53 protein-coding genes, 1 tRNA gene and 2 pseudogenes (2 of these 56 running past the window's edge) are annotated in these 57,671 nt (G+C 35.1%); 41 read left to right on the forward strand and 15 right to left on the reverse strand.

Going from position 1 to position 57,671, the window contains the following annotated elements:
* Together CM19_RS02285 and CM19_RS02290 are read right to left on the reverse strand one after the other, a co-directional pair.
* Positions 1-389, reverse strand: the start of a protein-coding gene (locus tag CM19_RS02285) for an APC family permease (protein ID WP_052349416.1). 952 nt of this gene lie to the left of the window's left edge; 389 of the gene's 1,341 nt are visible here — the first part of the coding sequence; its start codon is at positions 387-389; its stop codon lies off the left edge, out of view.
* A gap of 224 nt (positions 390-613) precedes the next feature.
* Positions 614-1,360, reverse strand: a complete 747-nt coding sequence (locus CM19_RS02290) for an exodeoxyribonuclease III (RefSeq protein WP_048098826.1) — start codon at positions 1,358-1,360, stop codon at positions 614-616.
* 187 nt (positions 1,361-1,547) lie between these two features.
* Here CM19_RS02290 and CM19_RS02295 point away from each other — a divergent pair, with 187 nt between their 5' ends.
* Both CM19_RS02295 and CM19_RS02300 read left to right on the forward strand, forming a co-directional pair.
* Positions 1,548-5,558 carry a S53 family peptidase gene (locus tag CM19_RS02295; protein WP_048098827.1) on the forward strand — a complete coding sequence of 1,337 codons (4,011 nt, stop codon included), beginning with the start codon at positions 1,548-1,550 and terminating at the stop codon, positions 5,556-5,558.
* Positions 5,555-7,447, forward strand: coding sequence for a peptide-N4-asparagine amidase (locus tag CM19_RS02300; RefSeq protein ID WP_200869381.1), 1,893 nt, complete (start codon positions 5,555-5,557; stop codon positions 7,445-7,447). Before CM19_RS02295 ends, CM19_RS02300 begins: the two co-directional genes overlap by 4 nt.
* Before the next feature lie 8 nt (positions 7,448-7,455).
* Here CM19_RS02300 and CM19_RS02305 read toward each other — a convergent pair whose 3' ends face one another.
* Entirely contained in the window at positions 7,456-7,803 is a 348-nt protein-coding gene (locus CM19_RS02305) for a hypothetical protein (protein ID WP_171714662.1), read from the reverse strand.
* Between the two features lie 79 nt (positions 7,804-7,882).
* Here CM19_RS02305 and CM19_RS02310 point away from each other — a divergent pair, with 79 nt between their 5' ends.
* Both CM19_RS02310 and CM19_RS02315 read left to right on the forward strand, forming a co-directional pair.
* Positions 7,883-8,263, forward strand: coding sequence for a DUF123 domain-containing protein (locus CM19_RS02310; RefSeq protein WP_048098828.1), 381 nt, complete (start codon positions 7,883-7,885; stop codon positions 8,261-8,263).
* Between the two features lie 19 nt (positions 8,264-8,282).
* On the forward strand, positions 8,283-9,290 hold the full coding sequence (locus CM19_RS02315) for an AIR synthase family protein (RefSeq protein WP_048098829.1): 1,008 nt from the start codon (positions 8,283-8,285) through the stop codon (positions 9,288-9,290).
* A 203-nt stretch (positions 9,291-9,493) separates the two neighbouring features.
* On the opposite strand, the pseudogene CM19_RS13515 reads toward CM19_RS02315, so the two are convergent.
* A pseudogene (locus CM19_RS13515) lies at positions 9,494-9,559 on the reverse strand (hypothetical protein); the annotation flags it as partial.
* 567 nt (positions 9,560-10,126) lie between these two features.
* On the opposite strand from CM19_RS13515, the gene CM19_RS02320 reads away from it, so the two are divergent.
* The 6 genes from CM19_RS02320 (at position 10,127) to CM19_RS02345 (ending at position 19,309) form a co-directional block, all read left to right on the forward strand.
* Positions 10,127-12,085, forward strand: a complete 1,959-nt coding sequence (locus CM19_RS02320; RefSeq protein WP_235185600.1) for a DEAD/DEAH box helicase — start codon at positions 10,127-10,129, stop codon at positions 12,083-12,085.
* 368 nt (positions 12,086-12,453) lie between these two features.
* The gene (locus CM19_RS02325; RefSeq protein WP_048098883.1) at positions 12,454-13,164 is read left to right on the forward strand and encodes an ABC transporter ATP-binding protein; all 711 of its coding nucleotides are present in this window, start codon (positions 12,454-12,456) and stop codon (positions 13,162-13,164) included.
* Positions 13,157-14,791: an ABC transporter permease subunit gene (locus CM19_RS02330; protein WP_048098884.1), complete on the forward strand. Its 1,635-nt coding sequence runs from the start codon at positions 13,157-13,159 to the stop codon at positions 14,789-14,791. Before CM19_RS02325 ends, CM19_RS02330 begins: the two co-directional genes overlap by 8 nt.
* 843 nt (positions 14,792-15,634) lie before the next feature.
* Positions 15,635-17,158 (forward strand): acetyl-CoA carboxylase biotin carboxylase subunit, encoded by a 1,524-nt coding sequence (locus CM19_RS02335; protein ID WP_048098831.1) that lies wholly within the window; start codon positions 15,635-15,637, stop codon positions 17,156-17,158.
* The gene (locus CM19_RS02340) at positions 17,158-17,661 is read left to right on the forward strand and encodes a biotin/lipoyl-containing protein (RefSeq protein WP_048098832.1); all 504 of its coding nucleotides are present in this window, start codon (positions 17,158-17,160) and stop codon (positions 17,659-17,661) included. The genes CM19_RS02335 and CM19_RS02340 overlap by 1 nt, the downstream gene beginning before the upstream one ends.
* A gap of 76 nt (positions 17,662-17,737) precedes the next feature.
* Positions 17,738-19,309, forward strand: a complete 1,572-nt coding sequence (locus CM19_RS02345; protein WP_048098833.1) for an acyl-CoA carboxylase subunit beta — start codon at positions 17,738-17,740, stop codon at positions 19,307-19,309.
* Here the strand turns inward: CM19_RS02345 and hel308 are convergent.
* Complete coding sequence (hel308, locus tag CM19_RS02350; RefSeq protein ID WP_048098834.1) at positions 19,306-21,414, reverse strand: ATP-dependent DNA helicase Hel308; 2,109 nt, start codon at positions 21,412-21,414, stop codon at positions 19,306-19,308. The genes CM19_RS02345 and hel308 overlap by 4 nt on opposite strands.
* 118 nt (positions 21,415-21,532) lie before the next feature.
* Here hel308 and CM19_RS02355 point away from each other — a divergent pair, with 118 nt between their 5' ends.
* The gene (locus tag CM19_RS02355) at positions 21,533-21,751 is read left to right on the forward strand and encodes a ribbon-helix-helix domain-containing protein (protein WP_048098885.1); all 219 of its coding nucleotides are present in this window, start codon (positions 21,533-21,535) and stop codon (positions 21,749-21,751) included.
* Positions 21,738-22,700 (forward strand): inorganic phosphate transporter, encoded by a 963-nt coding sequence (locus CM19_RS02360; RefSeq protein ID WP_048098835.1) that lies wholly within the window; start codon positions 21,738-21,740, stop codon positions 22,698-22,700. The genes CM19_RS02355 and CM19_RS02360 overlap by 14 nt, the downstream gene beginning before the upstream one ends.
* Here CM19_RS02360 and CM19_RS02365 read toward each other — a convergent pair.
* Genes CM19_RS02365 through CM19_RS02375 form a run of 3 tightly spaced genes read right to left on the reverse strand, consistent with a single transcriptional unit; the run spans position 22,689 to position 25,613 of the window.
* A complete protein-coding gene (locus tag CM19_RS02365) occupies positions 22,689-23,348 on the reverse strand; it encodes a DUF47 domain-containing protein (RefSeq protein ID WP_048098836.1) in 660 nt (219 codons plus the stop codon). The two genes, CM19_RS02360 and CM19_RS02365, sit on opposite strands and share 12 nt — an antisense overlap.
* Before the next feature lie 29 nt (positions 23,349-23,377).
* Positions 23,378-24,493, reverse strand: a complete 1,116-nt coding sequence (locus tag CM19_RS02370; RefSeq protein ID WP_048098837.1) for a citrate synthase/methylcitrate synthase — start codon at positions 24,491-24,493, stop codon at positions 23,378-23,380.
* Complete coding sequence (locus tag CM19_RS02375) at positions 24,471-25,613, reverse strand: DUF763 domain-containing protein (RefSeq protein ID WP_048098838.1); 1,143 nt, start codon at positions 25,611-25,613, stop codon at positions 24,471-24,473. Before CM19_RS02375 ends, CM19_RS02370 begins: the two co-directional genes overlap by 23 nt.
* A 34-nt stretch (positions 25,614-25,647) precedes the next feature.
* Here CM19_RS02375 and CM19_RS02380 point away from each other — a divergent pair, with 34 nt between their 5' ends.
* From CM19_RS02380 to nadC, 4 genes are all read left to right on the forward strand, one after another.
* Positions 25,648-26,301, forward strand: a complete 654-nt coding sequence (locus CM19_RS02380) for a metallophosphoesterase family protein (RefSeq protein ID WP_048098839.1) — start codon at positions 25,648-25,650, stop codon at positions 26,299-26,301.
* 128 nt (positions 26,302-26,429) lie between these two features.
* The gene (locus tag CM19_RS02385) at positions 26,430-26,894 is read left to right on the forward strand and encodes a hypothetical protein (RefSeq protein WP_048098840.1); all 465 of its coding nucleotides are present in this window, start codon (positions 26,430-26,432) and stop codon (positions 26,892-26,894) included.
* 70 nt (positions 26,895-26,964) lie between these two features.
* Positions 26,965-27,531, forward strand: coding sequence for a GMP synthase subunit A (locus CM19_RS02390; protein ID WP_048098841.1), 567 nt, complete (start codon positions 26,965-26,967; stop codon positions 27,529-27,531).
* Entirely contained in the window at positions 27,531-28,358 is an 828-nt protein-coding gene (nadC, locus tag CM19_RS02395) for a carboxylating nicotinate-nucleotide diphosphorylase (RefSeq protein WP_048098842.1), read from the forward strand. The genes CM19_RS02390 and nadC overlap by 1 nt, the downstream gene beginning before the upstream one ends.
* Here the strand turns inward: nadC and CM19_RS02400 are convergent.
* A complete protein-coding gene (locus CM19_RS02400) occupies positions 28,355-29,128 on the reverse strand; it encodes a KaiC domain-containing protein (RefSeq protein WP_048098843.1) in 774 nt (257 codons plus the stop codon). The genes nadC and CM19_RS02400 overlap by 4 nt on opposite strands.
* 66 nt (positions 29,129-29,194) lie before the next feature.
* Here CM19_RS02400 and CM19_RS02405 point away from each other — a divergent pair, with 66 nt between their 5' ends.
* From CM19_RS02405 to CM19_RS02455, 11 genes are all read left to right on the forward strand, one after another.
* Positions 29,195-29,659: a protein-tyrosine phosphatase family protein gene (locus tag CM19_RS02405; RefSeq protein WP_048098844.1), complete on the forward strand. Its 465-nt coding sequence runs from the start codon at positions 29,195-29,197 to the stop codon at positions 29,657-29,659.
* Positions 29,635-30,216, forward strand: coding sequence for an endonuclease V (locus CM19_RS02410; RefSeq protein WP_048098845.1), 582 nt, complete (start codon positions 29,635-29,637; stop codon positions 30,214-30,216). Before CM19_RS02405 ends, CM19_RS02410 begins: the two co-directional genes overlap by 25 nt.
* Positions 30,217-31,070: 854 nt before the next feature.
* The gene (locus tag CM19_RS02415) at positions 31,071-31,661 is read left to right on the forward strand and encodes a cysteine hydrolase family protein (protein WP_048098846.1); all 591 of its coding nucleotides are present in this window, start codon (positions 31,071-31,073) and stop codon (positions 31,659-31,661) included.
* 17 nt (positions 31,662-31,678) lie between these two features.
* Positions 31,679-32,656, forward strand: a complete 978-nt coding sequence (locus CM19_RS02420; RefSeq protein WP_048098847.1) for a DHH family phosphoesterase — start codon at positions 31,679-31,681, stop codon at positions 32,654-32,656.
* 80 nt (positions 32,657-32,736) lie between these two features.
* Positions 32,737-33,384: a peroxiredoxin gene (locus CM19_RS02425; RefSeq protein WP_048098848.1), complete on the forward strand. Its 648-nt coding sequence runs from the start codon at positions 32,737-32,739 to the stop codon at positions 33,382-33,384.
* Between the two features lie 88 nt (positions 33,385-33,472).
* Entirely contained in the window at positions 33,473-35,851 is a 2,379-nt protein-coding gene (locus tag CM19_RS02430) for a plasma-membrane proton-efflux P-type ATPase (RefSeq protein ID WP_048098886.1), read from the forward strand.
* A gap of 7 nt (positions 35,852-35,858) precedes the next feature.
* Complete coding sequence (locus CM19_RS02435) at positions 35,859-37,046, forward strand: ABC transporter permease subunit (RefSeq protein WP_048098849.1); 1,188 nt, start codon at positions 35,859-35,861, stop codon at positions 37,044-37,046.
* Positions 37,046-37,807: a hypothetical protein gene (locus CM19_RS02440; RefSeq protein WP_048098850.1), complete on the forward strand. Its 762-nt coding sequence runs from the start codon at positions 37,046-37,048 to the stop codon at positions 37,805-37,807. Before CM19_RS02435 ends, CM19_RS02440 begins: the two co-directional genes overlap by 1 nt.
* A gap of 1 nt (position 37,808) precedes the next feature.
* Positions 37,809-38,639, forward strand: a complete 831-nt coding sequence (locus CM19_RS02445; protein ID WP_048098851.1) for an ATP-binding cassette domain-containing protein — start codon at positions 37,809-37,811, stop codon at positions 38,637-38,639.
* 5 nt (positions 38,640-38,644) lie between these two features.
* Positions 38,645-39,481, forward strand: coding sequence for a hypothetical protein (locus CM19_RS02450; protein WP_150111358.1), 837 nt, complete (start codon positions 38,645-38,647; stop codon positions 39,479-39,481).
* Between the two features lie 346 nt (positions 39,482-39,827).
* Positions 39,828-40,157, forward strand: coding sequence for a DsrE family protein (locus CM19_RS02455; RefSeq protein ID WP_048098853.1), 330 nt, complete (start codon positions 39,828-39,830; stop codon positions 40,155-40,157).
* Between the two features lie 543 nt (positions 40,158-40,700).
* On the opposite strand, the gene CM19_RS02460 is transcribed toward CM19_RS02455, so the two are convergent.
* Positions 40,701-41,609, reverse strand: a complete 909-nt coding sequence (locus tag CM19_RS02460; RefSeq protein ID WP_052349417.1) for a tetratricopeptide repeat protein — start codon at positions 41,607-41,609, stop codon at positions 40,701-40,703.
* A gap of 659 nt (positions 41,610-42,268) precedes the next feature.
* On the opposite strand from CM19_RS02460, the gene CM19_RS02465 reads away from it, so the two are divergent.
* The 3 genes and pseudogenes from CM19_RS02465 to prf1 all read left to right on the forward strand — a co-directional run.
* On the forward strand, positions 42,269-42,838 hold the full coding sequence (locus tag CM19_RS02465; RefSeq protein ID WP_048098855.1) for a hypothetical protein: 570 nt from the start codon (positions 42,269-42,271) through the stop codon (positions 42,836-42,838).
* A 359-nt stretch (positions 42,839-43,197) separates the two neighbouring features.
* Positions 43,198-43,282 (forward strand) — tRNA-Leu (locus CM19_RS02470).
* Positions 43,283-43,376: 94 nt separating this feature from the next.
* A pseudogene (prf1, locus tag CM19_RS02475) lies at positions 43,377-44,435 on the forward strand (peptide chain release factor aRF-1); the annotation flags it as partial.
* Here prf1 and CM19_RS02480 read toward each other — a convergent pair.
* Positions 44,425-45,039, reverse strand: a complete 615-nt coding sequence (locus CM19_RS02480) for a phosphoribosyltransferase (protein WP_048098888.1) — start codon at positions 45,037-45,039, stop codon at positions 44,425-44,427. The pseudogene prf1 and the gene CM19_RS02480 overlap by 11 nt on opposite strands.
* Before the next feature lie 83 nt (positions 45,040-45,122).
* Between CM19_RS02480 and CM19_RS02485 the strand changes: the two genes are divergently transcribed.
* The 4 genes from CM19_RS02485 to CM19_RS02500 all read left to right on the forward strand — a co-directional run bounded on the left by CM19_RS02485 (position 45,123) and on the right by CM19_RS02500 (position 48,413).
* Positions 45,123-45,929, forward strand: a complete 807-nt coding sequence (locus CM19_RS02485) for an S-methyl-5'-thioadenosine phosphorylase (protein WP_048098856.1) — start codon at positions 45,123-45,125, stop codon at positions 45,927-45,929.
* Positions 45,899-46,651, forward strand: a complete 753-nt coding sequence (locus tag CM19_RS02490) for a hypothetical protein (protein ID WP_150111359.1) — start codon at positions 45,899-45,901, stop codon at positions 46,649-46,651. Before CM19_RS02485 ends, CM19_RS02490 begins: the two co-directional genes overlap by 31 nt.
* 4 nt (positions 46,652-46,655) lie before the next feature.
* On the forward strand, positions 46,656-47,516 hold the full coding sequence (gene gdS-2, locus CM19_RS02495) for a hexaprenyl pyrophosphate synthase (protein ID WP_048098857.1): 861 nt from the start codon (positions 46,656-46,658) through the stop codon (positions 47,514-47,516).
* 72 nt (positions 47,517-47,588) lie between these two features.
* Positions 47,589-48,413, forward strand: a complete 825-nt coding sequence (locus CM19_RS02500) for a RimK family alpha-L-glutamate ligase (protein WP_048098858.1) — start codon at positions 47,589-47,591, stop codon at positions 48,411-48,413.
* Between the two features lie 46 nt (positions 48,414-48,459).
* Here CM19_RS02500 and CM19_RS02505 read toward each other — a convergent pair whose 3' ends face one another.
* Genes CM19_RS02505 through CM19_RS02515 form a run of 3 tightly spaced genes read right to left on the reverse strand, consistent with a single transcriptional unit; the run spans position 48,460 to position 50,424 of the window.
* Positions 48,460-48,918 (reverse strand): Lrp/AsnC family transcriptional regulator, encoded by a 459-nt coding sequence (locus CM19_RS02505; RefSeq protein WP_048098859.1) that lies wholly within the window; start codon positions 48,916-48,918, stop codon positions 48,460-48,462.
* Entirely contained in the window at positions 48,915-49,913 is a 999-nt protein-coding gene (locus tag CM19_RS02510; RefSeq protein ID WP_048098860.1) for an NAD(P)/FAD-dependent oxidoreductase, read from the reverse strand. The genes CM19_RS02505 and CM19_RS02510 overlap by 4 nt, the downstream gene beginning before the upstream one ends.
* A gap of 10 nt (positions 49,914-49,923) precedes the next feature.
* A complete protein-coding gene (locus tag CM19_RS02515; protein WP_048098861.1) occupies positions 49,924-50,424 on the reverse strand; it encodes a hypothetical protein in 501 nt (166 codons plus the stop codon).
* 56 nt (positions 50,425-50,480) lie between these two features.
* On the opposite strand from CM19_RS02515, the gene CM19_RS02520 reads away from it, so the two are divergent.
* From CM19_RS02520 to CM19_RS02535, 4 genes are all read left to right on the forward strand, one after another.
* Positions 50,481-51,296, forward strand: a complete 816-nt coding sequence (locus CM19_RS02520; RefSeq protein ID WP_048098862.1) for an isoaspartyl peptidase/L-asparaginase — start codon at positions 50,481-50,483, stop codon at positions 51,294-51,296.
* Entirely contained in the window at positions 51,296-51,835 is a 540-nt protein-coding gene (locus CM19_RS02525) for a metallophosphoesterase family protein (protein ID WP_048098890.1), read from the forward strand. Before CM19_RS02520 ends, CM19_RS02525 begins: the two co-directional genes overlap by 1 nt.
* Positions 51,836-51,948: 113 nt before the next feature.
* Positions 51,949-52,329: a DUF5751 family protein gene (locus CM19_RS02530; RefSeq protein ID WP_048098891.1), complete on the forward strand. Its 381-nt coding sequence runs from the start codon at positions 51,949-51,951 to the stop codon at positions 52,327-52,329.
* Between the two features lie 39 nt (positions 52,330-52,368).
* A complete protein-coding gene (locus CM19_RS02535; protein WP_048098863.1) occupies positions 52,369-53,727 on the forward strand; it encodes a digeranylgeranylglycerophospholipid reductase in 1,359 nt (452 codons plus the stop codon).
* Here CM19_RS02535 and CM19_RS02540 read toward each other — a convergent pair.
* Positions 53,698-55,275 (reverse strand): DUF2070 family protein, encoded by a 1,578-nt coding sequence (locus tag CM19_RS02540; RefSeq protein WP_048098892.1) that lies wholly within the window; start codon positions 55,273-55,275, stop codon positions 53,698-53,700. The two genes, CM19_RS02535 and CM19_RS02540, sit on opposite strands and share 30 nt — an antisense overlap.
* A gap of 28 nt (positions 55,276-55,303) precedes the next feature.
* On the opposite strand from CM19_RS02540, the gene CM19_RS02545 reads away from it, so the two are divergent.
* The 3 genes in view from CM19_RS02545 to CM19_RS02555 are tightly spaced (at most 36 nt apart) and all read left to right on the forward strand, a layout consistent with a single transcriptional unit that may run on beyond the window.
* Positions 55,304-55,576 (forward strand): hypothetical protein, encoded by a 273-nt coding sequence (locus tag CM19_RS02545; RefSeq protein ID WP_048098864.1) that lies wholly within the window; start codon positions 55,304-55,306, stop codon positions 55,574-55,576.
* Positions 55,563-56,348, forward strand: coding sequence for an HAD-IIA family hydrolase (locus CM19_RS02550; RefSeq protein ID WP_081801185.1), 786 nt, complete (start codon positions 55,563-55,565; stop codon positions 56,346-56,348). The genes CM19_RS02545 and CM19_RS02550 overlap by 14 nt, the downstream gene beginning before the upstream one ends.
* 36 nt (positions 56,349-56,384) lie before the next feature.
* Positions 56,385-57,671, forward strand: partial view of a succinate dehydrogenase flavoprotein subunit gene (locus CM19_RS02555; RefSeq protein WP_048098866.1) — the 5' portion only. The gene runs 414 nt beyond the window's last position; the window shows 1,287 of its 1,701 coding nt (coding positions 1-1,287); its start codon is at positions 56,385-56,387; its stop codon lies beyond the right edge, outside the window.

The following is a 57,671-nucleotide window of genomic DNA, read 5'->3' on the forward strand; positions in this document are numbered from 1 at the left end:
CAAGAATTTATGTGTAGGATTGATGCAAGTATAAATGAAGCTCCTAGAACATATGCAGAACCGTAAAGTGTAGAGTAAACTAGATAAATCCATCCTGTTTCAAATCCAAGTCTTCTAGATATAGAGAAATAGCTATATGTAAAGTATCCTCCTGATTGTGTAAATTTTTTTGATAATATATAGATAGATAGTCCATTAACCAATACTAAGAGAGTACCTAAAATAATGGCTATTGATGCAAAGGTTCGTGCTAATAAGAACGCAGTTATTCCATACGTTAATATGCTAAGAAAAGGAGATTGACCACCTAGGCTTGTAAATACAAGATCTAATAGACCAATTTGCCTTTTAGGCTCTTCATTTCTTTCCTTAGCTTTCTCACTCACAATGGACTTATCTTTTTACAGAGTTTTAAAAACTTCTCAATCCGCAATATAATTTTCTCATTTAGGAAGCAATTTTAAATTATATTGTAAACTAATGGTTATTAATGTTCACATCTATTGAGCGGAGCCAGAAGATACCATCGTATGACGAGGATATAAAGTTCCCTTATAGAAAATATGTAAAATTCTTATAATGATAAATTTATCTAAAGTAATAAAATAGCTTGTTATAAATCTATTTCTAAAATTATAGGAGCATGATCAGAACCTATTATAGAGCCTAATATATCTGACTTCCTAACCTTTTTATTTAGAGATTTTGAAACTATGCAGTAGTCTATTCTCCATCCTATGTTTTTTTCTCTAGCATGGAAACGATAGGACCACCAGCTATAATGACCACCCTCTTTTATAAACATTCTAAATGTGTCTATGAACCCTAATGATAGGAAATGAGAGAACCATTCCCTTTCCTGTGGGGTAAATCCTGCGTGTTCAATATTCTCTTTAGGTCTAGCAATATCAATTTCTTCATGTGCTACATTAAAGTCCCCACACGCTATTATAGGTTTATTCAGTGATAATACGTAATTCTCAAAGGCTTTATTAAAAGATAGCTTGAAATCTAGTCTCTTTAACCCTTCGCCAGCATTAGGGAAATATACATTTATTACGTAAAAATCTTCAAACTCAGCTGTTATTACTCTACCTTCGCTATCATATTGTTCTTCTCCGAGTCCGTATTTTACACTTATTGGTTTAATTTTTGTTAGAGTCATAGTTCCACTATATCCTCTTTTCTTAGCAGGATTCAGGTATATAGAATAATCAGAGAATTGTAGATCTATTGGAACAATATCTGATTTTACCTCTTGAAATAAGTAAATATCTGCGTTTGTTTCCTTGATGAATTCTAGAAAGCCTTTTCCAATTATTGCCTTTAACCCGTTAATATTCCATGAAATAATTCTCATAAAGAATGTTGAACATCGTAGCTTAAGATTCTTAATGGTTTCTAAGCGAAGTAAATACTTACTATTATTCTTATATCTAATATTTAATAAATTCTATACTTAAGGATTATAAGAAGTATCTTCTTTCAATCTATAATTCGTTACTTATTAAGTAAGGTTTAAAAATATGCCTTTTATATTAAATATCATGCAAAAAGAAGTAGGTTTATTACTATCATTTTTTCTTATTTTACCGCTAATACCAGTATTGGTTTCTTCTGCTCAACCCACATATATATCTCCAAACATTAATGGACAGATTGAGGGAAAAATAAATCCTAACACTGAAATTATGTTGAATATTTTTGTACAGCCTAAAAACTTTAATGAATTATATCTATTAATGCAAGAAATTTATAATGGTCAACTAAAAATGTCTAGAACGCAGTTAATTGATCGATTTGCCCCTATTCAAAAAGTTAATGAAATTGTATCTTATCTATCATCTCAAGGTTTCACGATCTATTTAAAGACACCTTTCTCTATAATGGCAGGTGCTCCGGCATATAAGGTTGAAAAAACATTCAATACAACTCTAGCCCTTTACTTCTCAAATAATGAGACATTCTATAAACCTATAGTAGATCCATCTATTCCTTCTCCTTTACGAAACGTTCTTATCTATGGGCTAACTAACTTCACCAAGGTAGATCCAACAGTCGAACCTCAGTACTATATCCTAGGTAAACTTTATCATGGGGAATTAATTCCATATAATTCTTCAAGGAGCACTCCCTTGTACGGTTTCCAGTTTTCAGCATCTTATCTAACTCCTGAAGATTTTGAGGGATTTTATAACGTAACAGGTAAGCATCCAGGCTCAAATGTAACTGTAGCCATAATTGACGCTTTTGGAGATCCTACAATATATCAGGATGTACAACAATTTGATGCAGAGTTTAATCTTCCTCCAGTAAATCTTACTGTAATTCCTATAGGACCATATCATCCAGAGTATGGCTTATTTACAGGTTGGTATGAAGAAACAGCGTTGGACGTCGAAGCCGTTCACACAATGGCCCCATATGCTAATATAGAATTAGTAATTCCATTCGGCGACTCATTCGCAAATATTCTTCAAGCAATAACCTATATAGTTGCTGAAGATAATGCTCAAGTAGTTTCAATGAGTTTCGGAGCAGTAGAAAACCTATTCTCTGCATCAGGATTTTACGCCTTCTATCAGGGAGTTCCATTCCCCAATTATCCATTGGTCAATCTATACTTTGCATTAGGTTCAGCTGAAGGAATTACATTTGTAGCAGCTTCAGGAGATGAAGGTGCCTATGGAGGAACTTACACTACTTATGGGGGTGTAATATTCCCTTCATCTTCACCATTTGTCCTTTCGGTAGGAGGCACATCGGTGTTTCCAAATATAACATCCGGTTACAACTACTTAAATGAACCAAATATAGGTATTTTTACAGTAGAAAAATCTACTGCTACTTATGGTTATGAGACTGCGTGGAGTGCTAATCCATTATATGAAGGATTAGGTACAGGAACAGTAGGATCTGATGGAGGATATAGCACCTTCTTCCCATCTCCTTATTGGCAAAGATATATAAGTAATTCTACATTAAGAGCAACCCCGGACGTTGCGGCCGACGCTAATCCATACACGGGGTTTATAGAGGTAGTTTTGGGCACAGAAGTAGTCATTGGAGGGACAAGTTTATCCACACAATTATGGGGAGGTATAATAGCTGATATAGATTCTTATGTAGGTCATTCTCTAGGTCTAATAGCTCCAATACTTTACGGAATATATGATAATTCAACTTTGTATAGCGAAGCGTTTCATGAGGTTACTTTTGGATTTAATGGAAAGTATTACGCCCAGCGGGGTTATAATTTAGTGACAGGAATTGGTACACCAAACGTAGGAATATTGGAGCAAGCCGTAAAGGATTACATAGCTGATCATCCTTCTCTAGAAATATCAATTTCAACATTTGAGCAAGGTGTATCAATGCCATGGTATATGTATAATTCAAGGTTTAATATATTAGCTGAAATTTCATATCCTAATGGAACTCCTGTTACTGAAGGGAGTTTTAGCGCATACATTTTTACAACAAAAGGATATCTTTCTTCAGTACCTCTAAGCTTTAATGGTACTACTTGGATTGGAAACTTTACAATAAAACACGGAATGGAACCCAACATTTGGAGCATTGTCGTAAACGGAACTTCCCAAGATTTAACAGGCCAATCATTCACTGACATTGATGTTGGTGAGTCAATAAATATTATAACTCCTGTAGGCGATATATTGCCTGTCGATTCGCCATTTTCCGTTTCAGCATGCATTTATTTTCCAAATGGCACACCTGTAGTAAATTCAACCTTTACTGCTGAGTTTTCACATGATCGGTATTCGTTCAATATAACTCTCCTAGAGATATCAACATCTGGTCTTTATAGTGGTACAGGGACACTTCTCTATCCAAATCCAGAAGGAACCTATATTATGAACATAGGAAATAAATACGGTTTTGCATATACTTACAATTATTTTGGAGAATATGTTTTTGGAGATATACTAACACCAATAAATGATGGCCTTCCATCCGTTTCTCCTGGGGAAAACTTTACTTTCCTAGCTTTCACTTTCGATGCTTATGGCTATGGTATATTTACATCACATGTTTATGCAGAGCTCATAGCTCCTAATGGAACGTTAATACTTAGAGTTCCGATGAAATTAGCCCCTGATGTGCCCCAATTCGGCGTTTATAATTTGTTTGAATATCATGAAGCTACTATTACTGTTCCTAAAGTAGCCCCTGGATTTTATAAAGTAGTAGCTTCCTCACTTGTTAACACATCAGCTGGTCCTGAATATGGCAATTATACTACATTTATTTATATATCACCAACAATGCTAAATCCTATAATTAAGGGAGTTACTACGGCAGTAGAAGGGCAAACTGTTAGGGTTATTGCAAATATAACATATCCTAATGGAACTGAGGTTAGATTTGGAACGTTTACTGCTACCTTTGTGCCTGATGAGCTTAACTTCGAGTCTCTAATAATAGGTTTTGATGTTGGCGTGCCAATGCAATACAATTATTCTAATGGGGTATGGGAAGCAACGTATCAATTGCCATCTATAATAAATGGCAGTATATATATGGGAGAACCTCTACAGTACTTTTCAGGTCCATGGCAGATCATAATTTCTGGAGTATCTGCTCTTGGATATAATGTAATTTCAACAAGTAATTTCGACGTCTTACCATTTACGTTTATAGGAAAAGAAGTAATTTCCACCTCTAATGTTACATCTATTCCAATGATAGAATATAATGGTACAGAATATATACTTCAAGGAGTATACTCTCCCTCCATTGTAGTAATGAATGTAAGAGATCTTGTATTAATGGATTCAAATATACAGAATATTACTGTACTAAATTCGACTATATACATATATGGATCAGATATAACTACCATAAGTTCTAAAGATTCTACATTGTTCGTTTCTCAGAGTCAAATAGGAGGTAAACAAGTAGCGTTAACTCTCGTGAACTCAAACGTGTCACTTATAGCTACAGTTATTCACGATTCCAAATATGCGTTTAATCAGAGTAATAGCGTTATTTATGAAAGTGGTGTATCAGCATCAAATATATCTAAAACTTCAGTGTTACCCGCGCCAAATATAGTATCTATATCTCCATCTAATGTAACATCTCCTTCCTCAATAGTAACCTTGAATATTAGTGGTAAAGAACTAAAGGTAATTTCATTGACTCTAGGAGGGAAGAAGATACCATATACTTCATCTGAGACCTTTAGCGGGATAACCGTAATGTTTAGTTTTAATAGTTCTGCTATGCCTGATGGAGATTACATAATTAATCTAACTCTAAGTGACGGGCTAACATACTCCTTGATTACGACCGTATATAATTCCTATCACGCAGTAGATCTCAACTCCAAACTTAACTCTGATTTAAGTTCAGTTAACTCTTCAATAAGCACGGTAAAACAATCACTTTCTTCGGTATCATCTTCCTTATCTGACAAGATATCAAAAGCAAGCTCCACTGCTTCGATAAGTGAAGCGATAGGAATAATTGGACTAATAATAGCCATAATTGCCATCATGATTTTATTAATCTTCAGAAGAGGTGAGAGGAGATGATGAGAAAACTTGCGATTACTCTAATAGTAGTTTTGACTCTGGCTTTTTCACTGCCTGGATTAGCGGTATCTCCTAGCGTGTCAAATAGTTCATTCCATGCTCTTATAACTAACATGACAATATCGTCAAAGATTCCATTCTCTCAAGATCCTGCATTTTACTCTTTTCAAGCCTATCATGTTATTCCTTCTTATACAAACTACGTGACTAATGTAAGCCCAGTTGTAATTGACGTTGCAACAAATTTATTATTTAACGATACAGGTCTAAGGCCATATTACCTTAAGACCTATATTCCTCCAGGCAACTACAGCCTTGAGGTAATGAATGTGAGTATAAAGGAGTTTAACGGTACGCAATATGATAGACAAGCCTATATATTTGCTAACGGCGTACCAATATTCTGGGGTTCAACTCAAGAGATAAATAATTCAACGGCTCAAGTCGATGTTACAATGTTTGAGAACTTACTTCAAGGTAACGTAACATTTGAGCCAGTTATTCAGAACTATTATGATGCCAAAGTCGGAATAACTGGACTTTATGAAATGAATATAACTCTTTACTTATATCCAGGACACAAGCCTGTTGGACTTCCCAATGAGTTTATTCCACTTTTCGTTAATTTTACTCCTGAAGGGATTGACTTTAACTACTCTTATACAATCTTGAATCCAAAAATACCATCCGTTACTCAGCAAATTTCTATCCCAAACGGAACGTACAGGATGATGTCATTAATATATGAGGAGGGCGGGGGTCTAGACGAATTTTGGTATACTAACGAGCCTGCAACAAGAAGCATTCAAATATATTATGATAATTACTTAGCTGGTATAGTTAATCCATATGAAACAATTTATACTGGGGGTATAGATTTATTCTACTGGAAACCGCTGACTTCCATAAATACTCTATCTTTCCACAGTCCAACAATTATAGACTTAACACCTATGTTAGCACTAGGGAGTAAAGCCAATGTGACAGTTGATGTAACTAATCTCTTACAAGCCTACCAATTAACTGGTTCTACCGCATACGACTGGGACATAGCTGGGGTAATTATGTTATGGGTAAATCAAAGTAATCCAATGATTTCAAGTAAAATTATTACAGCTAATAATCACTTCATGGATTCAGGTCCTATATTTGTTCCTAGCTTTTCTGGGGAGTACTATCTAGAGGATGGACACTATTATATTAATTATGAATCTATTCTTTATTTCAAACATGGAACAGAAATATCTCACGTTATTCAGAGTGGAACGTTTTTAGCTAAACAGACGTTCAATCAAATATTTCAATATGGTTATATGGATGAGAGTTTTCTTGAAAATGCAATAGAATCAGGAATGTATAATGCTAGTCTAACAATTGAGGGAAACTATCCAATTACGTTCACTCTTGATGCAATAGCAGTTCCGATAACGAGCCCCTCTGTCATACCGTATAACCTGAGCTATGAACAGAACGGAACTATAAATCTTGGATTAGACTACTCTATGAATTGGACATTCGGAAACTATAGTCATTATGAAAAAACTGTGGAATCCCTATATTCTATTGGAGGGTTCGGTGGTGTAATAGAGATAATTAACTCGTATGGCGGAGCTGTTCTAGTTAAATTAACATCTAATAACGCATTAACGGAGAAGAACTTAACAGAGATTTGGTTAGTAAATAATAAAGGTTTCATGGAGAGATTTTTTGCCTCTGCAGGCCAAAATAGTACTGTAAATCTAAATGGATATTATATCAAGATATCTCAACAATTTACTATGGTTCCAGATCCTATTCCTTCAGAACACGTTGCTAATATACCTCTGATCCCCAAAAGTATGGAAAATAAGACGTTATTACATAGCGCATATATATACATAGTCCCATAGAATGGCTTTTACTCTTCATCCGAATCTAGCCTCTCTAACTCTTCATCAAGTGAATCTTTTTCTTGTATTCCTTTTCTTGAAGACTTCTTTTCATAATTTTTTCTGTTTTTCTCTTCAATATCAATATACTCTTTAGAGGCTTGATCTAGAGCGTACTTTAACCTTGTATAAAGTAATGATGCCTCTGCTTGAGAGAGTTGAAAAGCTGTTCTGTTATTTCCATCATCTATTACCAATAAGAATCTTGCCTCTTGTGGAAAACCTTTATCATTTACGTTTGCATTATCTATGAAAAGCTCAAGCGTTTTATTTTTACCATCCTTCATAAATCTAGGTATTCTTAAAATTCTATTCATTATTGGTATGAGGGAAACGAAAAATAAAAACATGATCTGCTTTCATTGCGTTTTTAACATATATACATCATGAGTAGATATGATTAGGAAAGGTTATATAGTTTTTTTCAATTGTAAAGAAGGATTTATTCAATTAAAGAAAAGATCTTTCTATTTAAAACATGGCATATACGCATACGTCGGTTCATGTGGTTTAAATTGTGCAAAGAGAATATCTAGACATTTAAGTAAAGAAAAGGGAAAAAAGCATTGGCATGTTGACTTTCTGGCTAACCTTTGTGAACCAACTACTGCTTTAATTTTGAATTTTGAAGAAAAGAAGATAGCAAGGATAATGGCTGCCATGTTTTATAGCATAGAGGGGTTTGGGAATACTGACGACCTTGAAGTTCCTAGTCATCTGTTTTCAGCCTCTGCATCTGATGTGATATCTCTTCTAAGGGAAAAGCAATTATTATAGTGTTAATAGAAATATACTTATGCTTGGTAAAATAGGTAAGACAATCTTTGACCAAGTCATTTATCCTAATCTTGGAGAAAGATATAATGAGGTAATAGTTCCACCGATGAACGGTGTAGATACCGGTGCAATAGACTTAGGTGATAAAGTCATGGTCGTAAAGACGGACCCAGTGTTTATTGTTCCTCAATTTGGGTTCAAAAAGGCAGCATGGTTTGCAGTTCATATTTTAGCGAGCGATGTCATGACTTCTGGAATATCTCCTAGATATGCCTTAATAGATCTTAATCTACCTCCAGAAATGACCGACGAACAATTTAAGGAAATGTGGTTTGGAATTCACGAAAGTTTAAAGGAAATTGGAGTAATGGTCGTAGGTGGTCATACTGGTAGGTACGAAGGTGTTTCCTATCCTATGGTAGGAGGATTTTCGATGATTGGTATAGGTTCAAAGGACTCTTTAGGCATGCCTTCAAAAGTAAAACCTGGAGATTATGTTATAGTTACTAAAGGTCCAGCAATAGAGGCAACTGGAATACTAGTAAATCTGTATCCTGATTATTTTAAGGAAAGACTATCGCCAGAACTCTTTACAGAAGCTTATAACATGTATTGGCAAATGTCATGTTGGAAAGATGGATTAGTTGCTAGTAAAATAGGAATTCATTTGATGCATGATGCTACGGAAGGTGGTCTTTATAATGCCTTAGTAGAAGTATCAGAAGTAACAGGTAAGAAAATAAGCCTAGTAAAGGATTTGGGTAACTCGCTCATTAATAGGGCAGTTAGAGCAGTAACATCTATAGTAAATATCGATCCTTTTACTTCCATAAGCGAAGGCACAATGGTAATAATCACTGATAAACTCCAAGTGATAGACGAGCTAAAGAAAGAAGGAATAGAGGCATATGTAGTCGGCAGAGTAGAAGTGGGTGAGGGAGTTTACCTTGGCGAAAAACGCATTGAAAAACCTGTGGAAGACCCCTTTTGGAGGGCATTTTTTGATCTAGCTGAAAAAACAAAGTAAAGGTTGGGTTAAATACTCCGACCTTCTCATAGTATCGTTGAACGATGATAAAATCCTAATAATCACGTTAATTACTACCTAACTGAATGATTTATCATAATTTTGCGACACTATAGACCTTCAGGTCAATTTAATGCTACGTAGTCTATTTCCGTTAAAAAGCATGAGTCAACTCCACAGGAACCAAGGATCGTTACAACTCCTCATGAGATTTTAAGAGAACCAACATGATCACGGTTAGTAATGTAACCACATTTTTTACATACAAAAGTCCTCTACGAAAATGAGAGTTGCTCTTTTACGTTAACTCAACGTAAACAACTTTTTGAAAGAGTTATTAATCTGACTCCTTGTCTGGAATATCTATGTGTTTTCCCTCACGTTGATTACTCATGTGGGCGTGAAGGATCTTTTTTAGGTATTTTACCTTTTTTCCAACCACTCCCTAGTTTTGTGGAATATCTTTTCTCTCTTTTCCGTTTGGAACTACCTTGAAAATCATATTCAGAAGTTTTTTTTTGAATACCTGAGAACGTAGTTGCTGGTAGCCTTTACCTTTTTATGGATTTAATTATTGCGTTGTTTAACCTTTCCATTCCTTTAATGGATTAACTCACAAGTTAGCAGGATATAGATCGCTTAACTAACTTTTAGCATTTAGCGTTTTGATCGTTAAGATAAAAAACTAGAGTAAAACCTCTCTATTTTTCATATGAAAAATAACTTATATATTTCCAGAAGGGGTTATACACTCTCGATCTTACGCTCTTCTGTCCCCTAATCCCTAGGAAGATAAAGCTAAAGCTCTTAAATTTCTTTTCCTTTCTAAATAAGAAGTGTCTGAGCTATTCAGTGTCTTTATGGAGAGGTATAGTACGGATAAAAATTTCCTAATTTCCGCTCCAACTGGTTCGGGAAAGACGTACTTAGCAAAATATCTTTTAGCTAACTCTCCTGGATTAGCGGTCTATGTCTCACCTCTAAAAGCTCTTTCAAGGGAAGTTTACGAAGATCTTAAGGATAAGATAAGAGTTAAGTATTCAGATTCAGATGTTTACGAGGACGATCTAAGATCCTTAAATTCAGACGTTTTATTAGCAACTTATGAAAAATTTGATAGCGCGATAAGGCATAATTATCGTTGGCTTACGAAGGTTAAGATGATTATAATCGATGAAATACATAGTGTCGAGGAAGATAGAGGGTTAGCCATTGAAAACATAGTCCTTTGGGCTAAGAATAACTCTTCTCAGATTGTAGCCCTAAGTGGAACTTTACCTAATATAGACGAATATTCTAGGTGGTTAAACGCTCAAATTATAGACTATAAAAAGAGAAAAGTCCCTCTTCATTTATGTATAGCCTATCCATATGTTATAAAATGTTATGATAATTCAAATAAGATTCCTCTTAATCCAATAAATGGAATTAGAAGTGATAAACTTCAAATATTAACAGCAACTTTAAATTATGTTACAGCTCTAGGTAAGAACGCCATAGTATTTGTTAAAAGTAGGAAATCGACTGAGTGGCTAGCTGATACATTAAAGAAGTTTGGTTATAAAGCCTCTCACTACCACAGTGGAATACCTTTAGAGGAGAGGAAGAAAATTGTTGAGTTACTTAAATCTGGTAACCTGAACGTCATAGTTTCAACTACGGCCTTAGGACAAGGGGTAAACCTACCTGTTTTCGCGTCAATTTTTTACGATTTAAGCTTGCCAGAGTCTGATGAAAATGGAAATTTTAAGGGTTGGAAGGACATAACTCCAATAGAATTCCTTCAAATGGCTGGAAGAGCCGGAAGACCAGGTTATGACAGTGAAGGTATGGCGATAATTATTTCAACGTCTATGAGGCAGGCAGAAGAATTTAGTCAGAGATATTTTACTCAAGAATTGAAGGGTTCGGAAAAGAAATATACATTAGATGAACTAATTTTAGGAATTATTTCATGGAATGAAAATAAGAGATCAAAGGAAATATATAGTATAGTTAAAGGAAGTTTAAAGTTTTCAGCAGTAAAAGAAGAAGATGTAGATTCATCGATCACTAGCCTTTATTCTGTGAGCCTTGTAGAAAAGGAAAATGAAAAAGTTAGATTAACTAAACTAGGAAGAGCTGTCTCAATGAGTTATATAGGTATAGATGTAATGAAGGGCTTTCAATCTGGTTTAGTTAATGATCCACTGTCAGTAGTTTCCTCTTCTAACATAGTTCTACAGTCACTTAGAGGTTGTAAATCTGGAAAGGAACTAATAAGGAAATGGTCTGAGGGCGAAAATATTTCAGGTCTATGCGAAAATCTTTCAGATAAGGACATAAACGAGGTCTTATCTAATGCCAAGTGGATCTCGTTTGCACTGTACAGAGTTCTAAGAGCCTTAGGAAAAGATGAAAGTAAAGATGCGTTAAAGTTACACTATCAAATTGAGTTTGGAGTACCATTTGATGGAATTAAACTAGCCAAACTAGGATTAGATAGAAATCTAGTCATGAAATTTTTGCAAAGAGGGATAAATAGCGATATTCAGTTATGCATATTAGCAGGATCTCCACCTATTAAGTCTTTACTTATAAATCTAGGTTACTCTCCTGACGGTGTTTGTAAGGAGATCTACTCAAACGACCTCACAGTTTATGAGATGAAAAGAGTCGTTGAAAAGTTCTATAATAAACGATTTAAATTGTCAGAAGTTAAACACTTTGGAATAGATGCGATAAGAAGGCTTTACAGGATGGGATATATTGTAAAGGATGGGGATGAACTATTTATTCCTCCTTTTTCATCATGAAAACTTTACTGATGACTTTACGTGAGCGTAGATTTTTCACACAAGAAATAGCATATAAAATTTTTATATTTAAAATTTTAATAATTTCTAGTTCACTAAAGTATAGTGATTTACCATTTTAATAAATGAACAAATAGAAGTGGATATGAAATAATTGTTTTCAATATTTTTATGAAATTTTATTCTTATCTACTATAAAATTTAACTAAGAACTTTCGCAAATGACTAATATTCTGAATTGTGTACTTCATTATAGAAAGCTTTTTAAGAAATTAAATCGAGGTTTGCAAGGGAATACAGATGGAAGAATCTTAGAGGCAATTGATGTTGGCTTTAAGTATTCTAATGGTGTTATTGTATTTGACGATATAAATTTATTTGCTAGTGATGGTGAATTAGTCGCTATTGCTGGTCCTTCTGGGGTAGGAAAGTCAACGCTTCTTAGGGTTCTAGGCGGATTTATTAAGCCATATAAAGGTGAAGTAAGATTATTAGGAAAAAAGATAGTCGAGCCAACACCAAAGATCTCGCTGATTCATCAGTCAATAGCAACATTTCCTTGGTATACTGCTTTAGATAATGTTAAACTAGGAATAAAGTACAAAAAACTCCCTAAGGATGAGGAGGATAAGATAGCAAGGAAAATGCTCGAGATTGTAGGCTTACAAGGCTTTGAAAACTTTTATCCAAAACAATTGAGCGGAGGAATGAGACAGAGAGTAACTATTGCTAGAGCTTTAGCAGCGGATCCAGTGGTCCTTTTGATGGATGAACCGTTTGCTCACCTTGATGAGCTGACGGCTGAGGGCCTAAGACATGAAATATATTCTATCTTGTTTAATGAAGAGACACCTTTAAAATCAGTTGTCCTTGTGTCACATAACCTGAGCGAGATTGTTGAACTCTCTGATAGAGTGTATGTGCTTAACGGTAGTCCAGCATCTGTGATAGGGGAAGTTAAAATAGATTTAGATAGGCCTAGAAATCCTAGGGATTCGCGTTTTCAAGAATACTTAGATGAACTATACGCTCTGTTAACCCCTATTAGCAAAACTGTAAAGGATGGTAAAAATGCTTGATTTAGGAGTTACTCTTTTTGCAATTTTATTAACGTTATCAAGAGTATTCATAACAATAATTCTCTCCATAGTAACAGGTTGGTTTTTAGCTTATGTCGCTATAAAGAACAAAACTTTCGAAAACGTATATATCTCACTTTCTGAGATACTAGAATCCGTACCTGTAATATCCTTTTTCCCTGTCGTTCTTATTTTCTTTGTATTAGTAATAGGAGGACAATTAGGAATACAACTCGCCGTTATATTTTTAGTATTTACAGCAGTTGTGTGGAATATATGGATGGGAATTTATCAAGCTTTTAAGACAATCCCTGAAAATCTATTAGAGGTATCTGAAAATTATAGGTTTGGATTTTTAGGGAAAATGGCAAGATTATATATCCCCTATTCTATTCCAAGAATATCAGCAAATCTGATTCCAAGCTTTGCAGATGCTTTATTTTATATTACTGTAAGTGAGGTTTTTAGTATAGGAACAAAAGTTTTTCAAGTTTTTGGAATAGGAACCTTAATAGCAGATTTTACTGCCGAAGGAGATTATACTGATGCGTTATATGCATTAGGAATTTTAGCAGTATTTACAACGTTAATAACATTTCTCCTAAGGGAATACGCTGAGTATTCCGTACAAAAATATGGGTTAGATACGGAAGAGAGGGAAAGTTTTCTTAAAAGAGGTAGGATTAGGGTGAGGTATACTGCGAGACTTTATAGCGCTAAGTCAGCCATATCAAGATTATCAAAATATTTAACTAAACCCCCATATTTTATATCTAGAAGAGAAAGAGATAAAGAAGATCATGAAAAAAGGAAAATAAAACTTCCAAATAAGATCATTGGAAGAGGCATAGGAATAGTAATTCTTGTGATTTTAAGTTATTTAACCTACACCGTAGTAAGTTCTGTTTCTCCATCTACTTGGAGTTATATAATTTCAACCACACCATTCGATCTAGTTAACTTAGCTTATGATTACGCTAGAGTAGCCTTTATTGCACTCTTATCATTCCTTTTCGCAGTTTTTCTAGGATATTATTTTGCTACTAGACCAATAGCAGATAGAATTGGTGTTCCTATAATACAAAGTATAGCAGCTTTCCCAGCACCAGCATATTTCCCGCTATTATATGGATTTACGTATAGTTATGTAAGCTCAGTTTTAGGTCCATTTACCAATGAGTTTTATGTAATATTGCTCGGGTTCGTCTCAACGTTTTACTATATATTTTATAGTTTTTGGTTAGGTGTAAAGAATTTACCTAGTGAATACTGGGAAATAATGAAAAACTACAAGATGGGATTTCGTACGAGAATGAGAAGAGTCTTATTACCTGGTACATTTCCGTATATAGTCGCTGGGTTATCAAGCACGATCAATAGCGCGTGGGGAGGATTAGCAATAGGTGAATATTGGCCAGACATATTTGCTGGACATACTCTAGAGGTTAAAATAGGGTTAATGAAAGCTATAGCACTAGCTGACAATCATGGTGATCTTGCACTAGTAGGTTGGCTTTCCCTTATTTTTGCGATAGTTGTAGTGATTTATTCTATATTGTTTACAAGGAGAATGATGGACTTAGCTAGAGAAAAATACGTAGCGGAAGAAGGAGTTTATGCCGCTTGATTTAAATTAATAGTCTACCTTATACTTTAGGATATATAGAATTTTTCATTAGAAGTTAAAGAAATATTAATATATAAAATTTCTGATTTTATGTATTATAATTTAGAATACGATATTCGCAATTTTTATAGAGATATAAAAGTTATCTGCTATTAGTAATTGAAATGGGGTTTGAGCTTTACGGACATTTATTGTCTTGTTAGTGAACCCTTAGGCTTCACCACCTTCTGTTCCCATCTGAACACTCCACTGACGGGATAACCCATCCCGTAGTGTTAAAGGTCATGCTCAGATTCGCTGGGTAGGGTAGGGGGAATCCGCACGTCCTTAACTTCTTCCTTTTATCGTTCCTTATTCTGTTCTACCTTACTCACTTCTGGAACTCGTATTACTATTTTTTATGATATATATATATATTATTTTGAAATATTAAAGCTATAATTTAAAATTTTTATAATCTAAGTGAAACTGTAGAAATGGCCTAAAATATTATGAAATGTATTATTTATTCTGCCTTGATGATATTAACGAGTTTTATTAATAAAAGTAGTATTTATTGAAAGAAAATATTATTGAGCAAATATTATAACTGAAAATCTCGCTTTTCAGAGCTAGGAGGAAGTCAGAAGAGTCCATAAAAGTTTATGAAATTCAAATACTGTGAAAATTTGTTTGATAAGGTAAACTCAAATATCCCGTTCTCGATATATAAGTAGTGATGTGGAACTCGGGAACTGATTCGTGAAGAAACGCACGAACGCTGATCTTTTTTAAAATCTCAATGAGAAAATTCATAAGATAAAAGTATTTAAAACTCTTCTAAACATATACTATTGATTAGAAATGCCACCTTTCGGAAAAGTTTTGGTAGCAAATAGGGGGGAAATAGCAGTAAGAGTAATGAAAGGTATAAAAGAAATGGGGATGAAGGCAATAGGGGTTTATTCTGATGCTGATAAGTATGCAGTTCACGTTAAGTACGCTGATGAAGCATATAATATAGGAAAAGCACCAGCGCTTGATAGTTATTTGAATATTCAGCATATAGTCGATGCTGCAGAGAAAGCTCACGCTGACGCTGTTCACCCTGGATATGGATTTCTCTCAGAAAATGCTAGCTTTGTAGAGGCGGTAGAAAAGGCGGGAATGACGTTTATAGGCCCCTCATCTGAAGTAATGAACAAGATCAAGGACAAACTAGATGGAAAAAAAGTTGCTAATATGGCCGGAGTTCCTACTGCTCCTGGTTCCGACGGACCAATTTCGTCCCTAGATGAAGCGCTCAAATTAGCCGAGAAAATTGGTTATCCAATAATGGTTAAAGCTGCAAGCGGAGGAGGAGGAGTAGGAATAACCAGAGTAGATAATTCAGACCAGCTAGTCGATGTATGGGAAAGAAACAAAAGATTGGCGCTACAAGCCTTTGGCAAATCTGATCTTTATATAGAGAAATACGCAGTAAACCCAAGACATATTGAATTTCAGTTAATAGGAGATAAGTATGGTGGGTACGTAGTTGCATGGGAAAGGGAATGTACAATTCAAAGAAGAAATCAGAAGCTAATAGAAGAAGCCCCTTCACCAGCTTTAAAAATGGAAGAAAGAGAGTCAATGTTTGAACCAATAGTGAAGTTTGGACAAATAATAAACTACTTTACTATGGGTACGTTTGAGACAGCTTTCTCAGATGCAACAAGAGACTTTTACTTCTTAGAGTTGAACAAGAGACTTCAAGTTGAGCATCCAACAACAGAACTAATATTTAGGATCGATCTGGTAAAAATGCAAATACTTTTAGCTGCTGGAGAACACTTGCCTTTTACACAAGAAGAGCTAAATAGGAGGGTAAGAGGCTCAGCAATAGAATACAGGATTAATGCAGAAGATCCAATAAACGGCTTCACTGGAAATTCTGGTTTTATAACATATTATAAGGAACCTACTGGACCGGGAGTGAGAGTAGATAGCGGTGTAGATACTAATAGCTGGGTCCCACCTTTTTATGATTCACTCGTTTCAAAATTAATAGTTTATGGAGAAAGTAGACCAAGGGCAATAGAAGCTGGAATAAGGGCTTTAAATGACTACAAAATTGGTGGCATAAAAACAACAATAGAACTATATAAGTGGATTATGAGGGATCCAGATTTTCAAGAGGGAAAGTTTAGTACATCATATATAGCTGAAAAAACCGAAAGATTCGTAAAGGAACTAAGATATCAAGAGGAAATGAGGGCAGCTTTAGCTGCAGAAATTCAGGCTAGAGGATTAAACAGAACAACTCAACCCCAAAGAGCAGTAATTCAGAGATCCGCTTGGAAAACATATGGACTAAACTCGCAAGCTAATGTGAGGGTGATGTGGTAATGAAATTAATGAGAATTTACTCAGAAACTGGAGACACTTATTTAATGTCTTTTGACACTCAAGGCAATAATGATAAGGTAAAGTCAGAGACTAATGAGTTTGACATAGAATTTTTAGGTAAGGGCACTAGAGAAAACGAATATATATTCAAGGTTAATGGCGAACCGCATAGCGTATTTTTAGATAACGGCTATGTGTTAGTGGACAATGCTAGTGTTTTCAAAGTAGAGAGAATAGTTGAGCTACCTAGCAAAGAGGGGCAATCAGTAGAGGAAATGATAAGGGGAAGGGAAGGAGAAGTAATCTCACCTCTTCAAGGAAGAGTTGTAATGATTAGGGTAAAGGAGGGTGATGCTGTGAATAAGGGGCAACCTCTATTATCAGTGGAAGCAATGAAGTCTGAAACGGTAATTTCTGCACCTGTTGCCGGAGTCGTTGATAAAATCTTAGTGAAACAAGGACAAGGAGTTAAGAAAGGAGATACTCTAGTTTTAATAAAATAATTTTTCATTAATAAAAATCCTAATGTTTAAAGAGTTAAAGTTAAAAGAATAGAATAAATATATTGGGTGAAGCTATATGACTGTATATGAAAAACCGCCTATTGGAAAATTAATAGATGAACTAAAAGAATTAAAGGCAAAGGCATATTTAGGAGGAGGAGAAGATAAAATAAATATCCAGCATAGTAAGGGAAAGTTAACTGCTAGGGAAAGACTTTCATCTCTATATGATGAAGGAACCTTTAATGAGGTCATGATATTCGCTACTACAAGGGCTACGGAATTCGGTTTAGATAAAGTAAAAGCTTATGGAGACGGTGTAATTGCTGGATGGGGGAAAGTGGATGGAAGACTTGTTTTTTCCTACTCTCAGGATTTTACGGCTATTGGTGGAACTTTAGGAGAAACTCATGCAAATAAAATTGTAAGAATTTATGAGCAAGCGCTAAAAGTAGGAGCACCTATTGTTGGAATAAATGACTCTGGAGGAGCTAGAATCCAAGAAGGTGCAGTAGCTTTAGAGGGATACGGTGCAGTTTTTAAGATGAACGTTATGGCTTCTGGAGTAGTTCCTCAAATTACAATAATGGCAGGTCCAGCGGCTGGGGGCGCAGTATACTCTCCTGCTCTGACAGACTTTATTATAATGATCAAAGGCGAAGCGTATTATATGTTTGTAACCGGTCCCGAAATAACAAAGGTAGTTTTAGGAGAGGATGTAACGTTCCAGGATCTTGGTGGAGCCGTAGTTCATGCTACTAAGTCTGGAGTTGTGCATTTCATGGTTGAAAATGAACAGGAAGCTATTACAACTACAAAAAGGCTCCTATCTTACTTACCTTCAAATAATATGGAGGAACCTCCTTACATAGATACTGGAGATCCCATTGATAGAGATGTTAAGGAAGTTGAAAATATAGTCCCTACAGATCCAGCTAAACCCTTTGACATGAAGGAAGTTATATATAGGATAGTTGATGGAGGGGAGTTCTTAGAAGTACATAAACATTGGGCTCAGAACATTGTTGTGGGTTTCGCCAGAATTGGAGGTAGTGTAATTGGAATTGTTGCAAATAATTCTAACTATATGGGGGGCGCAATAGATATTGATGCTGCAGATAAAGCATCGAGATTTATAAGATTCTGCGATTCGTTTAATATTCCTTTAATTAGCTTAGTAGATACTCCTGGATACATACCTGGTACAGAACAAGAGTACAAAGGTATTATAAGACATGGAGCTAAAATGCTTTATGCGTTTTCAGAGGCTACTGTTCCTAAAGTAACAATGATTGTGAGGAAATCTTATGGAGGTGCTCATATTGCAATGAGTATCAAGAGTCTAGGTGCAGACCTAGTCTATGCGTGGCCAACAGCGGAGATCGCAGTAACTGGACCAGAAGGAGCAGTGAGAATTCTGTATAGGAAGGAATTACAGTCAGCGAGTAATTCAGAAGACGTATTAAAGCAGAGAATTGCTGAGTACAAGAAATTGTTTGCTAATCCTTACTGGGCAGCGGAAAAGGGCCTTGTTGACGACGTAATAGAACCTAAAGATACAAGAAGAGTTATAAGTAATGCTTTAGAAATGTTAAAGAACAAGAGAGAATATAGATATCCTAAGAAACACGGAAATATCCCTCTCTAAGTAATTCCAGAAATTAGTCTAGCAGCCTCTTTAACAATTTTTTCACCTAAATTTGTTCCGAGTAAATTCTTCACCTTTTCTGGATTCATGACTACGTCCTCAGGCTTCCTTATATTATTTGTAAAGAGTAATCTCCCTCTCTTTCTTCCTATTCCTGGGATCTTTATTATTTCAAGGAGTTCTTCCTTAACTCCATCCTTAATTCTCATGTTTAGTTTTCTTAAGACGTTATGGTGCTCTACCTCTTCTAAGATTGACGCCACGTTATATGCGCTATAACTAAGCCAATCCATAGTGTCAACTATTGTTCTCAAATCACCTGAACCTATATTATATTTTTCAAGAATTACGTCATCATCTATCTCCTCTATCCAGTCGTTAGTTATCATTGCTATTTTTAATGCAGATAGATAATTGTATTCCTCGTCTTCGTCTTCTGGTTCTTCAATAAAAAGAGGACAAGGGACATAGTCAAGTAACTCATCTCTTTCCTTTCTTCCAACTCCTATTCTTGGTCCATCAGGAGTATATGCCATAAGGTGAAGATAAGCTACGTTGCAAGAAATATCTCTTCCAGGTAGATAATCCTTAAAGACTTTTGCTGAAAATGGATTTATGTATATGTCTGCTACTCTCTTACCAAATTTAGTCAGAGAAAGGTCATCTTCATCTCCTTGTATAAATCCATTTTCCTCTAGCCAAGTCACTCCTTGCCTAAGATAAGACTCAATTAACTTGCTGTCAAGTAAAGAACCGTGAGCAAAGTCAGATAAAGAGTCATAAGTCATCTTTCCCTCAGAAGAAAGTGTTCCTAATATAAAGGAGTAGAAAGCGACCTCATTTCCAAGTCTAGATTCTATAGGCTCCGGAGGGGAAAGTATATACTTTTTCATCTTCTTTTCAACGTCCTTTTTATCCCTAACAACTATAATTGATTCCCCTTCCTTATCAAACCCCGGTCTTCCAGCTCTTCCACTCATTTGCTTGTATTCCATCACTGAAATCTCTTCTTGAAATCCCAGAATTTTTCCATTAAATCTATACATATCACCAATTATTACCCCTCTAGCTGGTAGGTTAACCCCAGCTGCTAATGTTGGAGTTGCTACAATTACCTTAATCTTCCTTTTTATAAATTCCGACTCAATAATTTCCCTTAAACTTCTTGAAAGACCTGCATGGTGATATGCAACTCCTGACTTTACTATAGAGGTTAAATCATCTTTTTCTTTACTTCCTGCATCGTCTACTTCACTAATTTTTTCTGAGATCTCTTGTAACTCTTTTCTTATTGGCAAGAAGGACGCTATTTTTCTTGCGGTTGTCTCTGCATTTTTTCTTGAGTTTCTGAAAACTAGCACCTGGCCTCCTGCCTCTATCATATAATTAACGTAGCTTAAGATTGGATCTTGACCAGCTAGTTCAATTTTTGTTCCATCGTTATATAAGACTACAAACTTTTTTCTCTCGGGATAAATCACTCCTTCTTTTAATGGAACGGGTCTCCAGTTTGTAATTACTGCATTTGCATTTAGCCATTTGGAAATTCTTTCGAAATTACTTATGGTTGCACTTAAGGCTAAAAGTTTCTTACCACTAGCTCTCATGGCAACAGTCTCAACTACTGGGCCTCTCGTACCATCGTTAATGTAATGGAACTCATCAAGGACAAAGTAGTTTACATCTTTTATCCAGCTAGGGTTTCTTCTCCAAAGGGAATCAAGTTTCTCATATGTTGTTATTATAATGTCGTAGTTTTTAAGCCACGCATCGTCGCTATCATAATCACCCGATGTGATGCCAACCCTAAAGCCTAACGATTCCCAATCCTTAAGTTCTCTGTATTTTTCAGCAGTGAGGGCTCTAAGAGGAGTTACGTAAATCGCTTTTCCTCCCTCAGAAAGTAGATGAGTTAACATTCCAAGTTCAGCTATTAACGTCTTACCAGATCCTGTAGGCGAGGTTACTAATAACCTACTTCCATTTAACAATCCTTTATTTATCGCTTCTGTTTGTACTGGATTAAACTCCTTAATTCCTCTCTTAATTAGGATTTCTAAGATTCTACTATCTAGGTTAACTTCGGACACTGAAGTAAACGACATATTTTTTAAATGGGCTTTGCTTATTTAAAAAGCTCGAGCTCTTTAAGATTAAAAGGTATCAAGATTTTCGTAAGAAAGTTTTTATCTTATTACTATCTTAGTATTTGTGGTAATTCTAATGGAGCAGATTAAAAAAGTGGGTCCGGGTATGTTCGAGATTGACATAAACGATACAGTAACAGTTTCTTTCAAACTTGAGGAAGAATTTCTAGCTAAGATAGATGAAAAAGTAAAAAATATGGGTTATCTTAGTAGAAGCGAGCTGATAAGGGACGCTATATTAAGCTACGTAAATCATCTTAATAGTTTAGGTAGGAAAAACGATGGAAATACTTAGTCTATTAATTTTTGTTATTGGTATTATTTCCTCTTTTATAGTTGGAGGTAATAACTCTGCTACGGCTATAGGTATATTACTTTCTACTAACGCGTTAAAAAAAAGACAATCCTATCTTGTAAGTGCAATTTCGATTTTTTTAGGAACATCTCTTGGTAGCTATACTTTAAGAGACTCAGTTTATGGTCTTGTTCATGGAAATGTGCAAAATATTTTATATGCATTAATATTTTCTGCAGTTTTTGCATCCGTAGTATCTTTCTATTATTTGAATAAGTCAGGCATTCCATCATCATTGAGCCAAATGATATATCCTTCACTGGCTGTAATGGTTGTAATAAGCAAAGGTCTATTATTTAATTGGGAAAAATTTTGGTTTACAGTAGCTTCTTGGGGTTTCTCCCCTCTATTAGCTATCTTGGCTTCTCTTGCTATGTTTGTCATTTTAACCAAACTCACAAAAAGAGAATTCAATCTAATAAGAGAAATCAGAGTATATAAGATGCTTATTATTTCTTCCGCAATTTTTACAGCCTTTGTTACTGGAGCAAACGCAATTGGAATACTGGTATCAGCGGGTCTTTTATTTGCACCATTTTACGTTGTATCTCCAATTTACGCTATAGCATCTGCCCTTGGGATATATTACAGCTCAAAAAAAGCTTCCATTGTAGTTGGCTTTAGAGTTACAAGGCTGGGTTATGTTAGCGCTACTTCAGCGCTCTTAGGTAGTGACATTATTTCAGAGATATTCGCGGTTTTAGGTATTCCAATTTCAATAACTCAAACTGCAATGGGAGGAGTAATTGGCCTTAGTCTGAGAAATTTCGGACATGATGTAAAAAGGCAGGTATATCAGGTAGCTAGAGGTTGGGCTACATCACCCATTATAGCAATAATATCATCCCTCGCTGCATTTGGAATAATAAAAAGTATTCTAGGATTTTAGCGTTGAGTATAATATTTCAACACTTAAGCTAGCCTCTTCCATATTATCGAGTATATCATCAAGGAAAGTTATAACATCCTTCATCTGCAAAATACTTATAACCTCGTTGTCTTTTTCAAGCTCGTAGAGTCTCTGTATCATAGAGTCCTTAATTTCATCACCATTTCTTTCAAGCATCTGTATTTCTTTACCTACCTTCAACGATTCTTTGATATTATTGGATAACATGGAGATCATTTGTTTCATTTTTTTACTTGCTTCATTAATTGTTGCTAAATAATTAAGGAAATTTTCTTTTAGCTGTAGACATAAAAGTTCTGAGGGTTTTCTTGACGTCATCGCTCTTCCCGCATCCTTTACTGATTTCATAACGTAATATATTGAGTGAGTTAATGATAGCATTGACTCTTTAAAGTCTGGTAAAAACGCTTCTCTGTAAATTGTTGAAACAATATCTTCTCTATTCATAGAAATTCTTTCATATATTGATTTAATTTTAATATTTTTTGATGTAGCTGAAAAATAATCACCTTTAAAAACATCTAGGAAAAGCGCACTCAACACTGAAGAAGCATCTTCTATGTTCTGAGCCATCTCAATAAGCTCGTTAAAGAGCACTTCCTCTTTACTTGTTCCTAACTTTATCATTAGTTTTAACTATGTATTATAGATAAAAACTATTCTCTACTATCCAGATCGATGTATTTTCTACCGATCTCTCCACGGTATATCGCCTTAGGTCTTATTAATTTATTGTCCTTTAAGTATTCCATTACATGTGCAGTCCATCCAACAACTCTAGATGAGGCAAACACTGTAGGGAAGAGATCTGGGTTAAATCCTAATGAGTACAGAACTATTCCTGCGTAAAAGTCCACATTAGGATATATCCCCTTTTTTCCAAGGATCTTACATCCTATTTCGTCCACTTTTTCCGCAATGGCGAAAAGTTCCTTATTACCTCTTTCTTCTGTGATCTTTTTTGCATAATCTTTAAGTATTCTTGCCCTAGGATCGTAGGTCTTGTAAATTCTATGTCCAAAACCCATTATCCGTTGGCCATTTTCAAGTCTTTTCATAATGTAGTCTGTTACATTCTCCTTGCTTCCTATTTCCATGAACTGCTTTAACGCTTCAGCGTTAGCTCCACCATGAAGAGGTCCTTTAAGTGCAGAAATTCCAGCAACTACTGAGGAGTAAAGGTCTGAGAGTGTGGATGCAACGACTAAGCATGCAAATGTTGAAGCATTCATTTCATGATCTATATGAAGTATCATCGTAACATCCATTGTTCTAGACTCTACTTGTGATGGTTTATTGCCATTAAGCATATAAAGAAAGTTTTCTACATGAGAAAGCGAAGGATCAGGTTCAACTATATCTTTTCCATCCCTAAGCCTAGAGAAATAAGAAATTATTATAGGTATTTTTGAGGCTAATGATATTGCCTTTTCTCGTATATCTCCTGGTCTTGTATCCTCTAATCCTATTTGACTAACAGCAGTTCTAAGTACATCCATTGGATTTGCGTCCTTTCTAACTTTTCTAAGGTAGTCCGTAATAGAATCTGAAATTTTTCTTTCTTCTACAAATTTTTCTTTTAAGTCCTGTAGTTCCTTTCTATTTGGCAATTTTCCAAACCATATTAGGTAAGCTACTTCATCAAACGTTGAAAACTCAGTTAAATCATATATTGGATACCCTCTATAGTATAATCTTCCCAATTGTCCATCTATATATGTTATTTCTGTTTCCTTTATCGCTACGTCTTCAAGTCCCTTTTTTAGTTCCATGGCTTAAATCCCTCAATTTTTTTAGTGCAAAATCCTTCTCTTTTCTATCTATTTTAGCTTTCTCTACGACTTCTTCGATTGTATGTATAACTTCTAATGCAACTCTTCTGTTTACTGGATACGGAATTCCATCCTTACCCCCTATTGCGTAAGCATACTTGAACGGATCTGGCGGATAATTAACAGGATCCTTAAATGATGGAGGCTCGCTATAAATTAAGTCAGAAATTAGGAAGAGCGCTCTTGCAGTTGAAGGCCCCATTCCAGAGAGTAAAGCCTCCTCTAAAGTTGATGGATTTGTTTCATAAATACCGTTTAAAACCTTTAACAATTTTGATTCATCTATGGGTTTCATATATACTATTCTTGCCTCTTTAGAGATTCCGACTACTGATGCGTTAGTTAACCAGAAATCTAGACTTTCGTGTCTTAACGCGGATTTTGCTATAGAGATTCTTTCGACAATTTTTCGTGGATTTTCTCTCAATAGATCTAAAATAGTTTTTCTTGTTCCCTCTTTATCCTTTTCAATAACGTTTACGGCTACGCCCTTAATTCCAGCTATAGCCTCATGGGGTTCTACTATAAATTGCTGAGTATTTTTCCAGTGATATCTTCTAGCGAACTTTGTCTCTGGGTTCATTCCTTGTTGAATTATCCCCCATTTACCTGATTCTGAGATTATCATTGAGTGATGGTAAAGTTGATGTCCATCTTGAACGAGCGTTGTATCTACCTTTGCTGCAAGTCTACTTGATCTCTCTGCCGATTCTACGTCAACATCAATATACTTAGATATTTGCCTAAGTTCTTCAGGTACTTTTCTTGCGTTCTTTCCCTTTCCGCCAATAACTACTAATCCATCCGAAGGACTTAATACATCCTTTAGAATACCTAAGGTCACAGTTGTTGAACCAGAGGAATCCCAGTCCATTCCAATAGCGTTATTAAAGCTCTGAAACCACAAAGGGTTTGATAGTCTTTCAACTACTTTATCTGTTCCCCACTCTAGGCTCATTATATCTACTATACCTTTAGCTAGTCTTTTCATTATGGGTACTAGCCACGGAGGTACATGACCAGTATGTAACGGTAGATCTGCTATTCCCTCTATTTCCATTATACTTAATTTCTTTCAGTAGAAGGTTATAAACATGATAATAGCCTCTATTTCCGACATACATTCACCAAAATATCTAAGAGAATTCTTTATTGCGCTTAAAATGCTTCCCAAGGTTAATATTGTACTCTTAGCAGGGGATTTAGTTGACAGAGGAAAATATTCTCATTTTGAACCTATATATAAAGCGTTAATTGAAACTAATGTAATTGCAGTATTTGGTAATGAGGATTTTAGAGAGGAAAGGGAGAAATATAGAGAAAATTTTCCCAAAGTGAAATGGCTAGACGATGAATCAATAGAGATTTCATATGAGGGAGAAACTTTAAACATTATCGGAAGTGAGGGTGTAATAACCAAGCCGACATTTTGGCAAAAAACTAAGGGAATAGATGAAAATTTCTATATGAAGAGAAAAAACAAAATAATTGAGATGTTATGCACCTCAAAGGGAAAAACTATACTTTTAACTCATTATGCACCAACCTTTGTAACGGTGTATGGTGAAAGGGAATCTGCATACCCTGGATTAGGTTACAATTTACTAGAGGAATCCCCTTGTAAACCCGATTTAGCAATACACGGTCATGCTCATTTTTCTAGAAGAACTTTTGGAGTAGTTGGAAAGACAAGAGTGTACAATGTAGCTTTACCTGCTAACGGAAAGTTTGTCATAATTGAAATATAAATAGAATAATATATTTGTTTTAATAAAATAATAAGCCGTATAGAGTATTGTTAAAGTATTAATTGCTTGGCATCTATCTTCAGAGTTTTGATTAACTTTTAATTTCTTTTTATTAACAATTCTTTCTAATGAAAGCTATATCCAAATATGGAATAGGTTCAATAATACTTGCAATTATTCTAATAGGAATTGCCGCATTCCTATTTGTTTACTTTCATAGAGGAGAGGAAGGAGAAGTATTTCTGATCGGCAAGGCTTATGCATATAAGACATTTAATGATCCTTATAGGACTACTATAGGAATTACCAATAGCTCACTAATAATTATTTACGCAGTGTTTAACAACACCGGAAAAAATGATATACCTATATGTTATGTCGAGATTAATGATATTACAGTATCCATTAACCAGTTTTATGTACTAATAAATCAAGGTTATCATTCGACATTTAATGGAGAAAGTATCCCCGTTGGCATACATAATTTAACGATCTTGATTAACTATAATATAACCTTATTTCATGAAAACAAAATCATGATGAACCTAGGTAATGGACAAACAATTTCATTTATAGCATATTTATCTAGCTAAATTTAGAAATCAACTAAACCATTAGTTACTAGTAAATCTTTATTAGGTTAAATAAAATGAAGTTAACCTTGTGAAGATCGGTCTTATATATTATGGTGGGCAATACAATCATCTTATACTGAAAAACGTAAAGTATCTAGGTAAATCAATAGATGTTATAGATCCATTAACTTCAGTTGAGGGAATTAAGAGTTACGACTGCCTTATATTTAGTGGAGGTCCGTTCTCCGTAGAAAAGGAGATCCTTAAGATGGGTAATTCCCCTTTATTCATTAAGGAAACAAACGTTCCTAAGCTTGGGATATGTTTAGGACATCAGTTGTTGGCTTATGTATTAGGTGGAGTAGTAGGAAAATCTGATACCCCAGAGTTCGGCCTTACTAAAGTGAGAGTAATAGATCAAGACACTATATTGAAAGGACTTAAGTCAGAACTCATAGCATGGGAAAGTCATAATGACGAGGTTAAAGTACCACCTATGGGCTTTAAAGTGATAGCTGAAAGTGAAACAGCTAAGGTTCAAGCTATGGTAAATAAAGACAGTACAGTATTTGGAGTTCAATTTCATCCAGAAGTTAAACATACCGAGCAGGGAATAGAGGTATTTAAAAACTTCCTTGAAGTGTGTAGAAAATAATGATTGATTTCTATACTGAGAAATTACTTGATTTTATTAAAGAGGATGTATATCCTGAAGATATAACAAGTAGAATCGTTAAAGGTATAAAGGCTAGAGGATATATCAGATCTAAAGATAGCGGAATATTAGCTGGAAATGGCCTTCTTCCTAAGTTCCTTTCAATTGTTGGAATAAGAATTATATCAAAGAAGGACGATGGGAAGGAGGTCAGACCTGGAGACGAGTTGCTAGTAATTGAGGGAGATGGGGACGATCTCCTAGGAGTAGAAAGGGTAATTCTAAATATTTTGGGAAAACTTTCTGGTATAGCTACGGCAACTCATCTCATGGTGAACAAAGCAAGAGAAGCAAACTCGTCAGTAAGAATAGCAGGAACTAGAAAGACTACTCCAGGATTAAGGCTGTTTGAAAAATATGCTATTGAGGTAGGAGGAGGAGACCCACATAGATTTAATCTTTCTGATGCAATATTGATAAAAGATAATCACATTGCACTAATAGGTAGTGTAACCGAATCTATCAAATTAGCCAGAAAGATAGCAAGTTTTACTAAGAAGCTTGAAATTGAGGTAAATTCAGTAGAAGATGCAATTCTAGCATATAAGGCTGGAGTAGATGCCATACTTTTAGATAATATGAAACCAAGAGAAATTGAAGAGGTTGTGAAAGAACTTAAGGGTAAACTGATCATTGAAGCTTCAGGCAGAATAAATCCAGACAATGTTGTGGATTACGCTAGAACTGGAGTAGATATAATATCTAGTGGTTATATAACTCATAGTTCGAGGTCTTTGGACTTCTCTATGGATATTGAAAGAATCTAAATCTCATCTTGATTGCTCTTCCTTATATGTTCCATTGTTTTTCTTGGAAGAGAGTAGTCTTCTCTTCTCTCATTCAATTTGCCTAGCAGTACAAGACCTTTACCTGGTTTTATATCTATTTCCCAAACATATTTATCGTGATTCGTTTGTCTCATTTTTTCTATGTTAACATATCTGTGAAGCATACCGTCTTTAATTACTCTTCTAAACCTTATTATCCCATCTGCAACATGTTCTACCCCAAATCCAAAGGCTTGAGATGTAGTTATTGCATATTGTGAAGTAATAAGAATTGTAAATTTCCATTTATATAAAACTCTTTTAATATAATAGCTTATTTTTCTTGCCATAGCTGGTTTGTCTAGAAAGAACGCGCTTATGGAGTCTATTGTGAGCCTAGCTCTTCCATAGCCTAACTTCTGCTTTGCTTCTATTACCTTTTGTACCATTTCCTCCGGTGTTACTTCATTTATTGACCAAGGATCTTCCTTTTCCTTCATTAAGGCATCTATGATTATTAGCTTCTTATCAAGGTAATCTTCTAAGTTCATGTTAAACTGCTTTGCCTGCTTTATTATTGAGTCTCTACTTTCTTCAGTAGTAACATATATACCGATATCTCCTTCCTTTAACCCTTCATATATAAAACTTATTGAGAATATTGTTTTTCCAGTTCCCGGCTCTCCAGTTAAAGCTACCAAGAAACCTTCTGGTATCCCTCCCTCTATAAGTTTGTCAAAATCTTCTATTCCAGTCGAAAGTCTTGTCATACCTTTAAATTGTCCATATTATTAATTAAATGTGATGAAGAACAGCGGATATTCTGAGTGATTAAAATGTATTGGGTGAGGAAAGGTATAATAGGCGGATCTTCGATACCTTATACTTTATCTGAGATAAGTGAATGGAAGAGTAGAGGAGTTAGAAGAGTTCTTGTGCTTCCTGAAGACTGGGAGATTGAGGAGGCTTGGGGAGATATACAATATTACTTGAAAATAATTGCTGAAAATGGATTTGAGTACTTACACGAACCTATATCTGATGGACATGCACCAACTGAGGAACAGTTTTCCAGGATACTCTCATGGCTTTCTTCTGGTAAAGGTAACTTAGTTCATTGTATAGGAGGAATTGGAAGAACAGGAACAATAATTGCAGGTTACCTTATGGTAAAGGAAGGTTTTTCATCAAGAGAGGCTGTTGAGGAAGTTAGAAAGTATCAACCAGGATCCGTTCAGACTCTAAAGCAGTATGAGTTTTTGTTAAGGTTGGAAAAATGGACTACTTCTTCAACTTTCTAAAGCTCTTTCAAGGTCTAGTTGCTAAGAATGTGAAAATAACGCACTTAGGCTTAGATAATGTTAGTTCCATCTGTGCAATAGACGTTGCGTATAAGGGGAATATTGGATTTGCTGCTGCGATAAGGAAAGCTGATAATCAGATTGAAAAAAGAGTTATCTCAGGCAATATAGATCTTCCTTATGTCCCAGGTTTTCTCTTTATTAGAGAAGCGCCTATAATGATAAAGGCGTTGGAAGGTTTTCAATGTGATTTAATTTTAGTTGATGGACACGGATTAGCACATCCAAGGAAAAGCGGAATTGCGACTGTGATCGGCGTATTGATCGATAAGCCTGTTATAGGGGTAGCTAAGTCGAAGTTGATAGGTGAAATAGTTAATGAAGGAAATAGAGAGTATATAATTGTAAATGGAGAGAAAGTAGGAATTAAATCAGGGAAATATTTTTATAGTCCAGGTAATTTGACTGATTTGGATGATTGTATATCTCTCTCTAGTAAGGGTTATCCTGATATTCTTAAATTAGCAGATAAGCTATCAAAAGAAGCTAAGAAATGATATATACAATTGAAAGCCTATTTAGAACGCAAGGAGAGCTCAGAAAATACCGTTTATCCCTAGATGACTTTAGGTTGTTTACTGTATTTTAGTCCTCCTAAGACTTAAACTCCTCACTCTAACATTCATTGGTAGTATAATGATCTCCACTGTGGATCGAGGTATCGGGATCAAAGGCATGAATTCCTTTTTACTATCTCTAACCTTTACGTAACGCGTAAACAATTCTTTTTCTCTAAGGATAGGAGATGTAAATTAGCGTTATCTAAAATTATCCTAATGAAGGTTAGGAGACGAATACTCCATTGTAGGACAAGAACGGAAAATCTCTAATAGAGAAATATAATGTTCTTAATTTAGATAATAAGGGGTTTAGGCTTTACGTTTTGAACTTGCACTAATAAAAAACTTTAAGAGTTAGAGCTGTTGAAGGCAGTTTCACTTAAATCGTGACGTTTTTACATATTTTATTATTTCCCCCTTTTCAAAATGCCTATATTTTAAAAACACAATATTAATTTGTCCTAAATGTTGGCGTGTAGACTCGAAGAAGGGACTGTGAAAGGGTAAGAGGAACTAATGGCGTGTAGATTTTCTCATATCCTACCTCGGCAGTGTAGGTTAGATTAGGCTAGTAATGGATCGTGATGATGAGCTTCGGCTTAGAACGTGGTGAAGTCCAAGGGTTTCATAGACATAACAAAAATGTCCGTAAAACCCAAACTCTCAACGGGAGTTATTTTGTAATTTATGAATAGTAGCGAAGAAATTGATAGAATTTCCTAAATCAACAGTCTTATGAAGTCTTTTTGCTCTTACATAAAGATTAAAAACACATATTCGCTTAGAAAAACATGTATCCGAATATTAATGAGGAACGTATAGTTAGTCTTTCTCCAAAGGAAACTGCTCTGATTATTGTTGATATGCAAAATGACTTTGTAAAAAAAGATGGAAAACTATACGTTCCTTCAGCCGAGGAAACAGTCAGTAGAATCAAAGAAATGATCAAGAGAGTTAGAGAGGCAGGTTCCTTACTAATTTATACTCAAGATTGGCATATGAAGGACGATCCAGAGTTCAAGATTTGGGGAGAACATGCGTTGGCTGGAACATGGGGAGCGGAAATTGTTGACGAATTATCTCCAGAAAAGGATGATTTCACGGTGAAAAAGTATCGTTATGATGCATTCTTTGATACTCCTCTAGATTATATTTTAAGGGTAAAAGGAATAAAAAACGTAATAATTTCTGGAACAGTAGCTAATATTTGCGTTTTGCATACAGCAGGAAGTGCTGCCCTCAGATGGTATAACGTTGTTCTTCCTAAGGATGGAATTTCAGCATTAACAGAATTTGATTATTACTCTACGTTAAGACAGGTGGATTTTCTCTATAAGGGTAAAATAACAACCTTTGACGGAATAAAACTTAATATTGAATAAGGTTAACATTTTTAGTAATGAATTTCTACTCGATCGTTCATAACGACTTTGATGGTACTGCCTCAGCAGCGGTTTACTCTAGAGCAGTGGGTTCACTACCGGCTAATATATGGTTTACTGAACCTACAAAGATACATAATTTGATTGGTAAGCTTGAGCTCAGAGGAGTCAATAAGATAATGATAGCAGACATTGGATTGAACGAAGGTACAATAGATCAAGTAATATCGGCTTTAAAATCGCTAATATCTAAAGGAGCATCCGTCCAGTGGTTTGATCATCATGTTTGGAAAGAGGAGTGGAAGAAGAAACTTGCTGATATAGGTGTAGAGGTTTATCATGATACCCAAACATGCGGAGCTGGAGTGGTACATAATGTTATGAATCCTCAAGATGAGTTTTCCTCTAAATTAGTTTCAGCAGACTGTTCAGTTGACATATGGCTTCACAATGATCCTATGGGAGAAAAGTTAAGAAGGATTGTCGAAAATAACAGAGAATTCTCATGGAAGAAAAAGATCATAGAAACCTTTTATAACGGTATACTTTGGAACGATGAATTTCAAAGTATTTTAGAGAAACAAGTGGACGCGGAATTGAAGGGATATCAGAAGCTATGGAAATACTATAGAGTACTCGAAATCAATGGAAAAAAAGTTGTAGTTGCTATTCGGTGGAGGGGGCCTCCTGATATAAGCTATGCTGCACAATTCTTAATGACAAGAGAGAAAGCTGATGTATTTGTTTCAGCTAATGGTAAAGCAATTTCCTTTAGAAGCGCTAAGATCGATGTAAGAAGATTTGCAGCAAAATTAGGCGGTGGTGGGCATCCTCTCGCTGCCGGTGCCAGTTTAAATATGCCTTTAATCTATAGGTTTTTAAGAAGAGTTGGAATCGTATCTCCGGCAAATAAATGGGTCTCTAACATTGTAAAAAATACCATATCAGATTTAGGTTACTTCGAGTATAAACAGAAGAATATATCTACGTCTTGAAACTTAAAAGCCTTTCTTTCAAGAATAGTATAGAAAGTAAATTTAATCTTGTTTTCACTATTCATTAATAGTGATTCCAAATGGTAAAGGTTTATGAAAAATTTCCGGATACACAAGTTTTAACTACTAAGGGACCCATTGACTTTTATAAGGATATATTCGGAAAAGGAAAATGGCTATTCTTGTTTGCACATCCAGGAGACTTTACTCCAGTATGCACTACAGAATTTGTAGAATTTGCAAAAACATATAAGGAATTTGAAAACTTAGGAGTTCAATTAGTTGGATTAAGTGTAGATAGTGTTTACTCTCACATTGCTTGGTTGAGCGATATAAAAGAAAGATATGGGATTGAAGTACCGTTTCCTGTCATCGCCGATCCTGACAAAAAGTTATCTAGAATGCTAGATCTAGTTTATGAAGGAACAGGACAGACTGTTAGGGGAGTATTCATTGTAGACCCTGAAGGAACTATAAGATTTATAGCTCAATACCCATTAGAAGCAGGTAGAAATATTTCTGAGATGTTGAGAATAACTAAGGCCGTGATTGTAGCGTATAAGGCTAAAGTAGCTACACCCGTAAACTGGGAACCCGGTAAAGAAGTAGTTTTAGGAGCTCCTTCAACCTTAGACGAAGCAGAGATGAGGATGAAACTTCCAAACGCTAAGGCATGGTATTTAGTATTTAAGAAGTACGACGAATTACCATCTAGTCAAAGAGTATAAACATATTTTTCTCTTTTAACCTCGTTAAATGAAAACTAGATTATTTTTTAGCGCAACATATTATATATCATATTTCTCTCAACATATTATGAAGGACGATTTTAACAACAAAGATGTAAATACTATTCTCTCTGAATTAAATAGTTCAGTTAACGGGCTTTCAGAAGAAGAAGCCGAAAAAAGACTTAGAACATACGGTTATAATGAGGTAAAGGAAAAAAAGGAAAGTCCAATAATAAAATTTCTAAAAAAGTTTTGGGCTCCAGTACCGTGGATGCTTGAAGTAACAGTTATCATTACATTTATACTAGGTAAGTTTTTAGATATGTATATTATTTTATTCTTGCTTATATTTAACTCTATTATTAGTTTTATTCAAGAGAAAAGAGCGGAAGATGCAGTTGAGTTACTTAGGCAGAAATTAAATGTAAAAGCAAGGGTATTAAGGGATAATAAATGGAAAGTAATCCCATCTAGACTCTTAGTTCCAGGAGATATAATCCATGTTAGATTAGGGGATATAATCCCTGCAGACATGAAGATATTTGATGGTCAAATTTTACTCGATCAGTCAGTGCTCACAGGAGAGTCATTACCAGTTGAGAGAACCATAAACGATATAGCGTTTTCAGGATCAATCGTAAAAAGAGGTGAAGCTAGTGGTGTAGTTGTTGCCACTGGAGGTAAAACTTATTTTGGGAAGACAACGGAATTGGTTCAATCGGCAAAAGCTCAGTCACATCTTGAGAAGTTAATTTTAAATATAGTAAAATATCTTATTGTGATTGATGTTATCTTAGTAATATTATTAACTATATTCTCAATATTGGAAGGAATACCGATCAATGACGTTCTTCCATTCTCTCTTATAGTTCTTATAGCTTCTGTACCTGTAGCGCTTCCAGCCACTTTTACGATAGCTATGGCGCTGGGAAGTGTAGAACTATCAAGAAAAGGTGTTCTGATAACGAGATTGACTGCCTCTGAAGACGCTGCTTCTATGGACGTAATAAATCTTGATAAAACTGGTACAATAACTGAAAATAGAATGAGAGTAGAGAATCCTATAGCGTTCGGGAATTTTAGTCCAGATGACGTAATTAAGTTTGCCTATATGGCTTCAGATGAGGCAAGTCAAGATCCTCTTGATAATTCAATAATTTTATGTGCAAGAGAAAACAACATTAAAGTAGAGTATCAAAAGCTTTCTTTTACTCCTTTCGATCCGACAATAAAAAGAACTGAAGCAACAGTTATTTTTAATGGCGAAAAACTTAAGGTGATTAAAGGAGCTCCTCAAGTTATTGCAGGATTAGCTAAAGTTGATCAACCAACATTTGACAAAAAGTTAGAAGAATTTTCTAGCAAAGGGTTTAGAGTTATAGCAGTGGCGGTCGCTAAAGAAGGAGAAAGTCTTAATCTAGCAGGTCTCGTTCCACTTTATGACCCTCCTAGACCAGATAGTAAAGAATTCATTGCTGAAATAAAATCTTTGAATGTTAAGCCTAAAATGATAACTGGAGACAATTCCCTTATAGCTAAAGAAATATCCAAAGAAGTGAATATAGGAGATAATATTTGTAACATAAAGAAAATAAAGGAGTTACCAGATCAAGAAAGAGTAAAGGCAATAGAGAATTGCGATGTTTTTGCCGAAGTTTTACCTGAAGATAAATATCTTATTGTAAAGAATTTACAATCAGCTGGACACTACGTTGGTATGACAGGAGATGGAGTTAATGACGCGCCGGCTTTAAGGCAAGCAGAAGTAGGTGTCGCAGTTTCCAACGCAACAGATGTAGCAAAGGCATCTGCTAGCGTCGTGCTAACTCATGAGGGTTTAGTTGATATCGTTGAGCTTGTGAAGACAGGAAGAAGGATTTATCAAAGAATGTTAACATATACACTGAACAAGATTATTAAAACGCTTCAAGTTGTATTTTTCCTAACATTATCTTTTTTTATTGTTAAGTTTTTCGTTACTACTCCTTTTGACGTGATTCTTCTCCTTTTCCTAAATGACTTTGTTACAATGTCTATAGCAACAGATAATGTTAGGTACTCGTCAAAACCAGAAAGGTTTAGTGCAAAGAAAATTGTATTGGCTTCTGGAATTCTTTCCATTTTAATTCTGATAGAATCGTTCTTTGTTCTTTGGATTGGTTTTATCCTAAAATTGGACATACCAGAAATTCATACGTTTATTTTTGATATGTTAGTGATTACTGGTCAATTAACTGTCTACATGGTTAGAGAGAGAAGAAGTATGTGGTCCTCTAGACCAAGTAACTTTCTCTTAATAGCGAGTATAATAGATATTGTATTTGTACTATTCATTTCATCACTTGGAATTCTAGTTTACCCTATACCAATTATAGATTCACTATTAGTTTTAGCCATAGCATTTGGATTTACAGTGATTTTTGATACAGTAAAGAATATATCCTTCAAAACAGTGGGGATATAAAGCTAATATGAGAATACTAGTTTGGTTTTCTCTTTTTCTTTTAGTTTTAGGGATATTAATTTCTTGGATATCTACAATAACTCAAGAGTTTAGCGTTATGGATTATGGTTATGGGAAAATTGCTTTTCCTCCAAAGTATTCACAGTACTATTGGTCAGTTCTAGTTGCAGGACCTCCTAGGGGAGAAGTAATAGTGAATGGCACAGTTATATATAAAGGAATCATAGAGGAAGTCCAGTTTCAGAAAAACCAGTTTTATGTTTATGCTGTTAATGGAAAAATTCAGCCATATGCTGATCTATCTCCCTTAGGTTTATTACTCATACTTCTAGGAACTGGTTTGGGCCTTCGATCTACTGCCTTGGCTCTTCAAGAGAAGTACGTTAAAGAAAGTTTTGAAATTGAAGGGAAAGGCTTAACAACATATCTAGCTAAAAGATCAGGTAATCTAATCTCGTCATTAATAGTTATTTTAATTATAACAATTCTTATTGAAATTAAGAGCGGTTTTACAGTTATCAAGGCAGTTCAACATCTGTTAACTTTTAACTTGGGTAATGGAATCTATGGAGTGTCCGTAGATTCCCTACTTTTAACATCTCTCTCTTTTACAGATTTGCTAACTGGTGTCTCGTTTATCCTTACAGTTTATTTGAGTACTTTCCTTACATTAAGGGCATATAGTAGCAAAGGATATATCTATTTTATTATCTCCAGATGGAAATATATAGGTAATGCTCTTTCGTCTTGGGTTATAGGAATTGGTTTACTTTATTTAGGTAATTTTCTAAGTTATCATCATCCGAATTTTATTTTTCCAGTTATTTCTTTATTTTTTCCCTATATTGGCATATTTGCTAATAAAATGCTATTCTCTATTCAAACGATACCACGAGAAGTGATAGCAAAGGGTCTTACAAGAGAAATTTTGATGTATAAGCACGTCATGGGCAATCTAATGCTGGTCACCTTATCAACGATCTCTGCTGCGTTTGTAGAAATGCTAATAGCCGAATTCCTAGTTGAGTCCATATTTGGTTGGCCAGGATTAGGAACGTTAGCAAGAATTTCCGTTGATAGTGGTAATATGCGTACTATAGAAGGGATTCTTCTCTTTTATTCTACACTAGTTTTGATGTCTAACGCAATATCAGATATGGTTTATGGATTTTTAGATCCTAGGGTGAGAAAATAATGCCAAAAAGTATGATATTTTTTATCATATTTATTATTTTATCAATATTTTTCTATTTCTTCATTTTACCTTCGGGAAAACCACTTCAACCACCTAGTCTAGAATATCCTTTAGGTACATATTTAAATGGTAATAATATGATAAATACAAATGCAGATGCAATAGTTAATACGCTAATTTTTGGTTTTATTGTAGGAATAATAGAGACAACGTTAGCTTTAAGTTTTGGATATTTTTCTGGAATATCTAAGAGAAATATAGAGATTTTTATGGCAAGAGTTATGGACGGAGTCACTGCTTTACCTAGAATTCCGCTCCTTCTAGCAATTGCCTTAATTTATGGAACACCAACAGGTAATTCTCTGATATCAAATTTCTTTTTCGTTATTTTGATCGTTGCACTAACCGGTTGGTCAAATTACGCAAGACAAGTATCTAAAACTATTTCAGAGAATAAAATAATAACGATATCAAAGGAGTTGTTGCCTAAATTTCCGTTTTATCTTTCTTTATCATTATCTTCAACTTCTTTGAAGATATTCGGTAAAAAAATCATTATTCCTGCTATGGTGGACGGTATATCGACGTATACAGCTATGGGAGTTATAGCTGGAGTTGGAGATCCATCTTTCCCAACTCTAACAACTCTACTGACCACATCTTCAAAGTTATTGCCAGATTGGTGGTTGTTTTTGATTCCAGCCTTGTTAAGAGCCGTCTTAGTAGTTAGCTTGCTATACATTGCTGATAAGGTGAAATAAAATGCTTGAATACCAATGCTCAACTACAGATAAGTTAAATTGTTTTTCAACAGTAGTATCATCTAACTTAGGTATATTAGGACAAAAGGATAGTGGAAAAGAAGACATCATCTATCTTGCACTAGGCATCTCATCATTAAAGAAGGGCAAAGTTTTATATGACGGAAAAGATATTTACTCCCTAAAGGAAGAATATCTCAATAATATTAGATGGAAGAAAATTTCGGCGGTTTTTTATAATCCATATAACTCGCTTAACCCATTATATAAAGTATCTTCTAATTTTGAGGAAATAGCTATATCTCATGGACTTGAAAAGAACGCTTCACTCGAAATTGCTGTTGAATATCTTAAAATTCTAGGAGAAAAGAAAGAGATCCTCGAAAAATATCCTTATGATCTTTCGCCGTTAGAAGCAAAAAGAGTCTCAATAGCCCTAGCGATGTTTACAGATCCAGAATACGTTATGATTGATGATATAGAGTACGGTTTAAACGATAATGGGAGGGCATTGATAGTTAATTCTTTGATTGATTTAATAGAGAGTTCTAGGTCTAAGTTTGTAATCCTTGATAACGATCCTTCCGTAATATCAAGATTAGCCGACGAATTTATAGTACTGTACATGGGCAACATTGTCGAAAGGGGGAATGATTTAAGAGAGGTTTATCATCCATACACTATTGACTTAATTAGGGAAGAATTAGGGATAAACAAATTAGGTATAGGTTGTCCTTATAGTGCGAACTGTAGGTTTGTAACTCCAAAGTGTGAGAAAGTAAGAACGACTAAGGTTGGAAATAACGAGGTAAAATGTATTATATACTGGTGAGTCAGATGATCAAGGTTAAAGGTCTCTCAATAAACTGTCTGAATGGAGTTAATCTAGAACTTGGAGGAATTTCTTGTATATTGGGAAATTGGGGAAAAGATAAGGAATCCTTAATTTCTGCAATACTTGGAAAGGAAAAATACCAAGGAAAAGTGGAGTTTTATGTTAAAGGAGTTCTAATTGATAACAAAGAGGCTCTTATGTTAACTAGAGTGATCCCTCAATATATGGAAAAACCTAATGTTAAAGCTTCTAGTTTTCTTTATCCTTTTACAAAAGTTTTTGGCGGAAAAGTAAAGGAAATTATGCAAGTACTTGATATAGAAGATAAGTACCTATCAGAGATGGGGGATTATGAACTTTTTAAAGTGTATAGCGCCCCCTTGTTTATGGGTGATGTAAAGTTTATTCTTCTTGCGAATCTTTTAAACTCAGTAGAAGAGCAAGCTAAGGCAAGAATTCTTAAGGATTTAATTAAGATCTCTAAGATGAAGAATTCTGATCTCATACTCCTTATAGATTCGGCTGAATATGTTAATGTTTGTGAAAGTCTTTACGTTATTTATGGCGGGAGAATTCTAGAGGAGGGAAAGGAATTTCTTCATCCATACTCTATGGCATTATTAAATTCGAGAATCAAAATGGGAAATAAACATGAAAAGATTGATGTTATGGAGATAGGACAGCCTACAAGTGAAGGATGTCCATTTCATGAATTTTGTAATGAAATGAAACTAAGAAAATATCTTTGGATAAAGTGTAGACTGGAAATGCCTGATATGATGAATATTGGGGAAGAAAAAGTTGCATGTTGGCTATTCCGAGAGGAATTTCGTCAATAGTGAACTGGTTATATCGATCCTTGTTAAATAGGTCGATATACTTGGTTTTAAGACTAAAGACGTTCACACGTGTTAAGTACTCCGTAATAAACATATACCTTATCTCAACAAATTGGAAATATATCTCGGAAACGTTAGAACTTGAATTTGTGGACTCGTAATATTTACACAGAGTTTAGGGAATTATCTCAAAAGGTCTAGTTGCAGTGATATGGAGATCGAGTCTAGAAGTTGACGCAGAAAGCTTAACCAAAAGGTCAGGGTGTCAAACAGGTTCTAAACTCGATATCTTACGTTTCTCCTTACTCCATATAAGGATAAATGCGTATAGAAATACACAAATACCATGTATAGAATAGTAGTGCAAATAAATGATGCAGAGAAACTAGCTAGTTCGTTGAATTCTGTAATCAATTTGCGTAATGACCTACAAGATGCCGAAATTGAGGTTGTATTTCATCAGTCAGCTATAAAAGCCTTATTAAAGAATGGAAACTTTGTAAACACTATTAATGACTTAATTTCTCATAGAATAACCGTTGTGGGATGTAGGAATAGTCTTAACTCTCAAAGACTTACAGAGGACATGCTTTTGCAAGGAGTAAAAGTTGTTCAAGCGGGAGTTGGAGAGATAGTTAGAAAACAGGCAGAAGGGTGGATATATTTAAAACTATAGAGTTTAGTCAAAATATCAAGAATCCCCTCTCCTAAAGAGGGATGAATTAAAAGCGTATTAACCGTGACGCAGGGAATAAGATAGTAACGTTAAACTCAATCAAGGTAAAGGTTTTTCTAATAGGCCTAGAAAAGCAATCTTAGACTTTCCTATAGATATGAGCAGAAAATTTCACTACTGCTTCGTTCGAATAGAGGAATTACACTATATTAGACTAGAATTACGTTATGGAAATAGGGAAATCTACTTTATATTGACAAAGAACACTACTAATTCTGGTTATTTTCCCCTTTCCTCTACACAATTCTTAATCTATGCAGAGCTTAACCGACGTTCTCCGCGCCCTAAATAGTCCCTTCATGAACTATTCATAGGTTCCATCGATCTGGTGTCTCGCAGATCCCTCACCACTATGGTTGATGAAGTTGCCATAAATCATTGTTTGTCCCTAGAGGGTTACTCCACTGTATCCCTCGTTCCTAACGTCCTCCTCTGGGCTAACCTTAAATATCATATGCTATTGATTATCTTACTATCAATCAATTATAAATTAGTATTTAAGAATTTTTCATAATAATATACCGCTTTTCTTAAATTTTCTGCTTCATTCTCCATCTTGGATAATTCTACGTAAGCTCTGGCCAGTGAGAGGTAATCGCTTAATTCCTCTCCTAACCTTATAGCTTCCCTAAGTAAATCAATGTATTTAGTTCTCTTGTATAACTCTAAAAGTAAAGCTTCTCGTTCTTTAGATTTTAATTCAGATGCTTCCTCAATTCTTCTTAAAGCTTCGTAGAGTAGTTCTGGTTTAGCAGAGGATAATCTATATAATGCCTTTATTTCTCCATTAATATCACCTATTTTTCTAAAAATAGCCAAGGCTTCCTCTAACTCCTTCTCATCATCAGATGAGAGTAAAGCTTCTGCGTAAAGCTTCTCGTTCTTTAAAGCTTTTGCAATTTCTACCGCTTTTTTATACAGTTCCTTCTTACCATTCCTGGAAAGAAAAATGTAACATGTTGCCAAATCTTCGTTAGGAATGTCATAGCTCTCAAGAATTCCTCTAGCCTCCTCTACAAACCTTACTTCCCCTAGAGAAAGACACACTTTCGCTAAAAATCTCCTAGCGTGAGGATAAGTACTAGACTTAGTTGGTATGGATTTTAAGAGTTCATACGCTCTTCTATAATCGCCTTTTCTATAAGCTATGAGCGACTTATTAAAAAGAAGAGTTCCTTTATCCTCATCACTTTTAGCTTTTCTCAAACCCTTATCTATGGCGTTTTCTGCCTCTTCTAACTTATCAAGTTCTAAGAGAATTAGACCCAAGAGATTTAAGCTACTTATATCGTCTTTTCCTTCTAGTATATTTATGGCTTCCTCTAAAAATTTCTTATCCTTTGTTTTCTTATACTTATCATAAAGAGATACTGCATTTTCCTTTAGAATCATATAGATTATTTCCTCATAAAGTCCTTTTATCTTTTCATTGGTGATAGTACATAATATATCTCTATGAGGTCGTGAAACTGTTTCTAGTTCTAGAGTAACAAGCGGTTTTTAAATAGGTTTTAGAAATTTTATGATGATCTCCATACTGATGATGTGCAATGTATAAATGGGGCGATACTCTTAGGGATCCGTGCCGTTGATCCCGATGCCCTATGATTTCACACTTGGGTTAGCCGTGTTATCAAGAAAGGTGTGGGTCAGGAGTAAGTCCCTAGAGGAGTAAAATACACTAAACAACCTAACCCTCTAGGGACAAATGGAAATCTTATCTTCAAATTACTAAAGTTACTTTAGATTTTTCCACTCATGATTAGCTTAATGATGATGTGTAATACCTTCTCCCTGGAAAGTTTCCTATGGTTTTTATTTGAAAGTCCACCGAATGTAATACGTATTTCGTGACATTAAGTTCTGCCTTGTGTTTAGACCACTTGTCTTGTTAATTATCAAAATTATCTAGTTTGTGGATATTATATAGTCACTATCCTATAATCTCATACTTATTGTGATTACTTCACTTCATGAAGCGAGGTTGTCAATAATTTTTCCTAGGCTTCTTCACCTCATAAGATAAAAGGAAGTATTGTTTTATGTAAAACATGTTAAGAATAGAAGAGACGTTTAAGGAGTTCTTACCCAAGCTAGGTATTATTCTTCCCGTTATTATAATAACAATTATAGGTTATTTGGCAGATCTATTAACTCTAAAGTTTTTACCTCTTTTTGTTAACTCTATTATTGCGAGTATCGTAGCTGATTTTATTATAGGTCTAATGCTTTCCTTTTCTATATGTACATCATTGGCAGGGTTCCTTTTTACTATTGAACTTAGACAGGAGTTCTCAATACTTAAAGATTACTTATCTCAGGCCGTAATGTTTGGTATAGTAAGCGGCCTATTTTTCTTTATATTTGGATTTATTCCTTTTTCAATATTTCTTGATGCACTTAGTGTATCCTTTCTTTTCGTTTTATACTCATTCACGTTTAAGGGAAAGTCTTCTATAGGCTATTCCTTAGATTGGATCAGTAGGGCTATAGGTCAGGATTTTCTTTCTTTTGTAATATTATATTTGTTAGCTCTATTATCTTTTTTCCCAGTATCAGATATAATATGTATACCTCTAGGTGCCATTCTAGCATATAACTTAAGAAGGGACTTATCCTAATTTTAAAATAGATAGTTCATAGTTTATCTTTTTATATAAATTCAGAATCTCAAATATAAATTTAGATAAGCGATAAAATTTACGTTTTTATAGCTTTTTCTCTCGATACGAGGATCAAAAATCTTCCATTCCTTACTTCTTCATCTTTGCTGAGACAAAACTATCCATTTGCCTGTCATACACATTACCTTGTGCACATAAGATACACTGATCGAACGAGATCTACATTACTGTCATGTTCTCTCTGTTACGATTAATATGATTTTGATTATCCTCATCAGAAGAGCAGGGAATTCTTGGCATGTTATCTTAAAAGCAAGAGAAAACGTTTTTTATAGGGAGTAAGAATTTTAAGGCGAGCGGGGATGCCCGAGCTAGGTCAAAGGGGGCGGACTGAGGCTCCGCTGGTGTAGACCTGCGTGGGTTCAAGTCCCACTCCCCGCATATGTTCCTATTTAACTTTTTAATATATGACAATAAAGTATAGTTTGATCAGGGATGAGTCTTTAGCAAGTATGTCCTAAATAAGCAAGAGTTAAAAGTACTGTTGAAGGAATTAAGGAAATGGAGCTCACCAGCAACTACTCTTCTTTCATTGTATATACCTCCTGGTAGGCCAATATCTGATGTTTTGAACAATCTGCGACAAGAGGCATCAATTTCCCAAAATATAAAACTAAAAAGAACTCGGGATGCAGTGGAGGCAGCAATAACTGGAGCAATAGATAGATTAGTTCAAATAAATAAGGTTCCAGATAATGGTCTAGTTCTCTTTTGTGGAGAAAAATTCGAAACAGAAGATTTTCAATGTTTTATGTTGTCTCCACCTGAAAAGATAACAATATACTTCTATAGGACAGATAAGACGTTCCACACTGAGTTCCTTGAGGATATGGTAGAGGAAAACGATGTATACGGGCTTGTTATTGTTGAGAGAGATGAGGCAACAATAGGTTTACTAAGGGGAACTAGAGTTCAGGTTCTAGATGAGATGGAAGGCTTTGTTCCTGGGAAGCATATGATGGGAGGTCAAAGTCAGCGAAGAATTGATAGAATAATTGAGGAGATGTATGACAACTTCCTTAAGGAGGTTGGAGAGAAAGTAAACGCATACTTTCTGCCATATGTAGAGGAAAAGAAGCTAAAGGGTATTTTACTTGGAGGTCCAGGTTATGCAAAGGCAGACTTCTATAAGGAAGATCTTATTGATTATAGGCTTAAGAAACTTATTATGGAACCTTTAATCGATATAGGGGATCAGGGAGAAACTGGTTTAAGAGAAATGATAATGAAGGCTAAAGATCTACTTTCTAATCAAAAGTTTGTAGAGGTACAGAATTTGATGGATGAAATCAAATATCACTTAGCAAAGGACGACGGTCTGATAGTTTATGGGAAGGAGGAAATAGAAAAGGCAATAAACATGGGTGCATTAGATTCACTTATTGTATATGAAGGTGAAGAAGGGGAAAAGTTAGCTGAAAATGCTGAAAAAGTTGGCGCGAAAGTGTATATAGTAAATGATGAGTTACCTGATGCCGAATGGGTAAGATCAACATTTGGAGGAGCCATAGGTAAATTAAGATTTAAGCTATGATTTTCCTTCTTTTCATTTCCTCTATTACACTTAACATTGGTATAGGTGGATAGGATCCGTAATTTTCCTTAAAGCTTTCTTCGAGGCTATCTTCCCTTACTCCTTCATCAATTAATTTCTTTGTAAGGTTAATTACATCTTCCCAGTAATTCCAAGGGTACATAAACCATGTCCAATCCTTTATTGTATCTGCATAATAGTCTGGAATGTATTTTGAGGATACTATATACTGAAGAGTAGATGTTCTAATTTCTTTAGCCTTAAAGTTCTCCCTAACAAAGTTTTTAGCCAAAATAAGGCTATCACCTGTGTCTGTTATATCGTCTATAATAAGTACATTTTTTCCAGATAGGTCAACAGTAAAAGGATATTTTATTCTAGCTTCAGGAGTATGAGAAGCAGTGACAATCCAATGCTCTACTTTTATAGAAATTACGTCATATATACCTAGAGCATCAGCAACTAACCTTGCTGGAACAAGCCCTCCTCTAGCTATAGCTATTAAGATATCTGGGACATAAGCTTCTTTTAGCTTAGTAGCAAGCCTATTTGAAAGATCTACTATTTCATCCCATTTTACAACCTTTACAGGGATTTTAGGCAATATTAACTCCCTTAGTTCATACAACCTCTACCTAATCAAATTTTTGGTTTTAATTTATTAGTCACTTTAAAGAACATTTTGCGATGGAGAGCGAAAAAGCCACCATAGCGGTAATAGGCGGATCTGGACTTTATGATCCTCAGATATTTTCTAATACTAAGGAAATTAAAATTTATACACCGTATGGAGAAACAAGTGATTTAATAACTATAGGTACGTTAGAGGGTAAGAGGGTAGCATTTCTTCCTAGACATGGAAAAAGGCATAGGATTCCACCTCATAAAATAAACTACAGGGCAAACATTTGGGCGTTAAATCAGCTAGGGGCAAAGTGGGTTATATCAGTATCTGCCGTAGGTAGTCTTAGGATGGACTATAAGCCTGGAGATTTTGTTGTTCCAGATCAATTTATAGACATGACTAAGGGAAGAGAGTACACGTTTTACGATGGCAATGTTGTTGCTCATATTTCTATGGCTGAACCGTTTTGTAATAACCTTAGAAAAATAGCTATAGAATCGGCCCAGAAATTAGGAATAACTATCCATGAAAGCGGCACATATATTTGTATAGAAGGCCCAAGGTTTTCTACCAGAGCAGAGAGTAGAGTATGGAAGGAAGTATTCAGATCTGATATTATAGGTATGACTCTAGTTCCAGAAGTCAATCTAGCGTGCGAGATGCAAATGTGCTATGCAGTGATAGCTACTGTTACTGACTATGACGTGTTTGCGGATATTCCTGTTACTGCAGAGGAGGTAACAAGAGTATTAGCGGAAAATGCAGAGAAATCTAAGAAACTATTATATGAAGTTATTAAGAGACTTCCAGAAAAACCTGATGAAAGGGAGTGTTCCTGTTGTCAATCCCTGAAGACAGCTTTGATTTAACTCCTTTTAAAGTTGAAGTACCAAAGTTTTCCTTAATAGTTTATGGAAGAGGAATGGAATTACCTGCATTTACATTAGAAAGGAGTATAATAAATTTAAGATCACAAGTGATAAAGACGGTTCCTCTACCAGAAATGATTTTTCTTGAAAGTCCTTATGCTGAAGAAGGGCAAGTAATAGCTTTTATAAATGATGAGAATGAAATGAGGGAATTTTTAGACAACGCTTGGTCTCTAGGAGTAAGAGGAGACGTAATGACTTGTGGTAATGCTAAGTCTAAGGGTGATATAGCCGTGCACTCTTTTGCTGGAGATCTTTGCGAAATTAGACTTTCAATTTCTCTTTTAAATTCAATATTAGGTGGAGGCAAAAGAGATAACAGATTAAGTAAAGAATTAGACTTTTCAGATTTATCGGAATTTATATCTATGAAATCAAGCGAGATATCTCAAGAACTTCCACAGTTCATAATATCTCCTGTACTATATCCGAGCAAATATTTTTTAGAGAAGTTTACTGGTAAAACAGTAAAAGGATATTTCGATGTCACGTTTCAAGACTCTAACGTTATATATACAGAAGTTGATGCAATGCCGATGAGAAGAATAGCTTTTTCGTTGAGGAAGGAAGGAAAAAAAGTGAAAGAAGTTAAAATTAATGTGGATCCGCTTTTAGCACCTATTTATTTAAGTCTGATTGCTCATTATATTAAGGTAGGCTGAGAACTTGGATCTCATTGAATTTTGGAAAAGAAGCAGAGAAACTATTGATGATTTAGTGTCAAAATTTGTTGACGGAGTAAAGGAATGGGAAATAATGGAAATGAGTAAGTATGTAATGAAAGATGGGAAGAGATTTAGAGGGACCTTAGTCTTTCTCTTCAATGAGGCACTAGGAGGTAATGAGAAAGATGCATATAACGCTGCATTAGCTACTGAAATTTTACACTCAGCTTCATTGGCTTTGGATGATATAGTAGATTATGATGTAACCAGGAGAGGAATGAGATCCGCGTGGGCAATTTACACCAATAGAAGAGTAATATTTGTATCCAATTTTCTAATTCCTACCGCATTAAAGATGATTTCAGAATATGGTAAAGAAGCATTAGACATAAGCGTAGATCTATGGAAGGACACTGCTGCTGGGGCGCTTAAGGATATATATGGAAATAACCAAGAATATCTCTTGACTATAGAGCTTAAAACAGCTAGTCTCTTCAAATTACCTACAATGTTAGCTAGTTTTTCGTCTCGGAGAACAGATAATCTAGATCACCTAATGGAGGCAGGAAAATATTTAGGCATGGTGTATCAGATAATCGATGATTATGTGGACTGCGTCAAACTAGACCCTTCAAACCTTGGAGGGAGCGCAAGACAGCTTTTTGAACTTACGAGTGGTCGTGTAGAGAGTTATGTTAAAATTGAATACTCTAAGCTCAAGGAAAAATATCTGCTTAATATAAATTCAATTCAAGTTAACGATGAATATATGGACTTGCTTAAGGCTCTTCCAGACTTTTTAGGCGCAGGTCTTCTATCAGAAGCCGGAATAAAGAATAAAATACTTTTAGACTTCGTTTAAACTTGGTGAAGAATAATAGAAATTGCAGTTATTCATGAATCCCCCAAGGTAACTGAGGCTTCCAAAGAATTCTTGGTAGAAATAAGAAGTAGAGGTTTCACCGCATATTATATAAGGCCTTCAAAGCTTAACTCCTTCTTAGATAACGGTATTGAGTTCAATTATGCTGGCAAGAAGTTATCTTTAGATGGAGGGATAGTTAGAAACTTCGGATTTTTGATAACTACAGAACAGCTTATGAAAAGGGTCGGCGTGCTGGAAGGTATGGTAGAATCTGGTATTTGTCTAATTAATAAACCAAGGGCAATGATGTTAGCTAGGGATAAGTTCTCTAGTCTAATGAAATTAAAGAGAAATGGGATTCCTATACCTCCAACTGCCTTAGTTGAGGATCCCTTTGAAGCGATGAGATTAACTGAAAGATGGGGAGAGGTTGTAGTAAAGCCGATTGTAGGAAGTCTTGGGTTAGGGGCTATAAGAGCTTCAGATCCAGATATTGTGTTTAGAGTAGCTAAGGCAATTCTATCAATAAATCAACCAGTTTATATTCAAAAATACGTTAAGAAACCTAATAGGGACATAAGATCTTTTGTTATAGGCAGAAGATTATTAGGAAGTATATACAGAATCGCGCAAACAAGTTGGAAAACTAATGTAGCTCAGGGAGCTTCAGTTCAAGTCTTAAATCCAAGCAGGGATCTAGAGGAAATGAGTATAAAGATAGCTGAAATTATGGGGTTAGACTATGCTGGTATTGATATCGTAGAGGATGAAGAAGAAGGATATAAAGTCTTAGAGGTAAATGGGGCTCCTCTATGGAAAGGGTTTGTGACAGCTACTAAAATAAGCCCAGTAAAATATATAGTGGATTACTTAGTCCAAAAGATAAAGAAATGAAGATAAAGCAAACCGACTGAAAAATGATGTCGAGCTCTCGGACTGATCACTCAAAAAAGTTCTTTTTATCCTTTAAAGATCTAAGAACAAACATAGTGTAAGTTGACGTTACACCTTCCATATTACCTAACTTATCTAATGTTTTAGCTAATTCCTCTTTGCTTGATACTCTAACCTTAAGTAAAGCATAATATTCCCCAGTAACATCGTAGATTTCGAAAATTTCGTCCATTTTCTGCAATTGTTCTAAAATATTTTCATATCTCTTTGGATCGCTTTTTAGTAATACAAAGGCTAATACATTCATTCCTATTTTATCTAGGTCTACGTCAACGCAAAATCCTCTAATTACTCCCGCTTCTCTTAGTCTTTTAATTCTCATGTGAATAGTGGATTCGCTTAAATTCATTATTTTAGCAAGTCTTGAGAAAGGAATTCTCGAATCTTGCTGTAAAATATTAAGTATCTTTTTATCTACATCGTCTAAATAATAATGTTCACTCAACCGAATATCATCCTCCCAAACATTTTAAGGAGATCAATTTTATCAAAATCTCCCATCGCAAACTTCAATACCATATCTGGATCTGACTTCATTAATACTTTCTCTAACGCTTTAATGTTATTTGATCTCTTTACATACTGTATTATTTCGGCATGTTTTTGAAGAGTCCAGTATAGTTTGCTTTTCTTGAATTCTTTTTTGAAATCCTTTTCCTCTAGTAAGGATTCTGCAAAAATTTTGGAAGTTATAATTGATGGTCTTATTCCTTCTCCTGTAATAGCATATACTGTCCCCAGAGCCTCACCTATGTAATTTCCATTCAGTCTTTCTTCTAATACCCCAAAGTCACTAACTCTAGCTCCTTGAAAAGCCCTCGTATTACCCTTAACCAGAGTTTTGAGTTTCTCCTTTAAGAAATCCACGTTAGCATAACCACCTATTCCAATTTTAGATCCTTCTCGTTCTGGAAATACCCAACCGTAACCAAGAAGATCCGAGTAAAAATACATCTCTACAGTCTCATTATCTATTTCATGGTCGGTAATGAATTGAATCGCAGGTATAGTAAGATCTTTAGAAAGAGAATAATGACCATTTGCCAAAACAATTTTATCAAATTCCTCTCCTTCATTTTTTCCATTTACTTTTATTTTGTTTCCTTCTATCTGAACTTTTGAGTTTCTTTTAAGATCTAGTCCTTCAGAAAGCTTTTCCAGAAAAAGGGGTTTATCAACTATATATCCCAGATTTTCCCTTCCTCTTATATCATAGATTAATTTATTATCGTAGAAAATCTTGAACCCTTTTATTTCACTAATTATTGACTCTTTTGGGATTGTAACGTAATTTTCTATTCCTTTTAAAACTCCCCAAGCACACGGTTTTTTACCAAGAGTGTCCAAACCTTCGTAGATAGTAACTTCATTCTTAGTTCCCTTAAGGAAATAACCTAAAGATATTCCCGCTGGACCTGCTCCTATAACAGCTATCCTCATCTATTATCCCTTATTCTTTAAAGTATAGGTATGTTATAATTCCTAGTATTAAAAACCCTGAATATAATATTATAAGTTCATAGAAGTTGTGGAAAAATCTTCCTGCGACTGCACCTATAATTAATACTATAAGCATAGCGAAATAGCCATTTCCTACTTTTACTATAGATTTATTGACTAGCTTGAATATTAATGCTCTTAAAACATATAATATCGATATAATAAAAGGTATGGATTCTATTAGTGAGACTTCAGCAAAAACTCTAGGCTTTATAGGTAAAGCAAAAAATACGCCTAGAGCAAGACCGAAGGAATAAATTCCAGTAAAGTAAGTGGAGATAATCGCGTTTTGAATTCCCTTCCATGGAAGATACCTTACAAAATACCATAATACTATTGCTAAACCAATTAAAGATGTTACTAAGAATGCGGGAAAATTAAATAGGAAGGCTGGGATTACCGGTAACAGGATAAGCAGTATGGAAATTATAAGAGTGTTGGGTTCTTTCATTTTCCTCTGCTCTATAGCTTAACAAAAATAAAAATAACTTATGGTAATATGTCACTGTGAAATACTCTATTCCTATTCTTCTCATACACGGTGGAGCTGGAAACTGGAGGGAGAGAGATAGTGAGAACGCTAAAAAGGAGATAGATAATGCATTAAGAGTAGGGTACGAGGAGTTTAAATCTGGAAATTCCTTGGATGCGGTAGTCTCGGCTATATCCTACATGGAGGATTCAGGTCTCTTTGATGCTGGCATAGGTAGTGTAAAGAACAGCAAAGGAGAAATAGAGATGGACGCCGGATTAATGTTGGGAAATGATCTAAGAGCAGGTGCAGTAGCATCCGTAAAAGTAAAGAATCCAATAAGGCTAGCTAAAAGAGTTCTAGAAGATGGTAGGCATGTATTGATGGTAGGGAGAAATGACGACTTTCCATTTTTTGCTCATAGTGGTAATTATGGAGGAGACACAGTTGGTGCAGTTGCGTTGGATAAAGATGGGAATTTAGTAGCAGGTACAAGCACTGGAGGGATATCAGGAAAATTGCCAGGTAGAGTAGGGGATTCTCCGATTCCTGGCGCGGGATATTATGCAACACAAAGGGTTGCTGTCTCAAGCACAGGGATAGGCGAAATAATTCTGAAAATATTACCAGCTAAAGAAGTCGATATTTTAGTTTCTATGGGTTTTTCTTTAGAAGATGTAGTAAGAAGCGTAATAAATAAGGTAACAAATATTTTTGGAAAGGGAAATATAGGAATGATTGCTATAGATAATAAGGGAGTAGCTACGGCTTATTACAATACGTTAGGTATGGCTAGAGGTATTAAATGGAGTGATGGACAAAAAACAATGATATTTGAAGGTGAAATATGATGAAGATTCTTGTAATGAGCAACGTAAGGTTTCCAGAACCTCACATAGAGAGCACTTTATCGACAATTATTAAGAAGGAAGAACCTGAAGCAATAGTTTTAGATGGCGATACAACACAATGTTATTGGGACTATGAATGTCCAAGAGTTATAGACGTATTATATGTTATAAGAAGTATAGCTCCATGGGCACAAATAATATACGTTCAAGGTGATATGGATCCCCATGCAATTAAATGCATAATGGCAGAACCTAGGTATAGGGAAGAAATAATTGGCACTACAATGTATATAGCAGATGTTTCATCGATGAAATATTATATACTTCACGGTCATCAAGGGGATATAGATCAGCTTAGGAAGAACATAGGGGCTGGGCCATGGGATTGGATAGTTGTAGGACAATATAAAAGACTGGAAGTAGATAGGCTGGCAAGGGTAATATACGCGGGTGGTATTACGAGGGAATTTCCCTCTGAGAGTAGAGGATACCTTGTAATAACGGAGTCTACTCATTACCTGAGAACTATAGGTAAGTAGTGAATATATGTTATTTATCGACCAATTACCTAAAAATAGTTGTTTAATGTACGCCTTAAATTGGTCATTGTTTTACTAAATAGTTTTTATACATGGTAGATTCCTATCATTCTATGCAAAAGCTGGATCATAAACCAGTACTGGTTCTTGTTCATGTTAAAGACGAAGAGTTAAATGACGTTTTTAGAAGAATGTTTAAGGACGTTAGGCAGTTTGGAAGTAGCCATATTATTGCTAACATTATAACAGAATCTGAATACTGGAAAGTTTTTGCGAACTCGAGAGAGGCTATCTTGGATAATCTAGATCTAGAACTAGAAATTTATACATGGAAAAATGAAGAAGTAGATAAGTTGATGGAAAAGGTACAGACATACGTATTAAAGGGAATTATAACTTATTGTAGTGATGAAAATAAATATTCTATGAGAAAAGTTATAGAGGTAATGCCAAACTCGCTAAAGACCTTAATGTTAAAGGATAATTGTAAGTAATTTTTTATTTTTAATGCCATTAGTACTATAGGGATCTATTTGAAAGATACTTATGACGTATTAATAATAGGAGGAGGTTTTGCTGGAGCTACAACGGCTTGGCATTTGTCAGGTAAGGGTTTAAGAATTCTTCTGATTGACAGTAAGCCTTGGAATAGGATAGGAGACAAGCCTTGTGGAGATGCAGTAAGTAAAGATCACTTTGATAGCCTTGGCATGCCATATCCTGAAGGTAACCAATTAGAACAAAAAATTGAAGGAATAAAACTCTATAGTCCAGATGAAAAAACTGAATGGACAGTTAAAGGGGAAGGTTTCGAAATTAATGCCCCTGCTTACAATCAAAGAATCCTAAGAGAGGCCGAAAGTAGAGGAGTGGAAATTATGGACATGACTACTGCTATGAAACCGATAGTTGAGGACAGCAAAGTAACAGGAGCATTTCTCTTTAATAGAAGGAATAACTCTCAGGTTGAGGTTAGAGCTAAAGTAGTTGTAGAGGCAACTGGATATTCAATGAGTTTTAGGAGTAAATTGCCTCTACAGTTTCCAGTAACTGAGCCCTTAGATGATAGGGATACTGATATAGCCTATAGAGAAGTAGCTTATACAAAAGACGAAATTGAGGACTCGGCTTATCTTAAAATCTTTGTTAATCAGCATACATCACCTGGTGGTTACTGGTGGTACTTTCCGAAGGGGAAAAACAAGGTGAATATAGGACTAGGAATTCAAGGAGGTATGGGTTATCCGAGCATACAAACTTTCTACGAAAAGTATTTGCCTCAATATGGGCAAGATGTAGATAGAAGTAACCTAATAGTAAAAGGAGGCGCATTAGTGCCAACTAGAAGACCAATTACAACCTTAACCTGGAACGGAATTGTTGTGGTAGGAGATTCAGCTTTTACAGTAAATCCTGTTCATGGTGGAGGTAAAGGTTCGGCCATGATTTCCGGTTTTTGTGCATCAAGGGCTATTTTGAACGCCTTTGAAGTTGGAAAATTTGATGGAGATACTTTGTGGGAAGCTAACATATGTTATAATGAAAGATATGGTGCGAAACAGGCAAGCCTAGAACTCTTTAGAAGGTTTTTACAGAAGTTATCAGATGATGACATAAATTATGGGATGAAGAAAAAAATTATAAGAGAAGACGATTTGTTAGAAGCAAGTTCTTATGGTGACTTACAACTTTCAGCAGCAGATAAAGCTATTAGAATTTTATCAGGACTAGGTAGGCCATCGCTTCTATTTAAGCTCAAGGTTGTAGCAGAGTATATGAAGAAAATAAAAGACCAATATAGAAACTATCCAATAAACTATCAAGGGCTAGAGAAGTGGAGATCAGGAATATACGGAATAATGTCAGATTTTGATAAAAGTCTCAGCAATTAGAAAGAGCGCTAGGACTAAATAGGGCAAAGCTATTGGGATCCAAACAGTTTTAATAGCATAACTTCCAACTTTTTCTAAACCCTCAGTTAAGGACGATATGACTTTACCAAGAACTCTAGTCTTTATCTTAATCATCTTAAATTCTGCATCATTTACTTCTAATGCGTTGTTTAAACTCTCTTCAATAAGCCTTCTAGATTCAGTTATTAATTTAGGGCATAGGGTTGCTGGTTGATAAAGATTTCCAAGAGAGCTTGCAGTACATGTATGATCATCTGGAGTTACTAGTATGGCATCAGTTAAGTCTGATGCATTTTCCCTAATTTTTTCCCTAACCCCCTCACATGCGTTATTAGCGAAAACATAAACTATGGAAGTCTTTTTATTTTCTGAAATGAAAGTTAACACTTTAATTTTCTCGTTACAGTAACCTTCACATCCCTCTAATTTTCCTTCAGCATAGCCTATCCTGAGTTTGTTTCCTCCAAACTTTACTTTTCTGCCTAGAAAATTCCTTATTTCATCTCTTTCCTTTCTGCCTATTTCCTTTTTTAGAGTTTGATTATGACAATCTACTATGAAGTCTTTTCTCTCAACCATTGTTGTCCATAAAGAACCAGGTAGATCGTCAATTCCTCCGTTTGGTCTTTCAAGAAAGCTAAGACTTATGTTATCGAATATAATACTAGTTGCCCTAAAACCATCAAACTCTTCCGTCTCTATTTCTCCAAAACTTATCTTTTCCATGTTTTTTATATTGGACAAGATTTCCTCTACTACTTTCTTAGTTTCTTTTAGCGAAGGCAGGTCTATCTCATGACTACCAGGTCCATGAAATACAAAGGATTTAGGCAGAGATTCTTCAAACAGATATGGAAAAAACGAACTTCCTACTTTACCGTAAAGTCCAAAATGAATTTGAGGTAAAATAATGTATATATCATTTAGCCTTAATACCATAACATTAAGCAATGAAGGTATAGATATCTTACTTAAAAAGGACTCTACCTCATTATCTTTCTTATAACTTATTGCTCTTAAGAACGGTCTTAATACACTCATTGAGCTTATTCCCATTATTTTTCTTCCCTTTCTATTAATCGATGATATATAGAGAAACGAAAGAACGCCCACAACTATTGGAAAAAGAATAAACCAAAAATTAGGGTAAATCAGAGTTGGTAAAATTGCAATCAATGTTGAAAGCCCAACTGCAGTAATGTCGCGATGGTCTATTAACATCGCATAATTGGTAAGTGGAACTAATGTGCCAAAGGTAAAGAGATAGACTTTACCGAAAAAAGAAAAAATAATGTAAATTATAGGGAAAAATGAGAAAAAGAATAGAGTGGATCTATATTTATTCCAGAAAATTAAACTAATTGCTACTGCATAGATAAGAAAGGAATATAGCAGATCAAATCCTACTATTAAAGATCTTATTACTACAGCGATTGACTCTACAGATGCCAGCGGTAATAGGATCTTAGTACTAGGTAAGGTAATAATCTTGGAATAATATTTTCTCGTAAGCTTTTCTGAATCCATGATTAATCCGATATGTTGGGGATAAAAAATGATTGACAAAGAAAAGCTTGGGAAAAAGGTAGTTCACAATAAGTTGGAAGATTGTGATCTTTATGTAATCGAAGATGAAAAAACGTATTTAGTTTTTATATTTCATGGTAAATATATCTACTTTAAGGTAACTCCATCATTTCCAGGAAAGTGGAATTGTGAAGAGGCAATCTATTATCCATACGGGTTATTTGGATTCGTAAGACATGATGAGGATATAACTAATAAAATAAAAATGAAAATTGAGGTGCTTAAAAGTGCTGGACTATGATCTGATAATATCTGATGTAGATGGAGTCGTGTTTAGAGAAGGAGAACCAATATGGGAAAATATTCAGTCAATTAGGCAAATGATCTCTAGAGGTAAGAAAGTAATTTTTGTAACTAATAATTCTGGATTTAGTCGAGTTCTTCTTTCTAGACAATTGAATTACGTTGGCTTAGACGTATCCTCAAATGATATAATAACAAGTGCTCTCTCAGCGGCTATATATATGAAAAGGAAAACTGATATCAAATCTGTTTATGTCATAGGAGAAGAAGGTCTAGTTGAGGAGATGAAGAATTTCTCATTTCAACTCTTTTCCTCAACAGACGTCGAAGTGAAAAATCCAGATAGTGTAATTTTAGGCCTAGACAGGCTTAGCAATTATGATAAGATTTCTGCAGGAATGAGATGTATATATAACGGATCAAAATTCATAGCGACAAACATGGATAGACTTTGGCCATCAAAAGATGGACTAAAGCTTGGAGCAGGAGCTTTAGCAGCTGCAATAGTTTACGCATTAAGGCGAGAGCCTGATTTTGTTGCTGGGAAACCTAACAAATGGATAATAGAAGTTGCTATGGAATTAGCGAGCATAAAGGATCTATCAAAAGTCCTGGTGATTGGAGATCAACTGGAAACTGACATTAAGATGGGGAACGACATTGGAGCAGATACTATCCTTGTCTTAACAGGTATTTCTACTGAAAGGGATGTGGAAAAAAGTGATGTAAAACCAACTAGAGTTGTAAAAAACTTATCTTCAATACTCTAAATCAAGGTTTTTAATTCAGTAGAGTATTTTGAGTATATGGAAAAACTTTCGTATGATGCAATAGTAGTGGGAGGAGGATTAGCTGGATTAATGGCTGCTCACCAAATAGCTTCAGCCGGGTTCAAAGTTGCTGTAATCTCTAAAGTCTTTCCAACAAGATCTCATTCATCTTCTGCAGAAGGAGGAATTGCAGCTTATATGCCTGGCAACTCAGATCCGAACGATGACCCAGATTTCATGAGTTATGACACTATAAAGGGTGGAGATTATCTAGTCGATCAAGATGCTGCCCAACTTCTTTCAGAGAAATCTGGTGAAATAGTTAAAATCATGGAAAGTTGGGGTACTCTTTTTAATAGACAACCTGATGGCAGAGTAGCCGTTAGATATTTTGGGGGACAGACTTATCCTAGAACTAGGTTTGTAGGAGACAAAACAGGAATGGCGCTTCTTCACGCTCTTTTTCAAAGAGTATCAGGGATAGGTAATGTAGATTTTTATAACGAATGGTTTTCCTTGGACCTAGTTACTGATAATAAGAGGGTTGTTGGCGTTGTTGCAATGGAAATGAAGTCTTTAAATCCAGTTCTATTTAAGGCCAGAGCAGTAGTTATGGCCACGGGCGGTATGGGAATGCTTTACTCTCACTCAACGAATGCATATATCAATACTGGAGATGGATATGCAATAGCCCTTAGGGCAGGAGCCTCGTTAAAAGATCCAGAATTTGTTCAATTTCATCCAACTGCACTTTATCCATCTGATATTTTGATAAGTGAGGCAGCTAGAGGTGAAGGAGGTATATTGATCAACAATAAAGGGGAAAGATTCATGAAAAGATATGCTCCTAAAAAGATGGATTTAGCCCCACGTGACATAGCATCAAGGTCAATAATAACTGAAATTAGGGAAGGTAGAGGATTTCCTGGGGGATATGTAGGGCTGGACTTAAGACATTTAGGAGAGGAGTATATAAAGGAGAGATTAGCTCTCGCATATGAAGCAGCTAAGACATTTTCTGGAGTGGATGCTACGAAAGAGCCTATACCTGTAAGACCAGCCCAGCATTATTATATGGGAGGAATAGACGTCGATATAACAGGGAAAAATCCAGATATAATAGGTCTATTTGCCGCAGGAGAAGCTGCATGCGTATCAGTCCATGGGGCTAATAGACTTGGTTCTAATTCCCTTCTTGAGACATTAGTGTATGGAAGGGAAACAGGTAACTCTGTTGTATCGTTTTTAAGAGACTACAGTGGTTCTACTTCTGATATGGAGAAGGAAGCAGAAAAAGTCGTAGAAGAAATATATAGGTTTACA

The organism is Candidatus Acidianus copahuensis, assembly GCF_000632495.1.
GTDB classification, from domain to species: Archaea; Thermoproteota; Thermoprotei_A; order Sulfolobales; family Sulfolobaceae; genus Acidianus; species Acidianus copahuensis.

Bases quoted from the DNA above. Each gene is read 5' to 3' on its own strand.
- CM19_RS02290 (WP_048098826.1), bottom strand. From the start codon at position 1,360: ATGAGAATTATTTCATGGAATATTAACGGGTTAAAGGCAATAATTGGA.
- CM19_RS02295 (WP_048098827.1), top strand. From the start codon at position 1,548: ATGCAAAAAGAAGTAGGTTTATTACTATCATTTTTTCTTATTTTACCG.
- CM19_RS02300 (WP_200869381.1), top strand. From the start codon at position 5,555: ATGATGAGAAAACTTGCGATTACTCTAATAGTAGTTTTGACTCTGGCT.
- CM19_RS02305 (WP_171714662.1), bottom strand. From the start codon at position 7,803: ATGAATAGAATTTTAAGAATACCTAGATTTATGAAGGATGGTAAAAAT.
- CM19_RS02310 (WP_048098828.1), top strand. From the start codon at position 7,883: ATGATTAGGAAAGGTTATATAGTTTTTTTCAATTGTAAAGAAGGATTT.
- CM19_RS02315 (WP_048098829.1), top strand. From the start codon at position 8,283: ATGCTTGGTAAAATAGGTAAGACAATCTTTGACCAAGTCATTTATCCT.
- CM19_RS02330 (WP_048098884.1), top strand. From the start codon at position 13,157: ATGCTTGATTTAGGAGTTACTCTTTTTGCAATTTTATTAACGTTATCA.
- CM19_RS02335 (WP_048098831.1), top strand. From the start codon at position 15,635: ATGCCACCTTTCGGAAAAGTTTTGGTAGCAAATAGGGGGGAAATAGCA.
- CM19_RS02340 (WP_048098832.1), top strand. From the start codon at position 17,158: ATGAAATTAATGAGAATTTACTCAGAAACTGGAGACACTTATTTAATG.
- CM19_RS02345 (WP_048098833.1), top strand. From the start codon at position 17,738: ATGACTGTATATGAAAAACCGCCTATTGGAAAATTAATAGATGAACTA.
- hel308 (WP_048098834.1), bottom strand. From the start codon at position 21,414: ATGTCGTTTACTTCAGTGTCCGAAGTTAACCTAGATAGTAGAATCTTA.
- CM19_RS02355 (WP_048098885.1), top strand. From the start codon at position 21,533: ATGGAGCAGATTAAAAAAGTGGGTCCGGGTATGTTCGAGATTGACATA.
- CM19_RS02360 (WP_048098835.1), top strand. From the start codon at position 21,738: ATGGAAATACTTAGTCTATTAATTTTTGTTATTGGTATTATTTCCTCT.
- CM19_RS02365 (WP_048098836.1), bottom strand. From the start codon at position 23,348: ATGATAAAGTTAGGAACAAGTAAAGAGGAAGTGCTCTTTAACGAGCTT.
- CM19_RS02370 (WP_048098837.1), bottom strand. From the start codon at position 24,493: ATGGAACTAAAAAAGGGACTTGAAGACGTAGCGATAAAGGAAACAGAA.
- CM19_RS02375 (WP_048098838.1), bottom strand. From the start codon at position 25,613: ATGGAAATAGAGGGAATAGCAGATCTACCGTTACATACTGGTCATGTA.
- CM19_RS02380 (WP_048098839.1), top strand. From the start codon at position 25,648: ATGATAATAGCCTCTATTTCCGACATACATTCACCAAAATATCTAAGA.
- CM19_RS02385 (WP_048098840.1), top strand. From the start codon at position 26,430: ATGAAAGCTATATCCAAATATGGAATAGGTTCAATAATACTTGCAATT.
- nadC (WP_048098842.1), top strand. From the start codon at position 27,531: ATGATTGATTTCTATACTGAGAAATTACTTGATTTTATTAAAGAGGAT.
- CM19_RS02400 (WP_048098843.1), bottom strand. From the start codon at position 29,128: ATGACAAGACTTTCGACTGGAATAGAAGATTTTGACAAACTTATAGAG.
- CM19_RS02405 (WP_048098844.1), top strand. From the start codon at position 29,195: ATGTATTGGGTGAGGAAAGGTATAATAGGCGGATCTTCGATACCTTAT.
- CM19_RS02410 (WP_048098845.1), top strand. From the start codon at position 29,635: ATGGACTACTTCTTCAACTTTCTAAAGCTCTTTCAAGGTCTAGTTGCT.
- CM19_RS02415 (WP_048098846.1), top strand. From the start codon at position 31,071: ATGTATCCGAATATTAATGAGGAACGTATAGTTAGTCTTTCTCCAAAG.
- CM19_RS02420 (WP_048098847.1), top strand. From the start codon at position 31,679: ATGAATTTCTACTCGATCGTTCATAACGACTTTGATGGTACTGCCTCA.
- CM19_RS02425 (WP_048098848.1), top strand. From the start codon at position 32,737: ATGGTAAAGGTTTATGAAAAATTTCCGGATACACAAGTTTTAACTACT.
- CM19_RS02430 (WP_048098886.1), top strand. From the start codon at position 33,473: ATGAAGGACGATTTTAACAACAAAGATGTAAATACTATTCTCTCTGAA.
- CM19_RS02435 (WP_048098849.1), top strand. From the start codon at position 35,859: ATGAGAATACTAGTTTGGTTTTCTCTTTTTCTTTTAGTTTTAGGGATA.
- CM19_RS02440 (WP_048098850.1), top strand. From the start codon at position 37,046: ATGCCAAAAAGTATGATATTTTTTATCATATTTATTATTTTATCAATA.
- CM19_RS02445 (WP_048098851.1), top strand. From the start codon at position 37,809: ATGCTTGAATACCAATGCTCAACTACAGATAAGTTAAATTGTTTTTCA.
- CM19_RS02450 (WP_150111358.1), top strand. From the start codon at position 38,645: ATGATCAAGGTTAAAGGTCTCTCAATAAACTGTCTGAATGGAGTTAAT.
- CM19_RS02455 (WP_048098853.1), top strand. From the start codon at position 39,828: ATGTATAGAATAGTAGTGCAAATAAATGATGCAGAGAAACTAGCTAGT.
- CM19_RS02460 (WP_052349417.1), bottom strand. From the start codon at position 41,609: ATGATTCTAAAGGAAAATGCAGTATCTCTTTATGATAAGTATAAGAAA.
- CM19_RS02465 (WP_048098855.1), top strand. From the start codon at position 42,269: ATGTTAAGAATAGAAGAGACGTTTAAGGAGTTCTTACCCAAGCTAGGT.
- CM19_RS02485 (WP_048098856.1), top strand. From the start codon at position 45,123: ATGGAGAGCGAAAAAGCCACCATAGCGGTAATAGGCGGATCTGGACTT.
- CM19_RS02510 (WP_048098860.1), bottom strand. From the start codon at position 49,913: ATGAGGATAGCTGTTATAGGAGCAGGTCCAGCGGGAATATCTTTAGGT.
- CM19_RS02515 (WP_048098861.1), bottom strand. From the start codon at position 50,424: ATGAAAGAACCCAACACTCTTATAATTTCCATACTGCTTATCCTGTTA.
- CM19_RS02525 (WP_048098890.1), top strand. From the start codon at position 51,296: ATGAAGATTCTTGTAATGAGCAACGTAAGGTTTCCAGAACCTCACATA.
- CM19_RS02530 (WP_048098891.1), top strand. From the start codon at position 51,949: ATGCAAAAGCTGGATCATAAACCAGTACTGGTTCTTGTTCATGTTAAA.
- CM19_RS02540 (WP_048098892.1), bottom strand. From the start codon at position 55,275: ATGGATTCAGAAAAGCTTACGAGAAAATATTATTCCAAGATTATTACC.
- CM19_RS02545 (WP_048098864.1), top strand. From the start codon at position 55,304: ATGATTGACAAAGAAAAGCTTGGGAAAAAGGTAGTTCACAATAAGTTG.